Origin of the sequence: Paraburkholderia acidicola (assembly GCF_002362315.1) — a bacterium.
Classification (GTDB): domain Bacteria; phylum Pseudomonadota; class Gammaproteobacteria; order Burkholderiales; family Burkholderiaceae; genus Paraburkholderia; species Paraburkholderia acidicola.
In genome coordinates, this window is record NZ_MTZV01000006.1 from 1381435 (window position 1) to 1438286 (window position 56852).

Consider the following 56852-nt stretch of genomic DNA (forward strand, 5'->3'; position numbering starts at 1 on the left):
TATTGCGTATGTAGTATATCAGTGGATGTTGTTTTTCGACAGCGTCGGCTACTGCCTCATCCCTTCATTTAAGAAGCCGCTGCCATCTAGGCCGCGCCCTCGCCAATCACGTCGATGGCATGATATCGGCCTCACGTCCTCATTCCCCAAACCGTCTCCACCATGTCCAATCTGATCGTCCACGGCGGCGCCCCGCTACGCGGGGAAATCACACCATCCGCCAACAAGAACGCTGTCCTGCCGATCCTTTGCGCCACGCTGCTCACCGATCAACCGGTGCGCCTCATCGGCGTACCCGATATCACCGATGTCAGAAAGATCCTCGACATCTTCCGCGCGCTCGGCAGCGCAGTGTCGGTGGATTTTTCGAGCGGCGTGCTCGATCTGCATCACAGCGCGACCACCTTCGATCCCGCCACGCACAGGCTGCCCGAAGAGATGCGCTCATCGATCATGCTGATCCCGCCACTGCTTGCGCGTTTCGGCGTGGCGCGACTCGAGAGCGATGTGAAGGGCTGCACGCTCGGCGTACGCGAGATCGACCCGCACGTCGAGGTGTTCGAACGATTCGGCGCGCGCGTGGAATGCACCGGCGATTCGTTGCTCGTGCATAACGAGCAGCGTATGGCCGCCAACGATCACTGGCTGGACTACGCATCGGTCACCACAACCGAAAACTTCGCGCTGTGTGCGGCAGCCGCCGAAGGAACGTCGACGCTCGTCAACGCAGCATCGGAACCCCACGTGCAGGAGTTTTGCCGCTTTCTCGCAATGCTTGGCGTCGGCATCGAAGGCATCGGTACATCGCGGCTCAGCGTGACGGGCGGCCGACGGTTTGGCGGTGGCGAATTCCGCTTCAGCGAGGACTTCCATGAAATCGCCACTTTTCTCGCGCTCGGTGCGATCACCGGTGGCGACATCGTGGTCAAGAACTCCGCGCCCGAGCAGTTCCCGTTGATCGATAGAACATTCGCGAAGTTCGGTGTCACCGTCGAGCACCGTGACGGCTGGTCGCGTGCGCTGAGCAACGGTCCGCTGCGGGTACGCCGACCGTTCACGCAGAATATTCTCACCAAGGTCGAGGCAGCGCCCTGGCCTTATCTACCGGTCGATCTCTTGCCGATCTTCGTCGCGCTCGGCGTCAAAGCCGAGGGCAGCGCGATGTTCTGGAACAAGGTCTACGACGGAGCGATGGGCTGGACCAGCGAGCTGTCGAAGTTCGGCGCGCATGTGTTTCTGTCCGATCCGCATCGGTTGATCACGTTCGGCGGTCTCGCGTTGGGTCCGGCGCGTGTCGAGAGCCCGTACATTATTCGCGTGGCGATTGCGTTGTTGATGGTCGCAGCGAGTATCGAAGGACGCTCCGAGATCATGAATGCACTGCCGATCCGGCGTGCGCATCCGCGCTTTGTCGAGAACCTGCGCTCGATCGGCGCAAATGTAGAGTGGACCAGCAGCGAGTGATTGCGGTGGAGGCTGCGACGGCATGGGCTAAACATGAACCGGAGACACGCATGCTAAGGAACGTAATAGGGAAGATCGGGAACGTCGAGATCTGTCGGATCCTGGACAGTTGTCTGCTTGGCGAAACCATGCAGTCATGGTTTCCGGACTTCGACCGCGACGCAGTCAGGCCTCACGAACACTGGTTGTGTCCGACGCATTTCGATCCGGAGAGCGGCCACTTTGCGATGCCGGTTCATAGCTGGCTGCTCAAGGTGGGCACCTATAACGTCCTGATCGACACGTGTGTGGGAAATCACAAATCACGGCCTGGCATCGCGGAAATGCACATGCTTGAGAATCGCTATCTCGAGCGCATGGCAGATTGCGGTGTGAGTCCAGACGATATCGACTTCGTACTCTGTACTCATCTTCACGTGGATCACGTCGGCTGGAACACGCGGCTCGCCAACGGTCGGTGGGTACCCACCTTTCCAAACGCGAAGTACGTCTTTTCCCGCACCGAGTTCGAGGCCGCAAAAGAAGAAGCCGCCAATCCAGCCAGTGCCCCGTTTCTCAAGGCGGTATTCGAGGATTCAATCTTCCCGATTGCTGAAGCGGGCAAAGCGCACTTTGTCGACGGCGTGCAGGAATTTGTCGACTGTCTTACCTTACGTCCCGCACCGGGACACTCGCCCGGCCATGTGCGCATCGAGTTGAGTTCTCAAGGCGAGCGCGGCGTGTTCGCCGGCGACATGATGCATTCGCCGGTGCAGGTGCCATTCTGGAACTGGAGCAGCAGAGTGTGCTGGGACAAGGCAATGTCGGCGAAATCACGGCACGAACTGCTTGAGTTCTGTGCGGCCGAGAATGTATTGCTGCTGCCGGGGCACTTTGAAACGCCCTATGTTGGGCGGATCAAACGTGCCGGGGAATTGTTTTCGATCGATTTTGGGTGGTGAGGCGGGCCGTCGCGGTGCTGCGCATGCGCGGCACCGCGACTTCACTTACGACTCCACCCCCACCTTACGCACCGACTGCACCCCACCCCGCCGACGCGTACCAACATGAAACACCCGCCCGACAACCACAAAAAACAGCGGCACCATAAAAACCGCGAGCACCGTCGCCGTCAACACCCCACCGAGCACGCCCGTACCGATCGCAGTCTGCGCGCCCGACGCCGCCCCTGTCGAGAACGCGAGCGGCAATACCCCGACACCGAATGCCAGCGACGTCATGACAATCGGTCGCAACCGCAGACGCGCCGCTTCCAGCGCCGCATCGACGAGCGTCATGCCTTCGCCGTAGAGATCCTTCGCAACTTCGACGATCAGGATCGCGTTCTTCGCCGACAAACCGATCGTCGCGATCAGTCCAACCTTGAAGTAGATGTCGTTCGGCATGCCGCGCAGCGTTACGCCGAGCACCGCCCCGATCACCCCGAGCGGCACGACGAGAATCACCGCAAGCGGAATCGACCAACTTTCATACAGCGCGGCGAGCGCGAGAAACACGATCAGCACCGACAATGCGAACAACGCCGGTGCCTGATCGCCCGACAGCCGCTCTTCGAACGATTGCCCAGACCAGTCGAAGCCGATACCCGCCGGCAACTTGCCCGCGAGTTTCTCCATCACCTGCATCGCTTCGCCGCTGCTGTGTCCATGTGCCGCCGATCCGTTCAGCGTGAACGACGGATAACCGTTGTAGCGCTCGAGCTGCGGCGGCCCGGCACTCCATTGCAACGTGACGAACGCCGACAGCGGCACCATCTCGCCGGCAGCGTTGCGCACGCGCAGCTTGCGCACATCCTCCGGATCCACCCGGTCGCGTCCGTCGGCCTGCACCATCACGCGCCGCACCTGGCTGCCGTGCATGAAATCGCCGACGTAGTCGGAGCCGAACATCACCGCGAGCGTCGTGTTGATTTCGTCCAGCGACACACCCATCGCGGCCGCCTTGTTGCGGTCGATGTCGAGACGGATCTGCGGTGCGTCGGGTTGACCAGCGAACATCAGGTCGGTGATGGCCGCCTCCTTGCCGCCTTCGGCAAGCAACTGCTCGCGCGCTGCGACGAGCGCGGCGTACCCCGCGCCGCCGCGGTCCTGCAGGCGAAAATCGAAGCCACCCGTCGAACCGAGATCCGGCAACGCCGGCGAATTCATCGCGAACACCGTGACGTTCGGCGTACCGGCAAAGCGCTGGTTCACCCGCTCGACGATCGCCTGCACATGCGCCTTCGTGGCCTTGCGGTCCTTCCAGTTCTTGAGCGTCGCGAAGATCATGCCGCTGCTCGTTCCGCTGCCGTACAGGCTAAATCCACCGAGCGCGTACACATACTCGACCGGCTCGTGATCGCGCAGATAACCCTCGATCTCGCCGACGCTCTGCATCGTCTCGACCATCGGCGTGCCCTGTGGGCGCATCACCATGATCATGAAGTTGCCCTGATCCTCGTCGGGCAGAAATGCGGTCGGTAGGCGCATGAACAGCAGCGTCACAGCGGCGGCAATCGCCGCATACAGCACGATCCAGCGCACCGGCTTCTTCAGAATGCGCGTGACCGCAGCGTGATAGCGACCGGTCATGCGCGCGAAGCTGCGGTTGAACCAGCCGAAGAAGCCGCGCTTCTCATGATGATCGCCGGACACCGGCTTGAGCAGCGTCGCGCACAACGCAGGCGTCAAGGAAAGCGCGAGGAACGCCGAGAAACCAATCGACACCGCCAGCGACAACGCAAACTGCCGATAGATATTGCCGACCGCGCCGCTAAAGAACGCCATCGGCACGAACACCGACGTCAGCACCACCGTGATGCCGATAATCGCCCCGCTGATCTGGCGCATCGCCTTGATCGTCGCTTCGTAAGGCGACAGCTGTTCTTCGGCCATGATCCGTTCGACGTTCTCGACGACGACGATCGCATCGTCGACGAGGATGCCGATGGCGAGCACCATGCCGAACATCGTCAGCACGTTGATCGAGAAACCGAACGCGAGCATCGCCGAGAACGTGCCGAGCAGCGCGACCGGCACGACGAGCGTCGGGATCAGTGTGGCGCGCAGGTTCTGCATGAACAGGTACATCACGAGGAAGACGAGCACGCCTGCTTCGATCAGCGTGCTCACCACCTTCTGCATCGAGATCTGCACGAACGATGCCGTCTCGTACGGAATCTGCCAGCCCACGCCGGGCGGGAAATATTTCGCGAGTTGCTCCATCGTCGCTCGCACGCGTTTCGTCGTCGCGACCGCGTTCGAGCCCGGCGCCATCTTGATCGCGAGTCCTGTCGCGGTCTTGCCGTTCACGCGCGACGTAAACGAATAGTCGCTACCGCCGAACTCGACCCGCGCGACATCGCGCAGCACCAGTGCCGAACCGTCGGGACGCGCGCGCAGCACGATGCCGCCGAAATCCTGCGGCGTACGCAGCTCGCCCTCTGCAAGCACGGTTGCGCTGATCGCCGCCGATGCCGGCACCGCCTGGTTACCGACATCGCCGATCGTCACACGTGCGTTGTGGCTGCGGATCGCCGCGACGAGATCCGACGCGGTCAGATTCAGCGACGTCATCCGTATCGGGTCGGGCCAGATACGCATCGCGTATTCGGCACCCCATACCTGCACCTTGCCGACACCCTCGACGCGCCGCAGCGCCTGCAACACATTCGCCGATGCCAGTTCGCCGAGCTGCACTTCGCTCATGCGGCCGTCATCGGAGGTCAGTGTGACGACGAGCTGGATGTTGTCCGCGGCTTTCTCGACCGACACGCCATCGCGGCGCACCGGCTCGGGCAGCCGCGCTTCGACTGTCTTCAGGCGGTTCTGCACTTCGACCGCTGCCAGGTCGGCGTTGGTGCCCTGGCGAAACGTGAGCGAGAGCGAAGCCATTCCGGTGCTGCTGTTCGCCGACGTGTACAACAACCCGGGCGCGCCGTTCATTTCGCGCTCGATCACAGCCGTCACCGATTCCTCGACGACCTGCGCCGAGGCGCCCGGATAGCTCGCCCACACGTTGACGACCGGTGGCGCGATGTCGGGATACTGCGCGACCGGCAGCATACGGATCGCGAACACGCCCGCGAACATGATGAGCAGCGAGATCACCCACGCGAACACGGGGCGATCGATAAAGAAACGAGCCATTGCGATCTCTAGGCGTTCGGTTTGGAAACAGGCGCAGATACAGGTACCGCCGCGGCCCGCTCGTGCGGCGTAACGACCGTTCCCGCCTCGAGCGCCGCGACGTTCTCGACAACCACGCGCTCGCCGCCCTTCAACCCGCCGGTGACAAGCCAGTCGCGACCCTTCATCTGGTTGGCCTGTACGGGCACGACAACCACCTTGCCCGACGCATCGACGACCTTCACGGATGCCTGCTCCGAGGTCCGCATCACGGCGTCGCGCGGCACGGCGATCGCGGCGCGGTCGATTGCGCGATCGAGCCGGATACGCACATACGCGCCCGGCAGCAACGCGCGGCGCGGGTTCGGAAACAGCGCCCGCATCGCGACGGTATCGGTGCCTGGATCGACGGCGAGATCGGTGAACAGCAGCTTGCCGGTCTGCGTGTACTCGCTGCCGTCGGGCAGCGTCAGGCGCACCGCGATATCGCGTTGTGCGACACCCGTAGCACGGCCGCTGTCGATTGCGCGCTGCAATGTCGCAACATCGGCCGCGGGCTGCGAGAAGTTCACGTAGATCGGATCGATCTGCTCGACCGTCGTGAGCGGTGTCGCCGAATCCTGGCCGACGAGTGCGCCTTCGGTCACCATCGCCCGTCGCGCGCGGCCGTCGATCGGCGCAGTCACCGTCGCGTAACCGAGTTGCAGGCGAGCGCGTTCGAGTTCTGCACGCGCCGACATGACCTCGGCCTTCGCCTGGCGCTCGGCGGCTACCGCTTCCGTGTGGTCGCGGTCGCTGACTGCGTGCGCCTTCACCAGCACGGCGTAGCGTTCGCGCTTATCGGTGGCGTTCGCGGCCTGCGCTTCGGCACGTGCAAGCGCGCCCGCCGCCGAATCGGCCGCTGCCTTCAATGGAGCCGGATCGATACGGAACAGCGGCGCGTTCTTGCGCACCTCCTGTCCTTCCTCGTAGAGACGCGCGGTGACGATGCCCGCCACCCGCGCGCGCACTTCCGCCTGCCGGTACGCTTCGAGCCGGCCAGGCAGTTCGATGGTCATCGGGAGCGGCGCGGGATGCACGGTTAGCACCGTGACCTGCAGCGGTTTTGCGGCTGCCTCGCCGGTTTTCGGGTTACCCGGGTTACCTTTGCCGCAACCCATGAGCAACATCGCGACGACGCAAACCGGCGCCAGCGCGCGGAAGGTCTTCATGTGAATCCTTTCTTTGTGTCACCGCGGAGCACGCTGCCCCGCGTAAGGCGATCGATTATAATCAGTCACGTCTGATTAAATAAGTCCGCATTGTAACCATTGTCGCGACAAGACGACAGCAAATTGAAAGGGGAGGATGCGATGGCTCGCAAGACCAAAGAGGAGTCGCAGAACACGCGCAACGGCATCCTCGATGCCGCCGAACTCGTGTTCCTGGAAAAAGGCGTCGCGCAAACGGCGATGGCCGATATCGCCGATGCGGCTGGCGTATCGCGCGGTGCGGTGTACGGTCACTACAAGAACAAGATCGAGGTCTGCCTCGCGATGTGCGACCGCGCGTTCGTGCAGGCCGCCGCAGGTTTCGAACTGGTGGAAGACGGCCCGGTGCTGGAGACGCTGCGCCAGGCGGCGTTGCACTATCTGCGGCAATGCGTCGAATCGGGTTCGGTGCAACGTGTGCTCGAAATCCTCTATATGAAGTGCGAGCAGAGCGAAGAAAATGCGCCGCTACTGCGACGACGCACGCTATATGACAAGCAGACACTGCGCATCACGACCGCGCTGTTGCGGCGCGCGGTCGCGCATGGCGAGCTGCCCGCGACGCTCGACCTGCATCGCGCGAGCGTGTATTTCCAGTCGCTGCTCGAAGGGATATTCGGCTCGATGGTGTGGACCGACCGGCTGCACGGCGCACGCTGGGACGACGTCGATGCGCTGCTGATGGCCGGCATCGATACGCTGCATTACTCTACGCAACTGCGCCGCGACGCAGCGCGACCGGTGGCCTGAACGACGGCACGGCGCGCCTGCTGGAACATCACATCAGGAGACTTCGCAATGCCCATCGCAGCTGGCCCCCAGCCTACGACAGACGCCGGATCGGCAAGCCCTGCCCGCACGCGCAGCGAGGCGCGCAAGGCCGCGCTCGGCAGCTTTGTCGGTGCCGTGGTCGACTGGTATGACTTCCTGCTGTACGGCATCGTCGCCGCGCTCGTGTTCAATACCGAGTTCTTCCCGAAGATCAGCCCCGCGATGGGCACGCTGGCCGCGTTCGCAACGTTCGGCGTCGGCTTTCTGTTTCGCCCGCTAGGTGGCTTCATCTTCGGTCACTACGGCGACCGGCTCGGCCGCAAGCGCATGCTGGTGCTGACGGTCGCGATGATGGGCCTGTCCACCGCCGCGATCGGGCTGTTGCCGTCGTTTGCGAGCATCGGCTGGTGGGCGCCCGTGCTGCTCGTGACATTACGGGCGATCCAGGGTTTTGCCGTCGGCGGCGAATGGGGCGGTGCGGCGCTGATGGCCGTGGAAAGCGCGCCCGAGCGCAACAAGGCGTTCTACAGCAGCGGCGTACAGGTCGGCTACGGCGTGGGGCTCGTGCTGTCGACTGGCCTCGTGTCGCTGATCAGCCGGTCGATGGACAATGCGTCGTTTATCGCGTGGGGCTGGCGTCTGCCGTTTCTGTTCAGTGTGCTGCTCGTGCTGGTCGCACTGTGGATCCGCTCGAGCATGGCGGAGTCGCGCGAGTTCGTCGAGAAAGTTGGCGAGCACGGCGAACGGCGGCTGCGCGCACCGATCGTCGAAGCGCTGCTGCGTCATCCGAAAGCGTTCCTGCTGATCATCGCGCTGCGTCTCGCGGAGCTGTTCACGATGTATATCGTCACCGCGTTCGCGCTGAACTATTCGACGGCGAATCTCGGCATGCCGCGCGAGTTCTTTCTTGGCATCGGGCTGCTGGTGGGCGCGCTTAGTTGTGTGACGATTCCGTGTTTTGCGTGGCTCGCTGACCGCTTTGGTCGTCGGCGCATCTATATGCTCGGCGCGACGCTCGGCGTGCTCGGTGCGGTGCCGTTCTTCGTCGCGCTCGATGCGCGCTCGACGGTCTGGATCGTCGTGTTCGCCGTGCTGCTGGCGAATGTCGCTCACGACATGGTCGTGAGCGTGCAGCAACCGATGTTCACCGAACTGTTCGGCACCGAGTATCGCTATAGCGGCGCGGGCGTCGGTTATCAGGTGGCGAGCGTGGTGGGCGGCGGATTTACGCCGTTCATCGCGGTCGCGCTAGTGAATATGGCAGGCGGCTCGTGGCATCCGGTGGCGGCCTACCTTGGTGTGGGCTGTCTGATTTCGCTGCTTGTGGCCGCCCGGATGAAGACCGGGCGTACCTGAAGGTTGTTCGCGGCGGCGCGGTGCGGTCGAGCAACGACCGCTTGCCGCCATAAACACCGCTCAGGTCTTGAGCCGATAACCCGTCTTGAAGATCCACGCAACAGCCGCCATCAGCACCGCAAGAAACACCACCGTCATACCGAGACTCACGCCGACATGCACATCGGCCAGGCCGTAGAAGCTCCAGCGAAATCCGCTGACCAGATAGACGATCGGATTGAACAGCGTAACGATGCGCCAGAACGGCGGCAACATGTCCACAGAGTAGAAGCTGCCGCCGAGAAACGTCAGCGGCGTGATGATCAGCAGCGGCACCAGCTGCAATTTCTCGAAGCCGTCCGCCCAGATCCCGATGATGAAACCAAACAGGCTGAACGTCACCGCCGTCAGCACGAGAAACAGGATCATCCAGAACGGGTGCAGGATCTGCAGCGGCACGAAGAGGGCTGCCGTCGCGAGAATGATCAGCCCGAGGATGATCGATTTGGTTGCGGCCGCACCGACATAGCTGATGGCAATCTCCACGTACGACACCGGCGCGGACAGCAACTCATAGATGGTGCCGGTGAAGCGCGGAAAGTAGATGCCAAATGATGCGTTCGAAATGCTCTGCGACAGCAGCGACAGCATGACGAGCCCGGGCACGATAAACGACCCATAGCTGATGCCACCCACCTGGCTGATACGCGAACCGATCGCCGAACCGAACACGACGAAATACAGCGACGTCGAGATGACCGGCGCGATGATGCTCTGCATCGCCGTGCGCCAGGTGCGCGCCATTTCGAAGCGGTAAATCGCGCGCATTGCGTGGATGTTCATGATGCACTGCCTTTATCGTTATCGTCCGACGCGTCGCCGCTCGCGCCGTTTGTGCCATTCGTACCATTCGTACCGTTGCGGCCGCCCTTCAGCAGCCCGACGAAGATATCTTCCAGCGAACTCTGCGTCGTCTGCAGATCCTTGAAGCGGATCCCCGCATCGCTCATCGCATTGAGCAGCGCGACGATGCTCGTGCTGCGTTCGGCCGGCCGTCCGTCACCAACCCCGCCGACCTGGCCCGCCTGGGTGGCGTGTTCGTCGTGAGTGTCGTAGGTGTACACGAGTTCGCTGCCGCTGCCCGACAATTCGAGGCGATAGTCGGCGAGCTGTGCGGGCACGGTCGTCAGCGGGCTTTCGAGCTGCACGGTCAGTTGCTTCTTGCCGAGCTTGCGCATCAGTTCGGCTTTGTCCTCGACCAGCATGATCTCGCCACCGTTGATCACACCGATCCGGTCGGCCATCTCTTCGGCTTCGTCGATGTAGTGCGTCGTCAGGATCACGGTCACGCCGCTCGTGCTGAGGCCCCGCACGAGGTTCCACATGTCGCGGCGCAGTTCCACGTCGACGCCCGCGGTCGGCTCGTCGAGAAAGAGAATCTGCGGCTCGTGCGACAACGCCTTGGCAATCAGCACGCGGCGCTTCATGCCGCCCGACAGCGTCATGAGCTTGTTATTGCGCTTGTCCCACAGCGACAGGTCCTTCAACACCTTTTCGATGTACGCGGGGTTCGCGGGCTTGCCGAACAGGCCCCGGCTAAACGACACGGTCGCCCAGACGGTCTCGAACGAATCGGTAGTCAGTTCCTGCGGCACGAGGCCGATCATCGAGCGGGCCGCGCGGTACGACGTATGGATGTCGTGGCCGGCCACCGTGATAGTGCCTTCGGTCGGCCGGACAATACCGCAGATCGTACTGATCAGCGTCGTCTTGCCGGCCCCGTTCGGGCCGAGCAGCGCGAAGATCTCGCCGCGCCGGATCGCGAGGTTGATCTGTTTGAGTGCGTGGAATCCGGACGCGTAGGTTTTCGAGAGATTCGAAACGGATAGGATCGTTTGCATGCCCGCGACGATAGCAGAAAGTCGCCGTTTTCGTGGAGGAGCCCGGCGCAATCGCGCCGCGATGGCTGTCGCGGCGGAATTGGGAGCGCGATGCGGCCGTTCGACGGTGGCTCGGGCCATGGCCTGGCAGGCTGTAAGCGGTCTATTGACCCGCGACGCACAATGTCAACCCGCTGCGTTCCCGCGCCTGCCTCCCGTCTTGCGTCCGCGCTTTGGCGGCGCGCCGTCGGGCGCCGCCAGCCGCTCCCGCGCCACCGCCCGCACCGCGTCGATCAGCGCACGGCCAGCCGGCGATGGCTGCGAGTCCGAGCGCAGGATCAGCCCGACCGGCTCGTCGGTACCGGCGAACGGCAGCGGCAAGCGCACCAGCACGCCGTGCGCCAGTTCGTACTCGACGGCGCCGATCGGGACGAACCAGACGGCGTCGTTGGCGAGCGCCAGCGCGCGCCCGACCGATACCGACAGCACCTCGACAAACGACGACAGCGGCGGCACGCCCCACACCGTCAGCAGGCTTTCCGCGGACTGGCGGATGATCGTGCCGTACGGCGGCAGCACCACCGGGTAGTCGAGCAACGCGGCCGCCGGCATCGCGCTCTTTGCCATCGGATGCCCGGCGCGCACCACGGCGGCCAGCGGCTCGCCATACAGTTGCTCGAAACTCAGGCCGACCATCCGTTCCGGGTCGGCCAACCGCCCGACGGCGAACTCGATGGCGCCTGCTTTCAACTGCTCCAGCAGGTCGCCGTTCGCCGCGGTGGCAAGCTGCACGACCACCTGCGGCCACTGCGCCGCGAAACGCCGCAACACCGGCGGCACCAGCGAAGGCGCAACGGTCGGCAGCATGCCCACTGCGAGCGTTGCCGTGATGGCGCCCTGAGTCCCGGTCAGCAGGTCGACGCCCTGCCGCAGCGCGCTCAGACACGCGCTGGCATGCGGCAGAAACAGCTGCGCTTCGCGGGTCGGCATGGCACCGTGGCGGCCGCGCTCGAACAGCTTCACGTCGAGAATCGACTCGAGTTCGGCCACCGTCTTCGACACGGCGGGCTGCGTCACCGACAGGCTCTCGGCGGCCTTCTGCACGCTGCCGAACTGCGCGACAGCCAGAAAGCACTGCAGGTGGCGGAATTTGACGCGGTTGTCGGCGAGGCTACGTTGCATAACGAATGGTTATACGAAACACTAGAAAACGTCATTTTGCATAACTTCTCGGATTAGATAAAGTCGCGTCATACGCTGCGCCCCCTATACGTCCTTTCACGGAGACACCCGATGGACGATTCCATCCTCACTCCACGCGACTTCGCATCGCACCCCGCCTATATCGAACCCGGCTACCGCTCGTCGGTGAAACGCGGCCCGCTGCGCCCGTTGATCCCGCTGAAGGAGCGGTTGCGCGACCAGCATGTGCCGGTCTACGGCGCGGAAGATCTCGGCGCGCTCGATCACGACCTCACGCGCAACGCCGTTGTGAACGGTGCGCCGCTCGGCGAGCGCATCATCGTGACCGGCCGCGTGCTCGACGAAAACGCACGACCGGTGCGCAACACACTGGTCGAAATCTGGCAGGCGAACGCGACGGGCCGCTACGTGCACAAGTCCGACCAGCACGACGCGCCGCTCGATCCGAACTTTCTCGGCGCAGGCCGCTGCCTGACCGACGACGAAGGCCGCTATCGCTTCCTGACGATCAAACCGGGCGCGTACCCGTGGGGCAATCATCCGAACGCATGGCGGCCGAACCACATCCACTTTTCGCTGTTCGGCGACTACTTCGGCTCGCGCCTCGTCACGCAGATGTATTTCCCCGGCGACCCGCTACTCGCATTCGATCCGATCTACCAGGGCACACCCGCCGATGCACGCGAGCGCCTGATCTCGCGCTTCTCGCTCGATATAACCGAAGAAGGTTTCGCACTCGGCTATGAGTTCGACATCGTGCTGCGCGGTCGCAACGACACACCGATGGAGCGCTGAACATGACGACGCTCAAGCAAACCCCGTCGCAAACAGTCGGCCCGTATTTCGCCTACGGACTGTGCCCGCAGCAATACGATTTCGACTTCAGGAGCCTGTTCACCGCGACGCTCGCCGATCGCGAAGCGAAGGGCGAGCACATCACGATCGTGGGTCAGGTGTTCGATGGCAATGGCGAGGCGATCTTCGATGCGATGCTCGAAATCTCGCAGGTGGATAGCGAAGGCCGTTATCCGGCGTCGCGGGAGAAATGTGCGGCGAGCGGATTTCGCGGCTTTGCGCGCGTAGGTACCGGGACTGATCCGCAGCGGCGTTTTATCGTCGATACCGTGAAGCCGGGCCGCGTGTCAGCCGATGAAGCGCCGCATCTGAATGTGGTTGTGACAATGCGCGGCGTGTTGCTGCACACGTTCACGCGACTCTATTTCGATGACGAGGCCGCGGCCAATGAGCGTGACGCCGTGCTACTGGCGGTACCGGCTGAACGTCGCGCCACACTCATCGCGCGACGTGAATCTGGAGCGGGCAACGCCGTCTATCGCTTCGACATCCATATGCAGGGCGAAAACGAAACCGTGTTTTTCGATCTCTGAAGGCAGCGGCGCTGTATCGACGCACTCGCTTTCACGAGGCTTTCACACGGACGGACTACGATCCTCCGTGCGATGAACTCGCAAAACTCCGGTAACAGTTCGACCCGCTTTATGCGGGTCTTTTTTCGCTTGTATCAACGCGTTGGTTCGTAACAAGCGTCTCCAGATACGCCCACGGGAAAATGCCCTGCGCGTGGCCGTCGCTGAATACGAGCTGCACGCCGTAGCCCATCGGTTGCACGTCGACGATCGCGATATCTTTAGTCGCAGGTACCACTGCGCCCGCGAGACGCACACGTCGGCAGGCCGAACACGGGCATGCTGTTCGTAGCGCCGCATGATCGAGCGTCTGTACGCGTGCAGCGTCCCACTGCAACGTTAGCGTGCGCGCGGCCGCATCGACGGCCATGTGTTGCGGTACGTTCACCGCCCCGCCCCGTCGATCTGCGCGAGCGCAATCCGCGCCGCCTTGCGTACCTCGGGGTCGGCATCGGTTGCGGCTGCTTCAAGCGCGGGCCGCGCCTGCGCGTCACCGAGCTCACCGAGTGCCAGCGCCGCCTCCTTGCGCAGATTGCTGATCGCGTGCGTCAGCAACCCGGCGACCGGTTCAACTGCACGAACGTCGCGCAATCTGCCGAGCGCTCGCACCGCCTGCAAACGCACTTGCCAGTACGCGTCGTCCAGCGCGGCGAGCAGCGCATCGCACGCGTGCGCTGCGGCCAGCTTGCCGAGTGTGGTCGCGGCTGCTTCGCGCACCTGCCATGCGTCGTCGCGCAAAGCACTGAGCAAGGCATCGACCGTTTGTGCATCCGCCGCGCTCGCGAGACCGAGCGCGCCGGTTGCCGCACGGCGCACCTCCGCATGCGAATCGCAGGTGGCGAGCGCGGTAAGCGGTCCGAGCGCGCTGCGGTCCTTCAGCCAACCGAGCACGCTGACAGCTTCGAGACGCACAGCCGCTTCGGGCGCATGCAGCGCGGCAAGCGCCGGTTCGCGCGCGCCTGCATAGCGCAACTCACGCAGGGCACGAAGCACGGCCGCACGCACGAACGGCTCTGCATGCCCGCTCCAGCGCGCGAGAATCGGCCCGGAGCGCGCATCCTTCAACTGCGAGAGACTCAGCGCCGCCGCGTCGCGCACGGCAGCGTCACCATCGACCAACGCGGAACACAGTGCCTCGACCACGTCGTCGCGCTCCCACGCACCGAGCACCTGCGCCGCTTCCGCACGCACCTCAGGTGCAGCGTCGTCGCGCAGCGTCGCAATGATCGGCGGCAATACGGCTTCGTCTTCGAGATCGGCAAGCGCGAGCAGCGCGATGCGTCGCACGGCCGCATCCGGTGAAGCGAGACGCGGCAGCAGTTGCGCTGCTTCGGGGTCGAGCGCGGCGGGATCGAAGGTGAGTGGTAACGAGGAATCGGTCATGTCAGCGCAACAGATAGGGAATCTCGACTTTCACCGCATTCGTCGGGCAGTCCTTCTCGCACGGCATGCAGTACCAGCATTCGTCGAACTTCATGTAGGCCTTGCCTTTGGTCATATCGATCGCGAGCAGATCGAGTGGACATACGTCGACGCAGACCGTGCAACCCTTGTCCGCGATGCAGAGGTCTTCATCGATCGTGACGGGGGCAGCGCTACGCTGAAAGATATCGTGGGGTGTTGTGGACATGGCTAGGATCATCTCAGGCTGGCACAGCTGCGGGTACACCGATGCGCAGGTTGCGATAGGCGTCGCTGTCGCGCGCATCGAGCGGCACGATGTACGGCTCAACCGCGCGCTTCGCACTCGTCATGCGATCGAACTCGTCCTTACGCAAGTGCGTGTGGCAGAACCATTCAGCGTCGTCGCGCTGCGGATAATCGACACGATGGTGGTATAGCCCCCACCGGCTCTCCGTGCGAAACAGCGACGCGTGTGCGGCCATTTCCGCGCAATCGCGGATCGCGCGTACTTCGGCGGCACGCATCAGTTCGTGCGGATTGTCCGCCTTGATTGCATCGATGTCTTCGGCAATCTCCGCAAAGCGCTGCAAACCGATTTCCATCTTGCGCGTCACCTTCGGCGGCTGCAGGTAGTCGTTCACCATGCGTCGCAGCTTGTATTCGACCTGCGCTGGAGCAAGGCCTGTTTCGCGTTCTAGCGGTGCATAGATGCGTGCGCGTTCGGCGGCGATCTGCGCTTCGTCAAGCGGCGCGTGCTCGCGGCCTGCTACATATTCCGCAGCGTTAGTGCCAGCGAACCAGCCATACGTGAACGCGCCGAGCATATAGTTGTGCGGCACCGCGGCCATATCGCCGGCGGCGTAAAGGCCCGGCACCGTCGTCTCCGCACGCGCGTTCACGTACACGCCCGATGCGCTATGCCCGCTGCAGAAACCGATCTCGGAGATATGCATCTCGACCATCTGCTGCCGGTAGTCGGTGCCGCGTCCCGCATGAAAGCGACCACGGCTCGGACGCTCATTGGTGTGCAGGATCTGCTCGATCGTCTGGATGGTTTCTTCGGCAAGATGGTCGAGCTTCAGGAACACAGGGCCGTTACCGCTCTGCAGTTCCTGATAGAACTCCCACATCATCTGACCGCTCCAGTAATCGCATTCGATAAAACGTTCGCCCTTGCCGTTCGCCGTAAAACCACCGAGCGGTCCCGTCACGTACGCGCACGCGGGGCCGTTGTAGTCCTTGATCAGCGGATTGATCTGGAAGCATTCGAGGTTCACGAGCGCAGCGCCTGCGTGATACGCCATTGCGTAACCATCGCCGGCGTTGGTCGGGTTTTCGTAGGTGCCCATCAGATAGCCCGAGGCCGGCAAGCCGAGCCGGCCGGCTGCGCCACAGCAGAGAATCACGGCCTTCGCGCGGATCACATGAAATTCTGCGGTGCGGCAGTCGAAGCCGAGCACGCCGCATACGTTGCCCTGCGCGTCCTTCAGCAGACGCGTTGCGACAACCCGGTTGGTGATTGCAATACGTGCGCGCTTTAGCTGTCGGTACAGCACCTTCTTGATGTCGTGACCTTCGGGCATCGGCAGAACATACGAGCCCATGTGATGCACTTTCTTCACCGCGTAGTCGCCGGTGCCGTCCTTTTCGAACTTCACGCCCCAGCGGTCGAGTTCCTCGATCGTCGCGAAGCTGTGCTGCGCGTAGGCGTGAACGGCGGACTGGTCGACGATGCCATCGTTGGCGATCGTGATTTCTCTCGTGTACTGCTCCGGTGTCGCGTGACCGGGAATCACCGCATTGTTCAGCCCATCCATACCCATCGAAATCGCGCCGCTGCGCTTGACGTTCGCCTTCTCCAGCAGCAGCACCTTCAGCGACGGGTCGCGCTCTTTCGCCTTGATAGCCGCCATCGGGCCAGCCGTGCCGCCGCCCACGACGACCACATCGTATTCACTCACCAGCGTATTCATCGTGCCCCCTTCGCGGTTCGTTTCGGTTTCTGCCGGTCGACGCGGAACCGGTACTGGAACGCATCGCCACGGAAATACAGATGCTCGTAATCGATCGGTACGCCGTCTGCGCCATGCGTCAATCGCTCAATGCGCAACACCGGAGCACCCTCCTCGACCTGCAGCGCGTCGACGAGTTCGTCGTCGGCGAGGATCGCGTCGATCGATACATCCGCATGGCCGAGCGGAATACCGCAATCGTTCTCGATGATCAGAAAAATGTCGCGCGTGATGAGGTCCGCATTGGCAAGACGCTTGCCTAGCTCCTCGGGCACCCACGTCACTTCGAGCGACACGGGTTCACGGTTGAGCAGCCGCACGCGATGAATCTCCGCGACGCGTGCGCCCTCCGGCAACGCGAGCTTCTCCGCGACATGCGCGTTTGCCTGCACGAAGCGCAGCACGCGCAACTGGTTGACGATCTCGTAGCCCATCGACGACATCGCCTCCGCAAAGCCCTGCAATGCGGTGACGTTCTGAAACGCCTTCGGCTTCGAAACGAACGTGCCTTTGCCGTGCAGGCGAAACACCAGGCCCTCCTTCTGCAGATCGCCGAGCGCTTGCCGCACGGTAATACGACTTACATCGAAGCTCGCGCACAGTTCGCTCTCCGACGGCATCTGACTGTGCGGCGGATACGTACCGTCGAGAATGCTCGCGCGCAAAGCCGCCTTGATCTGCTCGTAAAGCGGCGCTGGGGACAGCTGGATCAGGTTTCCCGAAGGTTTCGGCACAGTGGATTCAACTTGTTATAACAAGATGGGTTAGAGTGTAGGGACCGGGCGCGCAGCGGTCAATCAAGTTTTTGTGCTTTCTATTTCTGCGCTCCGGGGATTGACGAAAAGTGGACGTTTTTCCGTGCAATCGACCTGCCCTATAATTTCCGCCTCCGACAGGAATACGGTGATGAACATGCGCGTCACGCGGCCGGTCTTGCTAGCCTTACTGTTCTTGTGCAGCACCGCGGCGCGATCCGCGACGATCGCGAACTCGCCGCATACCGCCGTTCTCCCACTCTCGATCATCGATAACCGTCCGTTTGTCGGCGTAACGGTCGATGCAAAGGGACCATTTCAGTTCATCCTGGACACCGGTTCGTCGAGTTCCACGGTCAGTGCCGCGCTTGCAGACAGTCTGAAGTTACCTGCGGTCAACACCGGCACAGGAACCGGTGCCGGCGAACACGCACTGTCGTTTCCGGTTGTTCATCTAGACGATCTAAGCGTGGGCCCGTTCTCAATCGGCACGCTGGATGCGCCTGCAATGGACACGAGCGCACTAAGCCGGGCGATGGGATTTCAGCGTTTCGAAGGCGTGCTTGGTGTCGAGATTTTCCAGCAACACGTGCTGACCCTCGATGCCGCCCGCCAGCAACTCGTCATCGAGAACGAAGCGCAGTTCAAGCCACCGGCCGGCGCGATCAAGGTGCCGTTCTCACTGGACGAGAACCAGATGCCGTTGATCGAAGCTTCGGTTGCGGGCACAACGGGCCTGTTTCAGATCGATACCGGCGACCGGTTTAGCCTGACGCTGTTCAACGCGTTCTGGCAGGCACATGCGTTAAACGAAAAGATGGGGCGCACGGTCGAGGCCATGACCGGATATGGCGGTGGCGGACCGATTCGCGGCCTGGTCGGGCGACCGACGGTATTTTCTATCGGCGGTCTTGCGTTGCCTGCTCCGGTAACCCGCCTGTCGCTGCAGAAAGCCGGTGCTTTTACGCAGACAGATCGCGCCGGCAACATAGGCATGGGTATTCTCAAGCGGTTTCGCGTGTCGTTCGACTATGGCCACCACGTGATGTGGCTCTCGAAGGGTCCCGAATTCGCTGCATCGGATCGTTACGATCGAAGCGGTATGTGGTTGGGGTTGTCGGCGCAGGGCGGACTTCAGGTGCTTGATGTCGTGGTGGATAGCCCGGCTTCCGCGGCCGGAATTCGCTCAGGTGATTTGATAGAAAAAGTCGGCCCGCTCAGGGCCGACGCTTCCACGTTATCGAAGATCAGGGCTGCGCTTCAGGCGCCCGATGTGCCGAGCGTCGCGGTCGTCTTCAGGCGCGCAGATGGAGTAACGCAAACGCGTGTTGCGCTTGCGGATCTGATTTCGCCCTGATCGCACGAATCAGTAATACAACCAGTTATCGGTCGTGGTCGACGACGATGTGTAATTGCACGCCGGGCTCGTGACGTAGCCGATACCATTCGCGTCAGACGACCACGTGGGAGTGATCACATGGTTGCTGGCGTCATGCGCCGAGATCGACGAGAAGTGCACGCTGCCGTCGGCCGGAAACTGATTGCAGGCGGTCACCCCGTAAGCCTCCAGCACTGCACCGTCGAGCCAGTTGTAGACCTGACCGCTCGAACCCGTGTTATTGCCTCCAGTCGTCAACGTCGTGCTCTGACCGGTGGTCTGATCCGCGCTGACGATGTTCCAGCTCGCGCAACTGCTTGAACCAACCGCGCAGGTTTGCGTCATCGATCCGGCCAGTTGATCGCCCACAGCGACATCGATAGGCGTGCTGTAGTTGATCGTGCCCGAGCCATCGGCGCCACAGCAATTCCAGCTCGAGAACTGCCACGAGTTGTTACCGAACTCGTTCCATTGCAATACCGGCTGCAGAATCGTGCCGGAGTAATTCGATTGCGTGAGACCCGGGAAGAAGAACACGACCTGCCCGTTCTCGACCGTTGGTGCGGACGGCACAGTCCAGTTGGCGGAAAGCTGACGCGTACCGGTGCTGCCGTTCACGTACGTCAATGCCTCGTACCAGCCACCGTCGCTCGCGGGCTTCGTGCCCGATGCAGCGTCGCGATGAATCCCCGCTGCCGTATCGACACGTTGACCCTGCTTCGTGTAGTGCGGCCGCGCACAGATCGCTTCCTGTCGCACCGTCTTGCCATCCGCGCTCAACACGCGCAACTGGCTCAACAGCGTTTCACCTCGCTTGATTTCATGCACACACTCCGACGGGAAAAAACCGTTCGGTGTGACGACGTAATCTCTGGGCACTGTGGTCGGCGCGGTATTGGCCGGCAGATCGCTCACGCGTCGCAACTGCGCAGTGCCCACGTTCGTCGAGCCCGCGTTTGCAGATGCCATCCCTAGCAGACCTACCGAGACTACAGCCACCGCCATCAGTCGTTTCAACAAAAAACTGGAAACGCGATTCATGGTTGATTCTCCATAGAAGAGTTTTTACATGCGCATTCCGGGAAGTGTTGTTCTGCACGGGTGACGACCGATACGCAATCCATCTGGAATACTGATGTAAATGGAATTTCTTTTGCTTCGGTCATTGAATGGCACGCCGGACTGAGCATAGGCGACGTGCACACCGATTCCAATTCAAGGAGAGGAAATTTGAGGATGTCGGCTTGAGGCGAAAATGCTTGATGAATCAATGTCGGCGCGACGTAATCATTGCCCACGATAGCCCGCGCTCACGACTAAATCGCGTGCGATATAATTCGCTCATCATGAGACATCCGTCTGATGCTGACGAGGACGCAAATGAAACGTACCGACGACACAAACCCCACCGCCATCCTGAAGCTGGCCGACTATCTGTGCTTCACGGTTTACTCGACGAATCTGGCCTTCGGCAAGGCATACAAACCGATCCTCGATGAACTGGGCCTCACGTACACGCAATACATCACCATCATTGCGTTATGGGAAGAGGACAACGTGACCGTCGGCAGGCTCGGCGAAAAGCTGTTTCTCGAATCGAACACGCTTACGCCGATCCTCAAGAAGCTTGAAGCGATGGGTTATCTGCATCGGCAGCGAGATCCCGCGGATGAGCGTCAGGTACGCGTCGGTCTGACCAAAAGTGGCCGGCGTCTGCGCGAAAAAGGTCTGGATATGGATCTGATCGAGGCTTGTGGCCTTATGCCCGAGGAATTCCCGAAAGTGCAGAAAGCGATTGCCACGCTGCGCGACAATCTCATCAAGTCGGTGCAGGACCGCGAATGACCATGCATGTGTTTGCGCCAGGTACGCGGACGGCGGCTCACCGCCGTCCACGATGGCATTAACGCAATTTCCTGAATGCAAGTCGAAGGTCATTCGTAAGGGCTTCGGGCTGCTCCCACGCCGCAAAGTGTCCGCCTTTCGCAGGCCGGTTGTAGTAGATCAGATCCGGGAATGCCTCTTTCGCCCAGCTCTCGGGCGCCTGATAAAGCTCGTCCGGAAACGCACTGACCGCGACCGGAATCTTGATGCCCTTCGGTGCGAAGAAGGCGAACTTGTTCTCCCAGTACAGGCGCGCAGAAGACACTGCCGTGTTGGTGAGCCAGTAGAGCGTGACGTTGTCCAGGATGTCATCGCGTGTCAGGCCTTCGCTCTGACCGTCGAACACGCGTGCAATGAGCGCGTAGCTGCGTGCATCGTGATCCAGCATCCAGGACGCGAGACCAATCGGCGAATCTTCGATTCCATACAGCGTTTGCGGCCGGTTCGACATTTCTTCGGCGTAGGCGAGACCATGCTTGTAGAAGAAATCGAGCTGGTCGTAGGCACGCTGCTCGTCAGGCGACAAACCCGATGGCGCCGGACCGCCCGCATGAAGTGCGCGCTCGATTGCGGGCGGCACAGCACCCGGCATGTTCGTGTGAATACCGATCAGCCCAGGCGGCGCCTGCACGGCCATCTGCTCGGTGACGGCATCGCCCCAATCGCCGCCTTGCGCGACATACCGTGTATAACCCAGACGCTTCATCAGCACGGCCCAGGCACGCGCAATACGTGCGGGGTCCCAGCCGAGATCGATCGGCTTTCCAGAGAAGCCGTATCCTGGCAGCGAGGGAATGACCACATCGAACGAGTCGGAGGCATTGCCGCCGTGCGCGGTCGGGTTCGTCAGCGGGTCGATGACTTTGAGCTGCTCGATGATGGAACCGGGCCAGCCATGCGTAATGATGATCGGTAGCACATTCTTGTTTTTCGACCGGACGTGGATGAAATGAATTTCTACGCCATCGATCGTGGTAACGAATTGCGGCAGCGCGTTCAACTTCGCCTCTGTCTTGCGCCAGTCATAGCCGGTCGCCCAATATTGCGCGAGCTTCTGCATGGTTTCGAGCTGCACGCCCTGGGACGCATCGCCGACCAGTTCGCGGCTCGGCCATTTAGTCGCGCGGATCCGGCGGCGAAGATCGGCGAGCGCGGCGTCCGATGCGTGGAAATGAAACGGCCGGATCGATGTGTCGTCGGGGTGCTGCCCCTGTGTGGGGGCGGCTGCGTTGTTGGCCTGCGTCGTAGCGGGTGGCGCGGTTTCGGCTTGAGCGGAGGACATGGAAGGAAAAACCGCCATGCTTCCGAGCAAGGCCGAAGCGGTGATAAGCCGCCTGTACGTGAATGTTTGCAGGTAGGTCATTTGATGCGCGCTCCTGATGGGTGTTGAGATGAACATAGGCTTCGATGGATGGATTCGTGGACATCTATCGTTTGCTACGGCTTTGCGGCCAACTGATACCTCTGCCGCACCAGATCGCCGATACGCATCCGGTCGAGAGTCTTCGTCGGGCGTAGCGGTGGCACTGGTGCTCTTGAAATCGTACACGATTACATCGCATGCGATATAATAGCTCAGCCGACAACGAAGTCAACCTGTTTCCAGGTTGTCGAGATTCGCTTGACGTTGGATTTTGCTCAGAGCGGGCGCCGTGCGGTTGGCAAATCGCACGCGCCCTTGTGTTGTGAGGCCGAAATGTTTTCCTGCCGTCAGAGCGCGAGCGTAAGCGAGCCTTCCACACACGTGACACAAGAACCACCAATACGCACCTTCCCACCCGCATCCACACTCACCTTCACGCGCCCATCCCGCCCGACACAACGCCCTTGCGCAGCCACGTAGTTCGTTCCATCGGATGGCAGCAGACCACGCTCCCACTGGAACACAGCCACGCTACCGTTACCGCTTCCACAAACGGGATCCTCTTCGACGCCGGAGGACGGCGCAAAGGTACGTACCTCTATGGCTGCATCTCCATGCTTGTGCACACCGAACACGGTCAAACCTGTGACGCGGTGTCGCCGTTCGAACTCAGCGAGTCTCGCAAGATCGGGCCGCAGATCGATGACGGAAGCCGCGTCGTTCAGCTGTGTGATAACCCATTTAGGACCGACATTCACGATGGCGGGTACGGTCTTCGCGGTCACGTTGCAACTCAGGATGCGCTCCAGATCCGCAATATCGGCTGCATCTAGTGACGTCATCTTCGAAGGCGGCAAGTCGAACGTCAGCTCGCGATCTTCGCCTTGTCCTTCGACCGTCAATTCGATGAGGCCGATCTCGCATTGCTGAATCAACCGGCCACCCGGACCAGGTAGAATGCGGCCAGCTTCAAGAACCGCGTGTGCACTGCCCAGCGTCGGGTGTCCGGCAAACGGGAGCTCGCTTCGCGGCGTGAAAATCCGCAAGCGATAATCGGCACCGGCTGTCGTAGGCGACAGGACGAAGGTCGTTTCGGAAAGGTTCGTCCAGCGCGCGATGGCCTGCATCGCGTCGGTGGTCAAGTCGTCGGCGTCCAGTATCACGGCCACCGGATTACCGAGAAGCGGTCGCGAGGTAAAGACGTCGACTACCTTATAGGATCGTTTCATAGGGGCTCCGCTCAGAACGCTCCCGTTCACCCGGGAACCGGATTACTTCGTGCCTTTATCTGCCACCACGCCATCGATCTCGGTGTGCGTGATTCCGTACTTCGCCATTCGCGCGCGATGATCGGCCGCACCAAGGTAATCGCGAAGTTGCGCATTCACGGCCTGTAGAAGACTGTGATTGTCCTTGCTAAACGAGAAAGCACCGACAGGCGATCTACCGTCCTTGCTACTTTCGTGCGCAACGGCTTCCAGTTCCTGGTTGGCATCGACAATCACGCGATTGCCAACCGCCGTGGCCGCGAATGCATCGATCTTTCCTGCCAGCAATGCGGCGACCGCCTCGGCCTGCTCCTTGAACATCACGATCTGGCTATCGCTCACGCCGGCCGACTTTGCAGCATCGAACTGCACCTGTCCGGGGATGATCCCCAGTCGTGCGTCGCTGCGTGTCGCCACGGCGTCGTAACTCGTCAGCGCTTTCGGATTACCCCGATGCACGACGAAGCCATCGCCAAGCGTCCAGACCGGCACGCTGAACGCCACGTCCTTTGCGCGTTCGGCCGTGACAAAAATCGGCACGTTCATATCCCAGCGGCCTGCCTGCACACCCGGCAGTAACTCCGGAAACGTGGTCACTTGATAGTCGATGGACGACGCACCGATCGCCCGAAGTATCACTTCGGCTAGTTCGATGTCCGCGCCCTTCACGGAACGATCTTCGCCGGTCCAGTAGAAAGGCGGTTCCTCGATATAGGCGATCCGTACTTTCATGCTTTTACTCCATGCGTTTGGGGGTCGACATCCCGGCCATTTACGTTTCGGCCTTGCGTCTCGACATCATCATGGCTGATACAACGTACTAGCGTCCAGAGCGGACGAAAGCTCCGGCAATGCAGGTCCCAGACGTGAGGGTCGCAGATAACCGAAAGAAAAATCACTGCCCCGCAGACTGCGCCATCACAACCTGTCCGAATTCACCGTTCTGAAACGCCCTGACCCGGTCTTCAAGTTGCTCACGTGTATTCATGACAAACGGCCCGTGCCTCGCAATGGGTTCATCCAGCGCCGGACCGGAGAGCACGACGAAGTGGCTGCCTTCGGCAGAAGCAAACTGAATGGCTGCAATGCTCTGCGCAGCGTCTTCATCGAGCGCCACGCCAATTGCTTCCCCCGCCTTCAACTGCCGCACCTTGCCCCCAACCTCGACCTGTAACGCGCCCGAAACGGCATAGATCATCGCACTCCATCCACGCAGTAACTCATGGCTAAACGCAGATGAGCGCGAAAGAAAAGCATCCAGCAGCGTGAACGGTTCAGGTAGCCGCAACGTGTGATCGGCGCTCACATCATTGCTACTCCCCGAAACCACCCGCACGCGAACACCAGGAGCCACGATCTCGGGAATTTCACCCGGTTCCACATGCACGGCATAAGGCGCATCGAACTTCTTGCTGGCCGGCAGATTCACGAAGATCTGCAGCGCGTGGACGTGCTGCTCGTCGCCCTCGGGCTGTTCGGTATGGACGGCTCCGCGACCAGCGGCAAACCAGTGCAACGCGCCCGGATTGATCGGACCTTGATTGCCGAGCGAATCGTAATTGACATGCGGCCCTGTCGCGTCCTCGAACACGTAGGTCACCGCCGAAATACCGGCATGCGGATGCACCGCAAACGTCGGACGGGTCATGTGGAAATGATCGAGCATGACAACAGGGTCCACCAGTCCGCCGAACGATTCCTCACTGAAGTGCTTCGCGCAAAAAGCCTTGCCGATGGTCATATCGTGACCGGCGACGACAGGCGACACGCGCACGAACTTATCCATGGCGATACTCCTTCTTACTGTAGCGTTAAGCTCAAAACCGTCCGGGCATAGAGGCGCGGACGGCTTCGAGGTTGTCCGGACGAAGACACTACGTGTCCTCGCCGAATTGGATCATGGCGTCAGCGTTAGTTACCTGGCCTTGACGTTCTTGAACTGCCACACCAGGTTCGCAAACGGCATGTCGAGGTCGGAATACACCTGCTGGGCTTTCGGATCGTCGTTGCCGTGGAGCATTTCCACACCGGCCGTCGCGTAGTCAGTCACCGGAATGCCTGCGCCCGCCAGGCGTTGCAATCCAACCGTGCGCTTGGCATCGCTGAACGTGCCGGACGCGTCGAGCACGACACGCGGATCGTAGCCAGCGGCCTTCAGCGACAGCGCCGGGAACGTGGCACAGACCTCCAGCGAAACACCGGCGATCAACACCTGTTTGCGACCGGTCTTCTCGATGGCGGCGCGGACATTCGGATCATCCCAGGCGTTGATCGAGGTCCGGGCAATCACCGGGACACCCGGAAGCGCAGCGGTCAACTCGGGGGTCGTCGGGCCCCACATGCCGTCGGGTACCGTCGCCGTGACGATGATCGGGATACCGAGCGTCTTCGCGGCTTTGGCGAGCGCCACCACGTTGTGCTTGAGTTCACCGACATCGATGTCGCGCACGCCGGTGAAAAGACCGATCTGGTGATCGACCAGTACCAGCACGGTGTTGTCTCGCGACAGCAGCGAATACGGCGCGCCCGACGGTGCGACCGCGCTCGTCACGGGCGCCGCGCTGGCGGTCTGAACCGTCGCAGCGGAGGTAGCGACGATAGCCAGGGGAAGAACGACAGCTTTCAGCAGATTGGAGAGTTTCATGATGTGTTTACCCGTGACATTTGGATGCGGCATCGGCGTATCGACGCTTTGCCGGACTGTCCGGTTCGTATCTGTTCCGGTTGAGATGAATCATATTCAGGCAACGACAAGCGATAAATAGGGTATTTATCAACCTATCGTTGCACACAGGAAACGATAGAATGGATCACCTCAAGGCGACCTGGACGTCGAATGAACTCCACCTCTCTCGATCTGAACGACCTCTACCTGTTTGCTCAGGTCATTGAGCAGCGTGGTTTTACCGCCGCTGGAGAGTTACTCGGCATCAGCAAATCCCACATCTCCCGGCGGGTCACGCATCTGGAAGCCAGTCTCGGCGTTCGGCTACTGCAGCGAACCTCGCGCAGACTGAGCCTGACCGATGCCGGCGAGGAGCTTTACGCGCACTGCCGGGCCATGATTGCCGAGGCGCAGGCGGGCGAAGAAGCCGTCCGGCGCCGGACTGCCGAGCCGACGGGACTCGTGCGGGTCAGCATGTCGGTGGCGATCACCGACATCCTGCTGGCCGGACTGCTGCCCCGCTTCATGCTGCGTTACCCGAAGGTCCGACTCGCGATCGAGGCCAGTAACCGGCAGGTCGATCTCGTCGAAGAACACATCGATGTGGTGGTGCGCGGGTTGAGTTTCGACGTGGAGCTTTCGAGCCTGGTGCAGGCGCCGCTTGGCACAGCGCGCTGGGGGCTCGTGGCGAGCCCTGTGTACCTCGCAGGGATTGGGATGATCGATGAGCCGGACGCGCTGCCTCAAGGCGATCTGCTGATCTACGAATCGATCAACAAACCGGTAACCACGCTGCGCCTGATCGACGCGCACGGCGAGGTGGTCGTACGGACGATTCAACCGCGGCTGCAGAGCGACAATCTCGCGGCGTTGAAGGAAGCTGCGCTAGCGGGAATGGGTATCGCGAGCCTGCCGCTCTATGCGTGCGCGCGTGAGATCGAAACGGGAACCTTATGCGTCGTGTTGCCGGAGTTTCGCTCGAGGGAGGGCCGGCTGGCTGCGCTGTTTCCGACGCGACGCGGAATGATGCCGGCCGTACGAGCCTTCGTCGATTTTCTGAAGGAGGAGTTGCCGCCGTTGCTGGGGTGATGTGGCTACGTTACCCGTACTTGCGAGATGTGGCGGTCGTCTCCTTCAAGACCACGTCTGGATTCTCTGCTTGCGAGCTAGCGAGACTCCGAACCGATGACGCCGCGAAATTCACCCGCACTAACCGGCCTCACCCACCGACGCGCTGTCGAGTATCTTCACGATCTGATCCGCCAGAATCAGCACATTCGCGTTGGATGGACGCGGTCGCCCGGTCGGCCTGAAAATCCGGTCGCCGCGCCGTATCGGCGCACCGGTCAACGCGCACTTGCCGCTACCCCGCGCCACGGTCGCAGCCCATCTCTGCTCGCCGTAGTGACAACGCCCAGGCTCCAGCCAACGCATCCAGACGTCGTCAGCGCCGCGCTCCAGAATCGAGACTTCCGCTTCCAGTCCAAACAAATGATGTCGTACCGTAGTCATGAAAGCTCCTTGCGCTCTGCCGATCAGGCATAGCTGGGTTGAAGCAGAGAGGAATGCATCCGGGCCTTCGCATAGCTGCGCAGTTTCTTTCGCCCAACCGAGGCATCCGGCAGATCGATTAATCCGCGCTCCGTCGCGATGCGTGCGGCCTCGGTCCGGCAACTGGCATCCAGCTTCGACATGATCGATTTGACGTGAGCCTTCACGGTCCCGACTGCGATCTCCAGATCACATGCAATCGACTTGTTGCATTGCCCCATCGTCAGGAGCCGCAGCACCTCGCCCTCGCGACTCGTCAGCATGTCGCGCCCGGAGATCTGTGCCAGTTGCTGCGCCAGTGGCGGGCACAGGTAGGTGCCTCCGTGCCCAAGCGTCCGGACGCCGGCAAGGAGATCGCACACCGGCGAGCTGGTCAGCACGAAACCGTGGATGCCCTGCTCCAGTGCGCTTCGTACGGCATGCTCCCGGACCTGATCTGAGAGCACCAGGATGCGGGCCGATTGGAGGCCTGGGCCGTGCGTGAAGTGCCGGCTATCCTGCGCAATCCTCGCCGCTGTCGAGCTTTCTGCCACGACGACATCGACGCTTCGCTCGACAGCAATGTAGCCTTCGCCGAGTACCTCGATATCAAGTGCATCTGCAAGGGATGCGCGAACGCCGGCCTGCAACAACGGTGTGGCGACAGATACAAGTACCGCGATCCGACGCCCGGTTTGATGCTGACTCATTTCGCCCTCCCCTGGTGATGGCAAGTGACTTCGCCGTACCTTTATCTTTAACGACAGAAAAGGCGGGGTCGAGTTATCCGTTGTTAGCTAATTGATAGCAACCGGAAAAACACCCTTCGACTGATGGCCCGCTTCCATCACCAGGATTGAGTAGATCGTCTGGCATAGAGGCGCGATAAGGCCGTGCCCACAGGGGCGGTGTCCGCCCTAACCACACATAACAATCCATAGCGTCGCCTTTGCCCGGATTGGCTCATGATGGCGGCATGTGTTACTGGGCAAATTACGATGCAGCCTGATCAATCCTCGAAAAACTGGCGGGAAATCGCCGATGACGTCGTCGTTTCCTTCGTGGATGCAGTCAACACCTTCGACGCAGACACCCTCACCGGCCTCTTCGCGCAGAACGCGCATGTGAACGACCAGTTACGTGACTTCTGGGGTATCGATGCGATTGGCGACTGGATTCGCAACGAAATTGTCGGCGTGCGTTTCAGCATGGATGTGCTGCAAGCCAGACGGCATTACAGCGATCTGATCCTGCTGGCCAAAGTCTCTGGTGATTTCGACAGCACAGGCTTGCCCGATCCGATGATCCTGAGCTTCAATTTCCTTGTGCACGCGGGAAAGGTGGCTCGATTGATCATCTTGCTGACGCGAACGGACGACGCAGAGCCCGATATTCGGAAGGCGCTTTAACGATCGCTTTTACAAACAGCAGCGAGCAAAAGAAACGCCCCTGGAATGCTGACTTCAGGGGCGTGCATGAACGTAACTGCTGTCGCTCTACTTCACCGACGTAGCAGCCTTCTCGATCAACGCGGCGACATCGGCGGGACGCGACTCGTACACGGCGTGGCTAGCCGACGATTCCGCAATGACCGCACCGATGCGCTGGGCCATCGCGTGCTGGGCCGGCGGCGGAATCATCCGGTCGTGCGTGGTCAGCAGATACCAGCTCGGCTTCGTATGCCACGCAGCCGTGGTGATATCGCCGGCCAGTGCGGCCACACCCCATGGCACCTGAGCATTGGCGAGGAAGCTGGCGCGCTCAGGCGCCACGTCGCCGGCAAACGCCTCGGCGAACTTCGTCTTGTCCAGCATCAGGAAACCGTTGACCGGCGGCAGGATCGGCGGAACCGCGGCACCGGGCGGCGGATTGGCGATCAGCTTTTGCACCGATTCGCCGCTATCCGGAGCAAAGGCTGCGATGTAGACGAGGCGCGCGACCTTGGGATCGTTACCGGCTTCCGTGATGACCGCTCCGCCGTACGAGTGGCCGACCAGCACAACCGGGCCATCTTGCGCCGCGATCACGGCTTTGGTCGTCGCCACGTCGTCGGCGAGCGAGGTCGTCGCGTTCTGCACGATGCTGACGTTATAACCCTTGGCCTTCAGCAGCTTGTACACCGGTTCCCAGCCACCGCCGTCGACGAAGCCCCCGTGCACCAGCACCACGTTCCTGACAGGTCCGGCAGCGGCACTTTGCTCGACGACGCCAAGCGTCCCCAGGCCGACGGTCAGCATGCCGAGAAGGGTATGCCGAAAAGAGAAAGGTTTGAATTGCATGTTGGTCCCCAATCTTAAAGAGAGATGGTCGTGCATGCCCTCATGGATGATTTGCCGTTGAGGTCGCTAGCACATCGATAGTTTGATCGATCGATGCGCTGTATCCATCACCAAGATTGAGTATGTCTTTTGGCATAGGCCGCATGGCGACTGCAGCCTGGGTCGTACTTTCCGCGCCCGCTAGTTAAAGAGGTTTAGCCGAGCAGACTGCGCGCGAGCGAGAGGTCCAGCGAGATTTCATCGCCGGCTTCCGCTATCAATGGATCAAGCAGGCGCTGGGCGTCGTCCTGTCGGCCTGTATCGACCAGATGTTGAGCCAGCGCGACCGCCGCCTCGATCTGACCTGACTTCACCCCTTGCGAACGGGCGAGCTCGATCGCCGCGCGATAGCTTTTCTCGGCTTCAGCAGCCTGCCCCGCGGCTGCAAGACAGTATCCGCGAACGGCCAGTAACTCCGGCATGCGAAGGAAGTCACCACACGTATGGATAAGCGTCTCGACTTCGTCACACATGGCGAGCGCCGCCGAATGCAGCGACATATCGGACAGCCCCTTTGCCAGAACCGATAGCGACACGCTGGTCACCATTCTGTAGCGGCACTCGTGCAGTACGTCCACCGCACCTCGAATCAGTTCGACGCCTTCAGCCGGTTGGCGTCGGGCGATCAGCAACTGTCCACGTGTGATGCGCGCGAACGCAAGATAGGGCGTGAGCGAATGTTGTTTCGCCACGCGCTCGATCGTTGTTGCGATCTCCTCCAGGCGTTCGACATTGCGCGCCCAGATGTACACGGAACCGGCCCAGATAAGCGCGATGCAATAGGTCACCGCATGGCCCGATTCACGCGCCTTCGCGATGGTCTCTTCCGCGATGACGATCGCCCTCGAATAGTGCCCGGTGAGCCACAGACTGCGTGCGAGGCCACACAACGCCCGGATGTGAAAGTCGAAACCGAGCTTCGACGTCGTACTGGACGACGCGCCCGAGCTTTGAGCGAAGCACCGCTCCCAATGGTGCATCGCCTCATTCACATTGCCGACGAGGTGTAGGGCAACGCCCATGAGCGAGTCGACGATGGCGCGCGACTCCAGGTCGTTCAGCTCGGTCAGAAGCGACTGCGCTTTGCGGGCGTTGTCGAGCGCATCGGTATAGCGCCCGTCTCGATGCAGCAGCACCACGTAGCCGTTGAGCAGATGAAGCGTGCTGCGGAAATCCCTCAATTGCTCTGCAAGTTCGATGCTTCGGCGGTATGCCGTTTCGGCTTCACTACCCCCCGTTGAGAACATCAACGATTGACCGAGCGCACCTTGTAGCCGCATTTCGAAGGACGATCCGGACAGTTCGGGTGGCATCTGCGAGAGCGCGGTTTGAGCCCATCGAGCGCATTCAGCGATTTTCGACAGTTGCAGCAACAGCGGACACAGCGAAGCCGCCAGCCTGAAAGCGTCGGACCTATGTTCATCCGCCCGGAAATGCCATTCGAGTGCCGCCCGAAGATTGGACATCTCCAGCACCACGACATCGAGCGCGTCCTTGTCGAGATTCCCGGCCGCATACTGCTGCGCCCAGTTTCTGAAGTAGCCGGCCAGGCGCTGCGAGACCGCGGCGTCTTCGCCGATGTTGCAGAGTTTCTTCCAGCAATAGGACCGTGTCGTGTCCAGCATGCCGTAGCGAAGCGCGGCTTCGCCCGCATCCACGGTAACCAGCGACTTCGACACGAGGCTCGCGATCAACTCGATCGCCACCGACCTGTCGCCATCGAAGCTACAGATTTCGATAGCCGCATCGAGAGAAAACGTTGCGGCAAACACCGAGAGTCGATACAGGAGGCGCTTCTCGTCATCCGACAGAAGCTTGACGCTCCAGTCGAGTGTCGCCCCCAGGGTCTGTTGACGCGGCACGGCGGTGCGCCTGCCGTGCCACATCAACCTGACACTCGCATCGAAGTGCGACGTGATGGCCTGGAGGCCCAACGCCTCGATGCGACCGGCGGCGAGTTCGATGGCGAGCGCAATGCCATCCAGTTCTCGACAGAGCTGCGATGCCAGCGGCGCGTCGCTGTCCTTGAGTTCGAAACTCGAGCAACTGGCGACCGCGCGGTCCACGAACAATCTGACTGCGGGGTAGGCAAGCGCTGCTTCTGCGGTTGTTCCAGCGCCTTCGGGCGGGAAGGCAAGCGGCTGCAGACGATAGACAAGCTCGCCCTCTGCGCGCAGCGGTTCGCGGCTGGTGGCAAGAATATGGACCTTGGGGCAGATGCGGATCAACGCTTCGGCAAGCTCGGCGGCTCCCGCGATGACATGTTCGCAGCAGTCCAGCACGATCAGCGTGTTACGGTCAGCCAGATGCGTGGCGACCGCGGGCAGATCGTCCGAACGGTTCTGCAGTCCGACCGCCGTGGCGACGGACGAGCGCACGAGTTGCGTCTCCGAAATTGCCGACAGGTCGATAAAGTGCACATCGCCGTTGAACTGCCGGGCCACGGTCTGCGCGCACGCAATCGCCACCGTGGTTTTGCCGATGCCGCCGGGTCCTACCACCGAAACAAGGCGCCGCTGCAGCAGGTTCGCGACGAGCGCCTCCACCTCTTCGTCACGCCCGACTACCGGCGTGGCGGGCGCCGGCACCGATTTGAAGGTGCTGGCTATAGCCGCCTGGGCAGGCGCGCCCAACGTCCGACGTTCGACAGAAGCGACGAACGTGTAGCCTTTATTGGTTGTGTTGGTGATATAGCGACTACCGCCTTCTCCCTCGCCGAGCGCCTTGCGAATGGCGACCATATGGAAGCGCAGGCTGCCTTCTTCGACGAGTACGTCGGGCCAGACCCGGGCAATCAGATCCTGCTTGCTAACCGTTTCTCCTGCGGAATCGACCAATGCAATAAGCAGGTCGAGCGCACGGCCACCGAGCCGCACGGGTACACCGTCTCGCTCCAGCAGACGCTCTGAGGGAGACAAGGTAAACGGTCCAAAGGAAGCACGCCATTCTGTATGACGTCTAGGCTCTTGAGGCATGGCGGCGGAAGCGATGGCACTAAGCGACGGGGACCAGGCGATGGGCACGTCTCGTTGCGGTCGATGCAAACTATATCATGTGCGAGCGTGCATACAATGCAGTCATAAATAGACTTCACGCAAGTGTCATGGAGCGCGGAATCGTGCCATCGCGCCGGATTCCGCAACATGCCCTCAGTTTTAGCGAGGTGCCCGGGACCCAGGTGGACGCCCGTCGCGCCCTGCTTCGGAAGGAATCAAATACGGCTCGAGTTCGATCAGGACTTCATGAAGCCTGATACGCAGATCCCGAGGCACTTGCGCCATTAGCTCGGCATAGGCGTCGGTGGTGACCTGGCGCATGGCTTCGATTCTTTTCAGGCCATCGGGTGTGAGTTCGACGCATTTCTGCCTGCGGTCTTCAGCCGATTCCCGACGATCCACCACGCCCTCCCGGTACAACCCGTCGACCATACGGCTCGCCGCGGCCTGGCTCAAGCCAGTCACTCCGGCGATTTCCGCAATGGTTTGCGTCTCGTGAAACTGGAGATGAAACAGGGAGATGATGCGCGCGAAGGTCACATCGCCGTTCAACATCGTCGACGCGTGGTGAAACACCCGCGAGGCGACCAACCCGAACAGCAGTTCGAGTTTCATTCCAATGCTGATTGCCCTTCCTTTCATGCTTCCACCTATTTCTGACAAGTCATTGCGCCGGCACTACCCGTTCCGGGTGGATTTTCGCAGATATTCGCACCTAAAACATTCACACCTAAAACGTAGACTGAGTACACGTCGACATGACCTGACGATTCAACCTGCCCGCACCTAGTATTCGATCTCGACCCGCTTCGTGCGAGCACGTTTGACGAGCGTGAGGAACGCCTGCAAAACCGCCGATGAATCTCCGCGCCGATACAGGCAGTTCAATTCGATCTGCTTGAGCACCGGCGACTTCAAAGGCTTGTAGACGACACCAGGAAGACGCAGGTTTGCAGCCGACTCGGTGGTGATGCATATGCCGAACCGGCTGGCCACCAGCGCGATACAGGTCACGACGTCCTCGACCTCCTGCTCGATGCGCAGGCTATACCCCTCTTCACGGAACGCGGCCGCTACTTGCTGGGCGAGCCCGTAGACGGGAGCGTTCGGATAGACAATCATCGGCTGGTCATGCATGTCCTTGAGCGTGATGAATTTCCTGGAACACAGCGGATGCCCCTCATAGAGCGCGACGAGGAACGGTTCTCGCTGTACCCAATCCACTTCGATATCGGGCTCGTCCGGTACGAGCCGGTTGAAGCCGATCGTGATACGCCGTTCCCGAAGCGCCACGATCTGTTCGGTCTTCGACATATTGTGCAAACCGATCTTGATGTTCGGGCGCTGGGTGTGAAATTCGGCCAGCAACCTCGGGATGACGTTCAACACACCCGAACTGAAGATGCCGACGTCGAGCCTCCCCGTCAGTCCTTGCCCCGCCAGTTTGGCCAGCTCGGCAGCGCGCTTCGACAGCCCGAGTATGTTGGGTACCTCTGCCAGCAGCGCCTTGCCAGCCTCGGTCAATTCCGTGCCCTTTGACGAGCGCACGAAGAGCTGCGCCCCAAGTTCCTCTTCGAGCGCGTGAATGTTGCGCGTGAGCGGGGGCTGCGTGATGTGAAGACGCTCGGCGGCGCGGCCGAAATTGAGTTCTTCGGCCAGCGCAAGGAAGTAGCGCATCTGTTTCAGTTCCATCTGTTTGCTCCTCCATGCTTCACAACTTCACAGTCATGCGGAATGATTAGCTCATACCGAATCGGTATCGATTTTCCAAAATATAGCATTGGACGGGTTGCTTTCATTTGCCCAATATTCACTCAACGACGACGTCCACGACCGGATGCCAACAGGAGGCAGAGCGTGATCATCAACAACCAGCAGGAAGTGACGGACGCGGTACTTGCGGAACTCGCCCGTGCAACCGACCCTCGCTTTCGCGACATCATGTCGGCCGCTGTGCGGCACTTGCACGGGTTCGCTCGCGAGACACGACTCACCGAAGTGGAGTTTCACCAGGCTTGCGCGGTGATCGCCCGACTCGGTCAGTTGAGCACCGCATCGCACAACGAAGTCGTCCTGATTGCGGGTTCGCTCGGCCTGTCTTCGCTGGTTTGCCTGCTCAACAACGGCGACAGTGGGCAGACCGACACGACCGCCAACCTGATGGGCCCGTTCTGGCGCATGGACTCGCCGAACACACTCAACGGCGGATCGATCGTGCGTAGCCCGACACCCGGCGCACCGATCTTCGTGAATGCCTGGGTGCGCGACCGGCACGGACACCCGGTTCAGGACGCGGAAGTCGACGTGTGGCACACCTCCGCCGACGGCTTTTATGAAAATCAGGACCCCGAGCAGGCCGATATGAACCTGCGCGGCAAGTTCACGACCGATGCGCACGGCCACATCGCCTTTCGCAGCGTGAAGCCGGCGGGCTATCCGATTCCGGTATCGGGCCCTGTGGGTGATCTGCTGCGTGTGCAGGGGCGTCACAACATGCGACCGGCGCATATCCACTTCATGATCTACAAGCCTGGTTTCAAGACCCAGTTCTCCCAGGTGTATTCAAGCGACGACCCGAATCTGGAAACCGATGTGCAGTTCGGTGTGACGCGTGCGCTGGTCGGGCAATACGTGTTGCACGACGGCGAGAAGGCACCGGCCGATGACATCAAAGGGCCCTGGTACTCGCTCGATCACTACTTCGTGATCGAGGCCGGTGAAGCGACGTTGCCCAGGCCACCCATTACCGGCAAGGCGCATGGTGCGCGCCCTGACCAGACCATCCTCGCGCGAAGCGCCTGATATCGATCGGGTATCGACCGATACCCAGTCTCATCAATCTATACCCGGAGAAGATTCAAGCCATGCCTATCGTACACATTGCACTCGTTGAAGGACGCGACGACGAAACCGTTAAAGCCTGCGTCAAGGCTGTTGCCCGAACCGTTCACGAAACACTCGGTGCCCCGCTTGCCACGATTCGCGTGTATGCGACATCGACACCGGCTACCCATTGGGCGGTCGGCGAGCAAACCAAAGACGAACTGACCGACGTCCGGCAGTCGGAAAAGCGGGAGTAACAGCAATGACGCCCCAACAGATCGAACAGGCGGCTCGCGCGCTTGCCGATGCCGAGCAAAGCGGCATCTATATCGCGCCGCCTCGCGAAACCTACGACGACATCAGCATTGAAGACGCCTATGCGATTCAGCGGAGCAACACCGAACGCCGGATCGAATCGGGTCGCCGTCTGGTCGGTTGCAAGATCGGGCTGACGTCGGTGGCGGTGCAGAAGCAGCTCGGTGTCGATCAACCCGACTTCGGCATGCTGTTCGACGACATGGGCTATGGCGACGGCGAATCGATTCCGGTGGCGCGACTCACGCAGCCGAAGATCGAAGCAGAAATCGCGTTCGTAATCGGTCGCGATCTGACGGCGCCGAATGCGACGCTGCACGAAGTCATGAACGCGATCGACTATGCGCTGCCTGCGCTCGAGATCGTCGGTAGCCGGATCGCGAACTGGAATATCCGCATCGCGGACACGATTGCCGACAACGCATCGTCATCGGCCTACGTGCTCGGCACTTCGCCGCGCAAGCTGACGGAATTCGACGTGCGGTTGTGCGGCATGGTGATGGAACGGCGCGGCGAACCGGTCTCGGTGGGGGCGGGTGCGGCCTGCCTCGGCAATCCGCTGAATGCGGTCGTCTGGCTCGTACGCAAGATGGTCGAGATCGGTACGCCGTTGCACGCGGGCGACCTCGTGCTGTCGGGTGCACTCGGTCCGATGGTCGCGGTGGCAGCGGGCGACGTTTTCCAGGCGCGTATCGATGGTTTGGGATCGGTGCGGGCGGTGTTCGAACCGGACGCATCAGACGTATCAGATAGCAAAGGGGCACGCTCATGAGTCATCTCACCGAATACGCGACCTTGCTCGACGATGCCGCGAGCCACGCACACAACGTCACGCAGTTCGATCCCGAAGGCCGGTTGTCACTCGACGATGCCTACGCCATCCAGTCGCAGTCGATCCAGCGACGCCTCGCACGCGGCGAACATCGCGTCGGCGTGAAGATGGGTTTCACGAGTCGCGCAAAGATGATCCAGATGGGTCTCTCGGACGTGATATGGGGCCGCCTGACGAGCAACATGCAGATCGAGGAAGGCAGCTCAGTCGAGTTCTCGCGTTTCGTCCGCCCACGCGTTGAACCGGAAATCGCGTTTGTGCTGAAGCGTCCGTTGAGCGGCAACGTGACCGGTCCGGAAGCGCTCGCCGCCGTGGAAGCGATCGCGCCGGCGCTCGAGATCATCGATTCGCGCTACCGCGATTTCAGGTTCTCGCTGCCCGAAGTGATTGCGGACAACGCATCGTCGAGCGGCTTCGTGATCGGCGCATGGCAACGCCCGTCGCTCGATTTCAGCAATCTCGGTCTGACGCTCAACCTCGACGGGCGCGTGGTTCAGGTGGGCTCGACCGCCGCGCTCTTAGGTCATCCGTTGCGTTCGCTGGTTGCGGCAGCGCGCCTGTCGGCCGCTGCGGGAGAGCCACTCCAGGCAGGCTGGATCGTGATGGCGGGCGGCGCCACTTCCGCCGAGTGGATCGCACCCGGGCAATACGTCTCGGTTGAGATGGATCAACTCGGCAGCGCCGGTTTTCACGTAAAGGGGTGACGCGATGCCGATCTGCATGATCAAGATTCTCGAAGGCCGCAGCGTGGAGAAGAAGCGCAGGTTGATCGAAAGCGTATCGCACGCGATGGCCGACAGTCTCGAGATGCCGGTTGATCGCGTGCGGGTCGTCATCGAGGAAATCCCACTGGAATGCTGGGGGCGCGGCGGAAAGACAGTTGCCGATCGTGTCGCCGAGGGCAGCGCCGCGCTGCCGAAACCCTGATCGAATGAGCCTGGAGGCGAAATGAGTACCAAGGTAAAAGTAGCGATCATCGGGCCGGGCAACATCGGCACCGACCTGATGATCAAGGTGCTGCGCAACAGCCGGCATCTCGAGATGGGCGCGATGGTCGGTGTCGATCCGCAGTCCGAGGGTCTGGCACGTGCGCAACGTATGGGTGTGGCGACGACGTCCGATGGTATCGATGGACTGCTCAAGCTCGATGTGTTCAAGGACATCGATATCGTGTTCGACGCGACGTCGGCGGGCGCGCATCGCAAGCATAACGACATCCTGCAGCAGCACGGCATTCAGGTGATCGACCTGACGCCGGCCGCCATCGGGCCGTATGTGATTCCCGCGATCAATCTCGAGGAAGAGAACGCGCCGAACATGAATATGGTGACCTGTGGCGGTCAGGCGACGATTCCGATGGTGGCTGCGGTATCGCGGGTTGCGCAGGTTCACTACGCCGAGATCGTGGCATCGATCAGCAGCAAGTCGGCCGGACCGGGAACGCGCGCCAACATCGACGAGTTCACCGAGACCACGCGCAGCGCGATCGAACAACTGGGCGGTGCGACGCGCGGCAAAGCGATCATCGTCCTGAACCCCGCTGAGCCACCGCTCATCATGCGCGATACCGTCTTCGTCCTGTCGGACGAGGTCGACACCGACAAGGTCGAAGCCAGCATCGCCGCCATGGTGCGCAGCGTGCAGGCCTACGTGCCCGGATATCGTCTGAAGCAGAAGGTGCAGTTCGATCTGATCCCCGCGGACAAACCGCTCAACGTTCCAGGACTCGGACCGAAGCATGGTTTAAAGACGTCCGTGTTTCTGGAGGTCGAAGGCGCGGCGCATTACTTGCCGTCGTATGCGGGCAATCTGGACATCATGACGTCGGCCGCGCTGGCGTGCGGCGACATGATGGCGCGACGCAGAGTCGCTGCGGGCATTGCCCGCGGTCATAAGGAGGCGGTGTGATGAATCCCGGCGACAAGAAACTCTATATCTCCGATGTAACGTTGCGCGACGGCAGTCATGCGGTGCGTCACCAGTACAGCATCGAGAACGTGAAGGCGATCGCCAGCGCACTCGACCAGGCGGGTGTGGACAGCATGGAAGTCGCGCACGGCGATGGACTCGAAGGCTCCAGCTTCAACTACGGCTTTGGTGCGCATTCGGACGTTGCATGGATCGAAGCGGCCAGACAAAGCGTCAAGCACGCAAAAATCGCCACGCTCCTGATTCCCGGAATCGGCACGATCCACGACTTGCGCAACGCGTTCGATGCGGGCGCAACGGTGGTGCGAGTCGCCACGCACTGCACCGAGGCCGATGTCTCGCGCCAGCATCTGGAATATGCACGCAACATCGGTATGGACGCAGTGGGCTTTCTGATGATGAGCCACATGACCACACCGCAGCAGCTCGCCGCGCAAGCGAAGCTGATGGAGAGTTATGGCGCGAGCTGCGTGTACGTTGTCGATTCGGGCGGTGCGCTGGGTATGAACGACGTGCGCGACCGGTTCCGTGCCTTCAAGGATGTGCTCAAGGCCGACACGCAAACCGGTATTCACGCGCATCACAACCTGAGCCTCGGTGTCGCCAATTCCATCGTCGCCGTCGAAGAAGGTTGCGACCGCATCGATGCCAGTCTTGCCGGAATGGGCGCGGGTGCCGGTAACGCGCCGCTCGAGGTGTTCATCGCGGCGGCGGAGCGCCTCGGCTGGCATCACGGCTGCGATCTGTATCAGTTGATGGATGCCGCCGACGACCTCGTCAGGCCGTTGCAGGATCGCCCCGTGCGCGTCGATCGCGAGACGCTTGCGCTCGGTTATGCGGGTGTCTATTCGAGTTTCCTGCGCCACGCGGAAATCGCGGCGAACAAGTATGGCCTGAAGACCGTCGACATTCTCGTCGAGCTAGGCCGTCGGAAAATGGTCGGCGGGCAGGAAGACATGATCGTCGATGTCGCGCTCGATCTGCTCCAGCACGCTCTGCATGACCGGGCTCATGCAGAGCCGGTGGCCAGCAGCGCTGGACGTTGAAACCACACACATCGACTCACCTAACAAAACCTGGTAGGAGAAACGTGAAATGAGCACTATCGATATGTTGATCGGCGGCCGTAAAGTCCAGGCCGCGGACGGCGCCACCTTCGAGCGACGCAATCCGCTGGACGGCGAAGTCGCCACGCGAGCACCGGCCGCCAAAGCCGCCGATGCCCGCGCAGCCGCCGACGCTGCCGCCGCGGCCTTCCCGGTGTGGTCTGCCTTCGGCCCCAGCGAGCGCCGTGCGCTGCTGCTCAAGGCCGCCCAGGCACTCGAAGCCAAAGCGCCGGCGCTGATCGACGCGATGGCTCGCGAAACCGGCGCCTCATCCGTGTGGGCCGAATTCAACGCGCACCTGGGCGTCAGCTTGCTCGTCGAAGCGGCTGCGCTCACGAGCCAGATCAACGGCGAAGTGATTCCCTCCGATATCCCTGGCAACCTGGCGCTGGCCGTGCGCGTGCCCGCCGGTGTGGTGCTCGGCATCGCGCCGTGGAATGCCCCCGTCATCCTCGCGTTGCGTGCGATTACCACGCCGCTCGCCTGCGGCAATACCGTGATCCTGAAGGGTGCCGAGATGAGCCCGCATACCCAGGGTCTGGTGATCGAGGCATTGCAGGAAGCCGGCCTGCCCCCGGGCGTAGTCAACTTCATCACCAACGCACCGGAAGATGCCGGCGAAGTGGTCGAAGCCATCGTGTCTCACCCTGCCGTCAAGCGCGTCAACTTCACCGGCTCCACGCGCGTCGGCCAGATCATCGCCCAGACCTGCGCACGGTACCTCAAGCCGGTCATTCTGGAACTGGGTGGCAAGGCCCCCGTGCTGGTGCTCGACGACGCCGATCTGGACGTGGCTGTCGACGGTGTCGCCTTCGGCGCCTTCGTCAACTCGGGTCAGGTCTGCATGTCGACCGAGCGCATCGTCGTGGACGAGAAGATCGCCAACGACTTCGTCGATCGTCTCGTCGCTAAAGCCAGCAGCTTGCCGTTAGGCGATCCGCGCAACGGGCCGGTGGTACTGGGCTCGGTGGTAGACAGTCGCACCGTGCAACACACCAACGAACTGATCGAAGACGCACTGGCCAAGGGCGCCAAGCTGCTGTGCGGCGGCAAGTCCGGGAACACACTCATGGCCGCCACGCTGCTGGACCATGTAACGCCCGAGATGCGCATCTACCGCGAAGAGAGTTTCGCGCCGGTCAAAGGCATCGTGCGCGTGAAGGGCGACGAGGAAGCGATCGCCGTCGCCAACGACAACGAATTCGGTTTGTCGTCAGCGGTTTTCAGCCGCGACACTGCGCGCGCCTGGAACGTAGCCCTGCGCATCGAATCGGGCATTTGCCATATCAACGGCCCGACCGTGCATGACGAAGCGCCGATGCCGTTTGGTGGCGTCAAGCACTCGGGCTTCGGTCATTTTGGCGGCCGTGCGGGTATCGATTTCTTCACCCAGTTGCGATGGATCACGATCCAGACCACACCGCGCAAGTACCCGTTCTGATGCAAGACGCAAGCGTCTATGCCAAAAGACCTACTTACTCTGGGCGATGACTGAAACGCTTCGATCGACCAAACTGTGCCCGCGTGCCATTGCCTTCGATCAACGGAATCACCTTTTACAGACGAGGAATCAAATGCTGAACATCATGCGTTCGAAAATCTTCTCCCGCATCGCGCTGAGCCTGGCGCTTGGCACGGCACTGGTTACGCTGCCACCGCTCGCCCACGCCAAGCAGCGGGTCGAACTCACCGACTATCAAAAGCAGTGGGGCTTCTCGCCGCTCGTCGTCACCAAGGGTGGCGAGATCATCTGGCTTGGCGGACACACGACCACGACCGACGATAACGGCAAGGACATCTCATACGACTTCAAGGCGCAGGTCCGCCAGATCTTCAAGAATATCGATGCTGATCTGCAACGCGTAGGCGGCAACGTGTCAGATCTCGTCTCGATCACGGTCTACGTCAACGACCCGCGGATGAATCAGACAGAGGCGGAAGTCATCAAGGAGGTTTTCAAGGACGGCCCATACCCCGGTTCAGCGCTTCTGACGATCTCCAACTTTGCTCGCCCAGGTATCGTTGTTGAGGTTCAGGGGATTGCGGTCATCAAGGATGAACTGAACCGGCCGCCTGCGAAATTGCCGGCGCAACCGAAAAGCGAATGAAGGCAAGCCCACACCCGATCCGCGCTTAAGCCTTTGCCACCGACAAGCGTGCGAAATACCACACACATGCACACATGGAGATTCCTATGCCGTCGAGTTCAGCGTTTCTCGCTAACCAGAAAGATGCTTTATTGCTGCTGTCCCGTATCCTGCTCGTCATCCTGTTCGTGCTGTTCGGATGGGAGAAACTGCTGGACTACTCCGGCACCGTGAAACTCATGAATATGGAAGGCGCGCCGTTGCCGGCCATCTCCGCACTGGTTGCGATCGTGCTGGAGTTTTTTGTCGGCATCGCCTTGCTGATCGGTTTTCAGACCCGACCGCTCGCGCTTGTGCTCGCGCTCTATACGATCGGCACTGCGATTATTGGTCACCACTACTGGTCGGTGCCGCCCGCCGATCACATGAACATGATGATTCACTTCTACAAGAACCTGTCGATCGCCGGTGGCCTGGTTGCGCTCGGTGCGGCTGGGCCGGGGCGTTATTCGGTCGATCGCGGTTGAAACAGAGTCTGTCGCGCCCGCTCCCAGCTTTCCTTGTCCGGTGCGCAGATCAATCCCCCTGTCAGATGATCGGGCCGATAAGCGCTCCCATCAAAATGCGCGCTATAGCCACCCGCTTCACGATGCAGCAACCAGCCGGCGGCGTGGTCCCACGGCATCAGCTTGTTGTAGAACAGCAGATCGCAATGTCCCGCGGCGACCAGTCTGTATTCGTGGGCGGCACAGCGAAGCCAGGAACTCATCCCTAGTCGGGAGAGGTTTCCGTTGACCGTGGTTCGCAGCGGTTCGGGAAGAAAGTTGGTGCCGATGATGGCGTTCATCTCGGACACGGGCACGGCAGGTGCAACGTGGAGTTCGATGCGAGGCCGACCATCGGCTTCAAGCCATGCGCCTTCGCCACGCACTGCCAGTGCGGTATCGCCACAGACGGGATCGTGGATCGCGGCCAGGACGATTTCTCCGCGGATAGTCGCCGCGACCATGATGCCGAACAGCGGCAACCCTGACACGAAGTTCTTCGTACCGTCGATCGGATCGACGATAAAAGCGAGTTCCGCCGATGCAAACCCTTCGAGTACGGTGGCATCGCGTGCTGCTTTCTCTTCGCCGATAATCGCGGCACCTGGAAAAAGCTGACTAAGCGACTCCGATATCGCGCGCTCTGCTGCCAGGTCCGCGTCGGTCACCACGTCGAAACTCGAAGTCTTTTCGCGAACTTCGAGTTCACGCACCTTGCGGAACCGGGGCATCACTTCGCGCTGCGCGACATCGGCAAGCATTTCGGCAATGGTGATGGCGTCCTTGGACGAAAACGTCATGGTCTGCTATCCGTATGGGGTTGCGCAGCCAGTCGAAAAATCCGACTGAGTGACGGACATACTATCCCCTACCCTCGCCTGTCGCCACCAACGCACGCGCTAACCCTTCGTCGCCCCAAACGTCAGCCCAGCCACAAAATGCCGCTGCATCGCGAAGAACATCATCACCGACGGCAGCGCAGCGAGTATCGACCCAGCCGACACCAGATTCCACGCCGTCACCCACTGCCCTTTGAGCGCGGCCACGCCGACCGTAATCGGCGCGGCATCGTCACCGGTCGTCAGACACAGTGCCCAGAAGTAGTCGTTCCACACGAAAGTAAAGACGAGGATCGCGAGCGCGGCGAGCGCAGGCCGGATCAGCGGCAGCACAATGCGAAAGAACACCGTCCATTCGTTCGCACCTTCGATGCGCGCCGCCTCGACCAGCTCAAACGGCAGTTGCTTGATGAAGTTCCGCAGAAACAACGCGCAAAAACCAGTCTGAAACGCAACGTGAAACAGGATCAGCGCACCAACCGTATTGAAGATACCCAGCTCCAGCGACAGATTACGCACCGGAATCATCAGGATCTGGATCGGCACGAAATTGCCCGCAACGAACGTCGCGAACAGCGTCGTGTTACCGCGGAACGAATAGATCGCGAGCGCAAAACCCGCCATCGATGCCAGCACGATCGACCCCACCACCGCGGGTATCGTGATCAACACGCTGTTCCAGAAGTAATGCAGCATCGGCGACGTGGTAAGCGCATCGCTGTAGTTGGCAAGCAGCGAAAAGTGCTTCGGCCAACCCCAGTAGTTGCCTTCGACAAGCTCGTCGGACGAGCGGATCGACGTCACCATCACTGCGAGCAACGGCAGCAGCCAGATGACAAGCGCAACAGGTAACGACAGCTTGTACAGCGTCCGGTTGACGGGCTTCCATCTGGCAATCGGTGTCGGAAACATCGCGCGCTCCTTTATGACTCGGTGCGCAGCATGCGGCGCAGGTGATAGACGATGTACACCATCATGATCGCGAACAGCACCACGGCAATCGCTGCGGAATAGCCGATGCGGTAGTACTTGATCGCCTGGTCGTACATGTAATACGCCAGCACGGTCGAGCTTTCGAACGGACCGCCGCCGCTCATCACGGCGATCAGATCGAAACTGCGCAACGCACCGATGATCGTCACGACGATCGCCATGAAGGTCGTTGGCCGCAGTTGCGGCAGCACGACGTGTCGCAGCATCGCCCAGCCTTTCGCGCCCTCCATCCGTGCGGCTTCGATCTGTTCGGCGTTCAACGTGGTGAGCCCGGTGAGGTACAGGATCATGCAATAGGCAGTCTGCGGCCACAGTGCGGCGAAGATGATGCCGAAGCTCACGTAGCGCGGATCGCCGAGCACGGGTATGCCGTGCCCAAGAATCAGCTTGAGGAGACCGAAGGTCGGATCGTAGAACCAGCTGAACATCAATCCAACTACTACGCCCGACAGCACGAACGGCGCAAAGAACAACGACTTCACCACACGGATGCCGCTGACCGCCTGGTTCAGATACAACGCGACCGCGAGCCCCATCGGCGGGGCGAGGAGGAACATGACGAGCCATAGCAGGTTGTTCTTGAGCGCGGTGTAGAACGTCGGCGCATGAAACAGCTCCACGTAGTTGGCGAGACCGACAAAGGTTTTCTCCGTCATCCCGTCCCAGCTGTAAAAGCTGAGCGCAATGCTCGACAGGATCGGCCACACCACGTAGATCGCCACCATCGCGCAGGCCGGCGCGAGAAACAGAAACGCGGCGACACGCTGCTGGCGCGCCGTAGCCGACAGTTTCCTGCGACGCTTCGCGCGAGCGACCGGCGCGCGGAGGGTTTCGGACATCGTGCTCTCCTCATCGGTTATGCGGCTCGCCGGCGTGGCGAGCCGCATAACGCGTCACTTCTTGTAGATGCGCTTGCGCGTCGCTTCGAGCTGCGCGAGTACGTCGTCGAGCTTCGACGGATCGGAGACGAACTGCTGCATCCCCTTCATGCCTTCGTCGGCCATTTCCTTCGTCATGTCGCGATCATAGAACTGCGCGATGCCGCCCGTCGTCTGCGAGAGGATCTGGAAGCCTGTCTTCGAAATCGCATCGTCCGGTTCCGGCGACTGACTGTTGGTCGGCAACGAGCCCATCCCCTTCGCGAGTTGCGCGCTGATCGCAGGCGTCTCGGCAAATGCGAGGAACGTGTGCGCATCGGCCTTGTTCTTCGCTTTCGTAGGAATATGCAGCGACTCCACCGGGCCATCTTCGGCAGTCGGCACCTTGCTGTCGATGATCGGGAACTGGAAGAAACCCATCTGCGGCTTGATGTTCTCCGGGAAACCCGCCGTAATGAACGTGCCCATCAGCATCATCGCCGCCTTGCCCTGGAACAGGAACGGCTGCACGGCGTCGAGATCGTAGGACAGCGAGTTGTCGATGAATATCTTGTCGTCGATCAGCTGCTTCCACGCGGTGTACACCTTCTTCACGCGTGCATCGGTATACGGTACGTCGCCCGCCATCAGTTGCTGGTGGAACGCATTGCCGTTGATACGCAGATCAAGATAGTCGAACCAGCCCGCCAGCGTCCATGCATCGCGGCCCGCCACCGCGACCGGCACGATGCCCGCGGCCTTCAGCTTCTTGCAGGCGTCGAGAAATTCCGGCCACGTCTTCGGTTCGGCTGCAATGCCAGCCTTCTGGAACAGATCCTTGCGATAGAACATGCCCCACGCGTAGTACACGGTCGGCGCGGAATACTGCTTGCCGTTGTACGTCGACGACTGCTTCGTCGACGCGTACATCGCATTCCAGTTGTTGCGGTTCCAGTCGGGTGTGAGGTCTTCGAGCAGGCCGCGCTTCGCGTAGTACGCCATGCGCTCGCCGTTGTGCCAGTTGATGATGTCGGGCGGGGCGGTCGTGAGCCAGCCAGGCAGTTGCACCTTGTAGGCTTCCTCGTCGACGAACGAAACCTTCACGTCGATGTCCGGATGCGCCTTGTGGAACGCATCGAAGGTCTGCTGCCAGACCGCGCGCTGGCTCGCGCCCTTGAAGGCGATGTTGGCGGTGAGCGTACCGGCCTGCGCGGCGCCCGTCGCAGCAAAAGCAACGGCCAGCGCGACACCGGTTAACGCTAAGCGAATCGAAGTTTTCATGCGCGTCTCCTCATGGATGAGTGTTGTGTACTTCGCTTGCTGCCTTCAACTGCGATAGATCGCGACGCCCTGCGGCTCGACCTTCTGCCGCCCGACGACAAAGCTGCCGGGTGCCTCGATCCGGTACGGCGCATCGCCGTAATTGAACACGTAGGTCAGCGCACCGCGCCGGCTGATGCGCACGCCATCCGGCAGCGCCTGCGCGGGCAGCCCTGCCTGCCGCGCAACGTCGCCGAGCAGGGTCCGCGTCAGCGTTTCATCGAAGGGCGCCGCCAGATAGCGGACCGACCCATGACGCACGATGGCCGGATGACCGTCCGCGAAGCGCGCATCGATCTGCACGCCTTCGCCTGCTTCCAGAAAATCGCGCCAGTGGTACGCATCGCCGGTGACCGCTCCGTTGACCTTCACCGCAATGCCCGGCCGCATCGATTCGACGCGCCACACGCGAATCGGCATGATGCTCGCGAGATCGGCGCCCGGCGGCAACGTGCCGGGAATCGTCAGGCTTTCGGTTTTCGAGCCGCTTCGCGGCCCGAGCACCACCTGTGCGCCGCTCGCGGCCAGCTTCGCGGCGAAGCCTGTCGGTACCACCGGCAGCGGCGGCACAACGATCATGCTGTAGCCATCAAGCGGCGCACTCGACGGAATCACATCGACGTCGAGCCCGAGGCTACGCAGCGCGCTGTAGTACTCGAACGCGAAGCGTGGATAGTGAAAGTCCGCGCCCTGCGGATGAATCTCGAACAGCCATTTCGCTTCGTAATCCCAGATCAGTGCGACCTTCGCGACGACCGGCATGACGCCATCGGCCTTGAGCACCGCATCGATTTCCTGCGCGACCGTCGACGCTTCCAGCCCACCGATGTCGAGCCGGTTGTCCGGCGTGTTCAATCCCGCATGCATCTGTTCCTGCGCAAACGGCGCCTGGCGCCAGCGGAAATACGACACGCAACCGGCACCGTGTGCGAACGCTTCCCAGCTCCAGAGCCGCACCATCCCCGGCAATGGCGCCGGATTCCATTGCGCCCAGTTCACCGGTCCCGGTTGCTGCTCCATCACCCAGAACGGTAGCGCCGACATGCCGCGATAAACATCGTGATTGAACGATGCAAAATCCGGATGCCCGGTGCGCAACCACTTCGCCTTGATGTCCGGCGCGAACCACTGCTCTTCGAGCGCGCCGAGCGGATAGCTGTCCCACGCGGCAATCTCGAGATCGGCCGCGACCTTGTAGTGATCGAACTCAGTGAAGAGCTGCATGAAGTTGTGCGCAACCGGCCGCCCCGGCGAATGCGCGCGAATGATGTCGACCTGCATGCGGTTAAAGCGGACGACTTCGTCGGAGGCGAAGCGTCGATAGTCGAGCCGGTGCGACGGATGCGCTTCCGTCACCGTGCCGATGGGCGGATCGATTTCTTCGAAGCTGCGGTATTCCATGCTCCAGAAGACCGTGCCCCATGCGGTATTGAGTGCGTCGATGTTGCCGTAGCGCTCTCTTAGCCAGCTGCGAAAACGTGATGCTGCCGCAGGCGAATAGCTGACCACCGTATGGTGGCAACCAAATTCGTTGTCGGTTTGCCAGAACGCGACCGCTGGGTGCCGGCCATAGCGCGTGGCGACGGCCCTGCAGATCGTGCGCGCGGCTTCGAAGTACGAGGGCGACGAAAAATCGTAGTGCCGCCGCGAACCGAAGCCGCGTACACGGCCGTCCGCACCGACCGGCAGGATGTCGGGAAAACGATCGATCAGCCACTTCGGCGGCGTCGCTGTCGGCGTGCACATGACCACCTTCAGGCCAGCGTCGCCGAGTACGCCGACCGCACGATCGAGCCAGTCCCATTGATATTCGCCCGGCGACGGTTCGATACGGCTCCACGCAAACTCCGCGATCCGCACGTAATCGATGCCGAGCGCTCTCATGCGCGCGGCGTCGTCCTTCCACATCGTCTCCGGCCAGTGCTCCGGGTAATAGCAGACTCCAAGACGCATACAGTGCGCTCCTACGCTAGTGATGGATAGCCGCCGGTGGGACGGCGAAACCGTCTTCGGTAAACAGATGGCATGACGCCGGCGGCACGTTGAATGCGACGGTTTCGCCGCTGCCGGGCGTGTGGTCGCCTGGTGCTTTGGCGATCAGCGCCGCATGCGATGTCGTGCTGTCAGGTTGATCGAGATGCAGATAGCTGTGCTCGCCGAGACGCTCGACGAGCGACACCTTGCGGCGAATCTGTTGAACGGCGCTGTCCGCGGCGGCGGGTTCGAGATGCTCGGGACGAATGCCGAGTGTGACATTCTGGTTGGGCTGCAGAGCGGTACCGTCGAGCAGCGTATCGAGACGTTCGCCGGTTCCATCGAGTGCGATCTGCACGCTACCGGCACCGCACGAAACAACGCGTGCGGGCAGAAAATTCATTCTCGGCGAACCGATAAAGCCCGCGACGAAGCGACTCTTAGGGCGGTGATACAACTCGAGCGGCGCGCCGATCTGCGCGATGCTGCCGTACTTCGCCGTGTCCGCGCCCGCATGCAGCAGCACGATCTTGTCGGCAAGCGTCATCGCTTCGATCTGATCGTGCGTGACATAGACAACGCTCGCCTTGTCGAACTGCTTATGCAGACGCGCAATCTCAACACGCGTCTGGCCACGCAGCGTTGCGTCGAGATTGGACAGTGGTTCGTCGAACAGGAACACGCCCGGGCTACGCACGATCGCGCGACCGATCGCCACACGCTGCCGCTGCCCACCCGACAGTGCCTTCGGACGCCGCTCTAGCAGCGCCTCGAGTTGCAGCACACGCGCGGCTTCGCGAACCTTGCGATCGATCACATCTTTCGGCGTCTTTGCAAGCGTCAGGCCGAACGCCATGTTCTCGTACACGGTCATGTGCGGAAACAGCGCATAGCTCTGAAACACCATCGCCACACCGCGTTGCGCGGCAGGCACATCGTTGACGAGCTTGCCGTCGATCAACAGATCGCCATCGGTGATGTCTTCGAGGCCGGCGATCATGCGCAGCAGCGTCGACTTGCCACAACCCGACGGACCGAGAAACACGCAGAACTCGTGCTCGCCGATCTCGAGATCGACGTCGCGAATGACCGCTGCATGGTCGCCATATGCCTTCTGAACCGATCGTAACGAGATGCTCGCCATGCCCGACGTCTCCGTATTTTCCCTCGGAGACACGAAGAGGTTAAGCGCTTAACCTCGTGCCGTAGAAAAAACGATCCGAGTCTGGATCGCTGCTGTCCGGCTGTCTCCGTCGTGGTGTTCTCACTGCGTTGAAACGAAATCTAGCGAGGTCCGGGCAATCATGCAAATACCGGGAAGTTATCCCGGAATGTGGGCACCCCTGCTGAAACTTGCAGCTCGACGGCATGCTTGCGACAGTGGCGCCGACCTTGATTCACCAACGTATTCATCCCCACCCGACCTAAAGCATCGATGACCACCCTGACGGAAGTCGCGCAACGCGCCGGCGTCACACCGGCCACCGTATCGAACGTGCTGCGCCAGCGCGGCAAGGTCGGAGCGGCCACGCGTGAACGTGTGCTGGAAGCGGTCGCGGCGCTCGACTATCGTCCGCATCTGACTGCACGCGCGCTGGCGGAAGGCAGCACACCGACACTCGCGCTGATGGTCTCGAGCATCGCGAATCCGTTTTATCCGGAGTTTGCGCTCGCCGCCGAACGCGCCGCGCGACGCAGCGGGCGCTTCCTGATTGTGTGCAATACCAACGAAGACCCCGTGATGCTGCGCGCGTACCTCGACCAGATTGCGGGGACGCTGTCCGAAGGCATGCTGGTGATGAACGCGAAAGTCGATTTCGAGGTGCTGCGCAAGACCCAGGCGCGCGGCACACCGGTCGTGCTGTGTTTGTGGGAGCGGCCGGAAACACCGCCCGGCATCCCGTGTATCGCCGTCGATTTCGCCGCAGCCGGTGCGCTGGCTGCGCGCCATCTGCTGGAGCTGGGGCATCGGCGGATCGGTGCGATTCTCGCTGGCGGACTCGACGGCGTGCAGGCGCCGCGCTATGAAGGTTTTTGTGCAACGTTGAAGTTGGAGAACGTCGCACATCCCGATAGCGAAGTGCGTTTCACCACCGACTCCGTGCAAGGCGGTTATCAGGCTGCCGTGCAACTGCTCGACGAACACCCGGATCTCACCGCCATCTTCGCGACCAACGACCTGCCCGCACTCGGCGCAATGCATGCCGCTGCAGATCGCGGACTACGCATTCCCGAAGACATCTCCGTGATCGGCATTACCGATATTCAGCTGGCACGTGAATCGCGGCCGGGGTTATCGACGGTTGCGGTGCCGACTGAAGCTGCTGCGACGCTTGCGGTTGAGTTGCTGGAGGCGTTGATCGATGGCAAGGCTGGCGGTGACGCGCCGATGCAGATCGCACCGGCGCCCGTGCTGGTTGTGCGCGCATCGACCGGGCCGGTGCGGCGGAAAAAGCGTAGCCGTCAGACCGCCGTGCGCTCGCGCGCAAAGCGTTGAAACGCCGCGCTATAAGCGCTCAATCCGCCGCGGGAATCCACGCCGCCTGCGCCGCATCGCTTGTGCGGAACGCCGGAAATTTCGCACCGAGTTCGGCGATCGTGTGGATGTCGTTCTTCACGAGATCATCGCGGGTAATCAGCGCAGGCCGCACGGCGATATGGGCACCCGGATTCTGCCCCGCGACCAGCAACGCCGCCGCCCGCACCGATACCGCGCCGACTACGGCCGGATTGGTCGCCGCCGTCGCAACCCAGGCGCTACCCGGCGCGCGAATCGCTTCGATATCGGCGGTGGAAATATCGGCGCTGTAGATGCGGATTTTCGTCGACAGTTTGGCTTCGTCAGCGGCGAGTTTTGCGCCGCGCGCGAACTCGTCATACGGTGCGAACACGACGCGGATATCGGGGTGTGCGCGATACGCAGCCGCGGCCTGATTCGCCACCGACTGCGCAATCGGATTATCGACCGTGCCCCAGCGCGCTTTCTCCTGCACCTTCGGATGCGCGTCCTTGAAGCTGCGCCACACCGCATCGCGCCGGTCCAGCGGCGCAAAACCCGCCACATAGACGTAGCCCGCAGCAAAGGCATCGCCATTGTCCTTGACCGCCTGATCGAGCAACAGCGTCGCCAGGTCACGATCGCTCTGTTCGATCTGCGGCACCTTCGGATTGTTCAGATCGACGTCGAATGCAACGACCTTGATGCCTTTATCGAGTGCACGCTGCACGACGTCCTTTAGCGATTCCGGCAAGCCGTGATTGACGATGATCGCCGATACGCCAAGGCTGATCGCCTGTTGAATCTGCTCGCGCTGTTCGGCCGCATCCTGGCGCCCTTCGTAGATACGCAGATCAATGCCGAGTGCTTTGGCCTGTTTTTGTGCGCCCGCTTCATAGGCCTGGAAGAAATCGCCGGTCGACAGATAGTTGACCAGGGCGATCTTTACACCGCCTTTGTTGAACGGTGCAGGTGCGCCTTTCAGTGGTTCGGCATTCGCAACATTCGCCGCGACCGTTACCGCGAACGCCGTCAATACAGTCAACGCGGCGGCAATGCGCCGCGAGGCACGCGCACGGCGTGCAACCTGAACAAGCGATTTCATCGAAAGTCCTTTTCTATTGTCTGGCCGATGCAAACGGCCTGTGAAGTTCATCTAGATGAACGAGCGAAGCGATGAAAATCTTCATTCATGTGCCGCATGCGCCGCACGATAGCTCGCGCCCGGATGCGGCCCGCTAAGCCGCGCGCCGCCGCCGTGCAGTTTTTCACGCAGCGTCCCCTCTGCATAGTCGGTCTTGTAAACGCCACGCCGTTGCAATTCCGGCACCACCAGATCGACGAAATCGCTGAATGTTTCGTGCGTCAGCGCATACGCAAGATTGAAACCGTCGACGTCCGTCTCGTCAACCCACGATTGCAGCTCATCGGCGATTTCGCGCGGATCGCCCACCGACAGCGGCCCCAATCCGCCTATACCGCCCCACTTCGCAATCTCGCGTACGGTCCACACACGCGTCGGGTCAGCGCTCGACAGCGCCTCCACCGCCGACTGCACCGCATTGCTTTCGATATGCCGCAGCGGCTCGTCGAGCCCATACTTCGACAGATCAATACCGGTCCAGCCGGACATCAACGCAAGCGCGCCTTCGTCGCTTGCATAACGGCGATAGTCGGCATGCTTCGCGTGTGCTTCAGCCGCGGTGTTGCCGGTAATCACCGTATGCAGATTGAAGATCAGCACATCATGCGGATCGCGACCGAACGACTTCACGCGCGCACGAATATCGGCGACGAAATTCTTCAGGATCGTGCGTGACGGCGCGGCGATGAAGATGCATTCCGCGTGCTGTGCCGCGAAGTCTTTACCGCGTTTCGATGCACCGGCCTGATAGAGAACCGGTGTGCGCTGCGGCGACGGTTCGCATAGATGGATGCCGGGCACGTCGAAGTACGTGCCGCGATGAGCGATCGGATGCACCTTAGATGGCTCGGTGAATACATGCCGAGCCGCATCGCGCACCACCGCATCGTCTTCCCACGACGATTCCCACAGCTTGTAGCAGACCTCCAGATACTCTTCGGCGAGTGCATAGCGTTCGTCGTGATTCGCCTGGCTCGGCAAACCGACATTGCGCGCCGCGCTGTCCAGATACGACGTGACGATGTTCCAGCCGACCCGCCCGTTGGTCAGGTGATCGAGCGTCGACATGCGTCGCGCGAAGGGATAAGGATGTTCGTACGAAAGCGAACACGTCACGCCAAAGCCAAGGTGTTCGGTCACGTTCGCCATCGCAGAGACAAGCAGCACCGGATCGTTGACGGGCACCTGCGCGGCCTGGCGGATCGCTGCCCCGCCGTTGCCCTGGTACACGTCGTAGATACCGAGCACGTCGGCGATAAACAACCCATCGAACTTGCCGCGCTCGAGCAGCTTCGCGAGGTCGGTCCAGTAGTCGAGGTGCTTATAGCGCCACGACGTATCGCGTGGATGCGCCCACAAGCCCGGCGATTGATGCCCGACGCAGTTCATGTCGAATGCGTTGAGGCGGATCTGTCTCGTCATCGTCGAAATCCTGGAGTAAAGCAAACAAAATGCGGAACGAAAATGCAGCGCGTTACAACGCGCCGTGACGTGGCGGCAGCACGTCGTTCAGATAGTAGTTACCGACCGCGATGTATTTCCAGCGCACCGGATCGTGCAGCGTATGTGTGCGCGCGTTGCGCCAGTGACGATCGAGGTTGTGTTCGCGCAACGTCGATTGTGTGCCGGCCAGTTCGAGCAGTCGCGTCGAAGCCTGCAGCGCGATCTCGGTGGTCGCGGCGCGCGCCTTGGCCACCGCAATCGATGCAGCCGCCACCGTGCGCTCATTGGACTGTGCGGCCGCTGCATCGACGCTGCGGCCCGCGCGTTCGAGCAGCGCATCCGCTGCATCCAGTTGCAGCGCGAGCTTGCCGAATAGTTCGAGCGTCAGCGGGTCATCGCTAGCGCGCTCTACACCGCTGTCGACCCACGGTCGAGAGCGCTCGCGCACGAAGCGCCGCGCGTCGGCCAACGCCGCGCGGGCGATGCCGAGATCGACGGCCGCATGGATCAACTGTCCGAGCGGGCCGACCGTGGTCGGACGCGCATCGAACGCGGCGCTGTACGGCACCACCGCCGCGGCATCCACGTACACATCGTCGAGCACCGTCGAGCCGCTGCCCGTGGTGCGCTGTCCGAAGCTCGACCAGTCGTCGATAACCGTCAGGCCCGGTGTGTCTGCTGCCGTGAACGCGACGTACAGCGTATCGTCGGCCGCTTTCGCGACCACTGGAATCCACTGCGCAAACAGCGCACCGGTCGAGTAGAACTTCGTGCCGTTAAGCCGGAAACCTGCACCATCCGGCGTGAGCGTGGTTCGATAGTCGCGCACCGTCTTCGTGCCGCGTTCGGACAACGCATTGCCGAACCGGTCGCCCGCCAGCGCACGTTCGAAGTAGAACGCCTGCTGCTCGCGTGTGCCGTTCACACGCAGCACGTCGAGCATGAAGAAATGGTTCTGCGGAATCTGACCGAGCGCGGGGTCGGCGGCGGAGATGATCGCCGTGACTTCCGCGAGCGTTGCATACGATACCTGCGCGCCGCCGAATTCGCGCGGCACCGTGATGCCCCACAACCCGCTCGCCGAATACGCTTCGATTTCATCGAACGGCAACCGGCGATCGCGATCGCGTTCGGCCGCACCTTCGGCGAATGCGGGCGCGAGCGCATGGGCGATATCGAGCGCCTGCTGGTCGCTCTCGATGCGCGTCGCAACGCGTCTAACGGACGACACCGAATCTGGCAATGCACTCATGACGTCAATTCCACGGATGACGCGCCGGTTTGACGCCGTTCAGATAGTAGTTGCCGACGAGGTGATACTTCCAGCGCACCGGGTCATGCAGCGTATGCGTGCGCGCATTGCGCCAGTGACGGTCGAGATTGTGTTCGCTCAACGTCGATTGCGTGCCGGCCAGTTCGAACAGCTTTTCGCTCGCAAGCAAGGCGATCTCGGTGGTCAGCACCTTCGCTTCGCCGACCGCCACCGAAGCGCGCGCGACGTCGTCTTCGCTGACCTCGGGTTGCGCGGCAATCGCATCGAGCGTACGCGCGGCGCGTTCGAGCAATGCATCGGCCGCATGAAGCTGGATGTGCAGATGGCCGATTTCGCGCACGGTCAGCGGGTCGTCGGCTGCGCGTTCCACGCCGCTGTCGATCCACGGCCGCGAGCGCGTGCGCACGAATGTCAGCGTGTCTTCGATCGCAGCGTGTGCAATGCCGGCATCGATCGCCGCCTGGATGATCTGCGAGATCGGCCCGTTCAGCGTCGGAAAGTCCGACACGCGATGTGCGGGAAACACGTTCGAAGCGGGCACACGCACGCTATCGAGCACGACCGTGCCGCTTGCCGTAGTGCGCTGGCCGAAGCCCGTCCAGTCGTCGATCACGATCAACCCCGGCGTACCCTTCGGAATGTAAGCGAGCCAGCCCTTACGATCGTCGTCGAGTCCGAGCACCGGCACGTAATGCGCAAACAGCGCACCGGTCGAATAGAACTTCGTCCCGTCCACCACGTAGTCGTCGCCGTCACGCCGCACACGGGTCTTCAGATCGAGCACGTGCTTCGTGCCCTTCTCCGAGAAGCCGTTGCCGAAGCGCTTACCGCTCAGGATCTCACCGAAGAAATAGCGTTTCTGCTCGTCGGTGCCCGTCAACGAAATCACGTCGACCAGCCCATAGTGATTCTGCGGCAACTGTCCGAGCGACGGATCGGCTGCTGCAATGATCTTCACGACTTCGGTCAGCGTCACAAACGACACGCCCGCACCGCCATATGCCTTCGGCACGGTGATCGCCCACAACCCCGATTGCGAAAACCATTCGATTTCTTCGTGCGGCAACCGACGTTCGCGGTCGCGCACGGCAGCTTCTTTGGCGAGTCGCTGCGCTAACGCGTGCGCCGCTGCTATAGCGTCGGCATCGTCTGCAATCACACGCGCCGTGTGTTGCGTATCGGCTTGCGCCGGTTGCGACAAAGCCGTTGGGTCGAGCTCGGCCATACAAATCTCCGCTGTAGTGACTGTGCGCACAATCTATCAGCGGGGCTGTCGCGCGCAAACCGAGGGTTTCGGCAATGAATATTCCTTCGGCTGGCAAGCAGATCCACGCGGCATCAATGACTACGCCGCGGCCGTCATATCGATAGTCCGAATCGATGTTTCAGCAGCGATGTGAGTTGCATTAGAGTCGGCGAGGCTGGCAGCTTCCGCTGCCTTTCTCCTTTCCCTTTTTCCGGGTTCCGACGCGCGTTGCGTTCGACCGCCTTTCGTTTCTTTCGACATGACACGCTCGCACATTCCCCTTGCCTCGCTTGCTGCTGCCGCTCTGTTTGCTTTTTTCACCGCCGTCGCGCCACATGCCGTTCAGGCACAAGGCAGCGATGCTGCGATCCCGTCGCTAAAGGGAAAACGCATTGGCATCACCGTGGCCGGTACCGATCACTACTGGGATCTGAAGGCGTATCAAGGCGCAGTGGATGAAGTGAAACGACTCGGCGGTACACCGATCGCACTCGACGCCGGCCGCAACGACAACCGGCAGATCGCGCAGATCCAGACGCTGATCGCACAGAAGCCGGATGCGATCGTCGAGCAGCTCGGCACCGCATCGGTACTCGAACCGTGGCTGCAGAAAATCCGCC

Annotated in this window: 54 protein-coding genes (1 of these 54 running past the window's edge); 22 read left to right on the forward strand and 32 right to left on the reverse strand. The window is 61.5% G+C overall.

Features of this window, described 5'->3' with window-relative positions:
• Positions 1-162: 162 nt before the first annotated feature.
• Together BWP39_RS24915 and BWP39_RS24920 are read left to right on the forward strand one after the other, a co-directional pair.
• Positions 163-1464 (forward strand): UDP-N-acetylglucosamine 1-carboxyvinyltransferase, encoded by a 1302-nt coding sequence (locus tag BWP39_RS24915; RefSeq protein ID WP_096724934.1) that lies wholly within the window; start codon positions 163-165, stop codon positions 1462-1464.
• 50 nt (positions 1465-1514) lie between these two features.
• Positions 1515-2405 carry an MBL fold metallo-hydrolase gene (locus BWP39_RS24920; RefSeq protein ID WP_096724935.1) on the forward strand — a complete coding sequence of 297 codons (891 nt, stop codon included), beginning with the start codon at positions 1515-1517 and terminating at the stop codon, positions 2403-2405.
• Between the two features lie 45 nt (positions 2406-2450).
• Here BWP39_RS24920 and BWP39_RS24925 read toward each other — a convergent pair whose 3' ends face one another.
• Positions 2451-5591, reverse strand: a complete 3141-nt coding sequence (locus BWP39_RS24925) for a multidrug efflux RND transporter permease subunit (RefSeq protein ID WP_096724936.1) — start codon at positions 5589-5591, stop codon at positions 2451-2453.
• 8 nt (positions 5592-5599) lie between these two features.
• Complete coding sequence (locus BWP39_RS24930) at positions 5600-6781, reverse strand: MexX/AxyX family multidrug efflux RND transporter periplasmic adaptor subunit (RefSeq protein ID WP_096724937.1); 1182 nt, start codon at positions 6779-6781, stop codon at positions 5600-5602.
• Positions 6782-6922: 141 nt separating this feature from the next.
• Between BWP39_RS24930 and BWP39_RS24935 the strand changes: the two genes are divergently transcribed.
• Both BWP39_RS24935 and shiA read left to right on the forward strand, forming a co-directional pair.
• Positions 6923-7570, forward strand: coding sequence for a TetR family transcriptional regulator (locus tag BWP39_RS24935; protein WP_096724938.1), 648 nt, complete (start codon positions 6923-6925; stop codon positions 7568-7570).
• 48 nt (positions 7571-7618) lie between these two features.
• Positions 7619-8947 carry a shikimate transporter gene (gene shiA, locus BWP39_RS24940; RefSeq protein WP_207557087.1) on the forward strand — a complete coding sequence of 443 codons (1329 nt, stop codon included), beginning with the start codon at positions 7619-7621 and terminating at the stop codon, positions 8945-8947.
• Positions 8948-9007: 60 nt separating this feature from the next.
• Here the strand turns inward: shiA and BWP39_RS24945 are convergent, their stop codons facing one another.
• The 3 genes from BWP39_RS24945 to pcaQ form a co-directional block, all read right to left on the reverse strand.
• A complete protein-coding gene (locus tag BWP39_RS24945; protein ID WP_096724939.1) occupies positions 9008-9769 on the reverse strand; it encodes an ABC transporter permease in 762 nt (253 codons plus the stop codon).
• Positions 9766-10827: an ABC transporter ATP-binding protein gene (locus BWP39_RS24950; protein ID WP_096724940.1), complete on the reverse strand. Its 1062-nt coding sequence runs from the start codon at positions 10825-10827 to the stop codon at positions 9766-9768. The genes BWP39_RS24945 and BWP39_RS24950 overlap by 4 nt, the downstream gene beginning before the upstream one ends.
• A gap of 165 nt (positions 10828-10992) precedes the next feature.
• Complete coding sequence (gene pcaQ / locus BWP39_RS24955) at positions 10993-11988, reverse strand: pca operon transcription factor PcaQ (protein WP_096724941.1); 996 nt, start codon at positions 11986-11988, stop codon at positions 10993-10995.
• Between the two features lie 111 nt (positions 11989-12099).
• On the opposite strand from pcaQ, the gene pcaH reads away from it, so the two are divergent.
• The gene (pcaH, locus tag BWP39_RS24960) at positions 12100-12804 is read left to right on the forward strand and encodes a protocatechuate 3,4-dioxygenase subunit beta (protein WP_096724942.1); all 705 of its coding nucleotides are present in this window, start codon (positions 12100-12102) and stop codon (positions 12802-12804) included.
• A gap of 2 nt (positions 12805-12806) precedes the next feature.
• Positions 12807-13397 (forward strand): protocatechuate 3,4-dioxygenase subunit alpha, encoded by a 591-nt coding sequence (gene pcaG, locus BWP39_RS24965; protein ID WP_096724943.1) that lies wholly within the window; start codon positions 12807-12809, stop codon positions 13395-13397.
• A 109-nt stretch (positions 13398-13506) separates the two neighbouring features.
• Here the strand turns inward: pcaG and BWP39_RS24970 are convergent, their stop codons facing one another.
• The 5 genes from BWP39_RS24970 to BWP39_RS24990 are packed head-to-tail and all read right to left on the reverse strand — an operon-like array spanning position 13507 to position 17586.
• The gene (locus BWP39_RS24970; RefSeq protein WP_235851472.1) at positions 13507-13824 is read right to left on the reverse strand and encodes a gamma-butyrobetaine hydroxylase-like domain-containing protein; all 318 of its coding nucleotides are present in this window, start codon (positions 13822-13824) and stop codon (positions 13507-13509) included.
• A complete protein-coding gene (locus tag BWP39_RS24975; protein ID WP_096724945.1) occupies positions 13821-14819 on the reverse strand; it encodes a HEAT repeat domain-containing protein in 999 nt (332 codons plus the stop codon). The genes BWP39_RS24970 and BWP39_RS24975 overlap by 4 nt, the downstream gene beginning before the upstream one ends.
• 1 nt (position 14820) lies before the next feature.
• Positions 14821-15066, reverse strand: a complete 246-nt coding sequence (locus BWP39_RS24980) for a 4Fe-4S dicluster domain-containing protein (RefSeq protein WP_096726158.1) — start codon at positions 15064-15066, stop codon at positions 14821-14823.
• Positions 15067-15079: 13 nt separating this feature from the next.
• Positions 15080-16813, reverse strand: a complete 1734-nt coding sequence (locus BWP39_RS24985; RefSeq protein WP_096724946.1) for a fumarate reductase/succinate dehydrogenase flavoprotein subunit — start codon at positions 16811-16813, stop codon at positions 15080-15082.
• On the reverse strand, positions 16810-17586 hold the full coding sequence (locus tag BWP39_RS24990) for a GntR family transcriptional regulator (RefSeq protein WP_096724947.1): 777 nt from the start codon (positions 17584-17586) through the stop codon (positions 16810-16812). Before BWP39_RS24990 ends, BWP39_RS24985 begins: the two co-directional genes overlap by 4 nt.
• 172 nt (positions 17587-17758) lie before the next feature.
• On the opposite strand from BWP39_RS24990, the gene BWP39_RS24995 reads away from it, so the two are divergent.
• Positions 17759-18964 carry a retropepsin-like aspartic protease gene (locus BWP39_RS24995; RefSeq protein WP_096724948.1) on the forward strand — a complete coding sequence of 402 codons (1206 nt, stop codon included), beginning with the start codon at positions 17759-17761 and terminating at the stop codon, positions 18962-18964.
• 9 nt (positions 18965-18973) lie between these two features.
• Here the strand turns inward: BWP39_RS24995 and BWP39_RS25000 are convergent, their stop codons facing one another.
• Positions 18974-20026 (reverse strand): hypothetical protein, encoded by a 1053-nt coding sequence (locus BWP39_RS25000; protein WP_133116929.1) that lies wholly within the window; start codon positions 20024-20026, stop codon positions 18974-18976.
• Between the two features lie 339 nt (positions 20027-20365).
• On the opposite strand from BWP39_RS25000, the gene BWP39_RS25005 reads away from it, so the two are divergent.
• A complete protein-coding gene (locus BWP39_RS25005) occupies positions 20366-20830 on the forward strand; it encodes a MarR family winged helix-turn-helix transcriptional regulator (RefSeq protein ID WP_096726159.1) in 465 nt (154 codons plus the stop codon).
• Positions 20831-20888: 58 nt separating this feature from the next.
• On the opposite strand, the gene BWP39_RS25010 is transcribed toward BWP39_RS25005, so the two are convergent.
• The 5 genes from BWP39_RS25010 to BWP39_RS25030 form a co-directional block, all read right to left on the reverse strand.
• Positions 20889-22151 (reverse strand): epoxide hydrolase family protein, encoded by a 1263-nt coding sequence (locus tag BWP39_RS25010; protein WP_235851473.1) that lies wholly within the window; start codon positions 22149-22151, stop codon positions 20889-20891.
• Positions 22152-22579: 428 nt separating this feature from the next.
• Complete coding sequence (locus BWP39_RS25015; RefSeq protein ID WP_096724951.1) at positions 22580-23461, reverse strand: PhzF family phenazine biosynthesis protein; 882 nt, start codon at positions 23459-23461, stop codon at positions 22580-22582.
• Positions 23462-23503: 42 nt separating this feature from the next.
• The gene (locus tag BWP39_RS25020) at positions 23504-24232 is read right to left on the reverse strand and encodes a transporter substrate-binding domain-containing protein (RefSeq protein WP_096724952.1); all 729 of its coding nucleotides are present in this window, start codon (positions 24230-24232) and stop codon (positions 23504-23506) included.
• A 163-nt stretch (positions 24233-24395) separates the two neighbouring features.
• Positions 24396-25286, reverse strand: coding sequence for a pirin family protein (locus tag BWP39_RS25025; RefSeq protein WP_096724953.1), 891 nt, complete (start codon positions 25284-25286; stop codon positions 24396-24398).
• A 129-nt stretch (positions 25287-25415) separates the two neighbouring features.
• A complete protein-coding gene (locus BWP39_RS25030; protein WP_096724954.1) occupies positions 25416-26144 on the reverse strand; it encodes an isochorismatase family protein in 729 nt (242 codons plus the stop codon).
• Positions 26145-26336: 192 nt separating this feature from the next.
• Here BWP39_RS25030 and BWP39_RS25035 point away from each other — a divergent pair, with 192 nt between their 5' ends.
• Positions 26337-27254, forward strand: a complete 918-nt coding sequence (locus BWP39_RS25035; RefSeq protein ID WP_096724955.1) for a LysR substrate-binding domain-containing protein — start codon at positions 26337-26339, stop codon at positions 27252-27254.
• Positions 27255-27374: 120 nt separating this feature from the next.
• Here BWP39_RS25035 and BWP39_RS25040 read toward each other — a convergent pair whose 3' ends face one another.
• Both BWP39_RS25040 and BWP39_RS25045 read right to left on the reverse strand, forming a co-directional pair.
• Entirely contained in the window at positions 27375-27677 is a 303-nt protein-coding gene (locus BWP39_RS25040) for a DUF3331 domain-containing protein (protein WP_096724956.1), read from the reverse strand.
• A 23-nt stretch (positions 27678-27700) separates the two neighbouring features.
• Entirely contained in the window at positions 27701-28405 is a 705-nt protein-coding gene (locus tag BWP39_RS25045; RefSeq protein ID WP_096724957.1) for a response regulator transcription factor, read from the reverse strand.
• Between the two features lie 255 nt (positions 28406-28660).
• Between BWP39_RS25045 and BWP39_RS25050 the strand changes: the two genes are divergently transcribed.
• On the forward strand, positions 28661-29104 hold the full coding sequence (locus tag BWP39_RS25050) for a hypothetical protein (protein WP_133116930.1): 444 nt from the start codon (positions 28661-28663) through the stop codon (positions 29102-29104).
• Between the two features lie 87 nt (positions 29105-29191).
• Here BWP39_RS25050 and BWP39_RS25055 read toward each other — a convergent pair whose 3' ends face one another.
• The 4 genes from BWP39_RS25055 to BWP39_RS25070 all read right to left on the reverse strand — a co-directional run bounded on the left by BWP39_RS25055 (position 29192) and on the right by BWP39_RS25070 (position 34701).
• Positions 29192-29974, reverse strand: a complete 783-nt coding sequence (locus BWP39_RS25055) for an alpha/beta fold hydrolase (protein ID WP_096724959.1) — start codon at positions 29972-29974, stop codon at positions 29192-29194.
• Between the two features lie 194 nt (positions 29975-30168).
• On the reverse strand, positions 30169-32931 hold the full coding sequence (locus BWP39_RS25060) for an ATP-binding protein (protein ID WP_157915180.1): 2763 nt from the start codon (positions 32929-32931) through the stop codon (positions 30169-30171).
• A 237-nt stretch (positions 32932-33168) separates the two neighbouring features.
• A complete protein-coding gene (locus tag BWP39_RS25065; RefSeq protein ID WP_157915181.1) occupies positions 33169-33624 on the reverse strand; it encodes a MarR family winged helix-turn-helix transcriptional regulator in 456 nt (151 codons plus the stop codon).
• 171 nt (positions 33625-33795) lie between these two features.
• Entirely contained in the window at positions 33796-34701 is a 906-nt protein-coding gene (locus tag BWP39_RS25070; protein WP_096724962.1) for a LysR family transcriptional regulator, read from the reverse strand.
• 165 nt (positions 34702-34866) lie between these two features.
• Here BWP39_RS25070 and BWP39_RS25075 point away from each other — a divergent pair, with 165 nt between their 5' ends.
• The 10 genes from BWP39_RS25075 (at position 34867) to BWP39_RS25120 (ending at position 42628) form a co-directional block, all read left to right on the forward strand.
• Entirely contained in the window at positions 34867-35811 is a 945-nt protein-coding gene (locus BWP39_RS25075) for a dioxygenase family protein (protein ID WP_096724963.1), read from the forward strand.
• 62 nt (positions 35812-35873) lie between these two features.
• Positions 35874-36089: a tautomerase family protein gene (locus BWP39_RS25080; protein ID WP_096724964.1), complete on the forward strand. Its 216-nt coding sequence runs from the start codon at positions 35874-35876 to the stop codon at positions 36087-36089.
• 5 nt (positions 36090-36094) lie between these two features.
• Positions 36095-36919 (forward strand): 2-keto-4-pentenoate hydratase, encoded by an 825-nt coding sequence (gene mhpD, locus BWP39_RS25085; RefSeq protein WP_096724965.1) that lies wholly within the window; start codon positions 36095-36097, stop codon positions 36917-36919.
• On the forward strand, positions 36916-37683 hold the full coding sequence (locus BWP39_RS25090; protein WP_096724966.1) for a 2-keto-4-pentenoate hydratase: 768 nt from the start codon (positions 36916-36918) through the stop codon (positions 37681-37683). Before mhpD ends, BWP39_RS25090 begins: the two co-directional genes overlap by 4 nt.
• Before the next feature lie 4 nt (positions 37684-37687).
• The gene (locus BWP39_RS25095) at positions 37688-37906 is read left to right on the forward strand and encodes a tautomerase family protein (protein WP_096724967.1); all 219 of its coding nucleotides are present in this window, start codon (positions 37688-37690) and stop codon (positions 37904-37906) included.
• 21 nt (positions 37907-37927) lie between these two features.
• Positions 37928-38887 carry an acetaldehyde dehydrogenase (acetylating) gene (locus BWP39_RS25100; protein ID WP_096724968.1) on the forward strand — a complete coding sequence of 320 codons (960 nt, stop codon included), beginning with the start codon at positions 37928-37930 and terminating at the stop codon, positions 38885-38887.
• Complete coding sequence (gene dmpG, locus BWP39_RS25105) at positions 38887-39954, forward strand: 4-hydroxy-2-oxovalerate aldolase (RefSeq protein ID WP_096724969.1); 1068 nt, start codon at positions 38887-38889, stop codon at positions 39952-39954. The genes BWP39_RS25100 and dmpG overlap by 1 nt, the downstream gene beginning before the upstream one ends.
• Positions 39955-40003: 49 nt before the next feature.
• Positions 40004-41455 (forward strand): aldehyde dehydrogenase, encoded by a 1452-nt coding sequence (locus BWP39_RS25110; protein WP_096724970.1) that lies wholly within the window; start codon positions 40004-40006, stop codon positions 41453-41455.
• Between the two features lie 46 nt (positions 41456-41501).
• Positions 41502-42122 (forward strand): RidA family protein, encoded by a 621-nt coding sequence (locus tag BWP39_RS25115; RefSeq protein ID WP_207557088.1) that lies wholly within the window; start codon positions 41502-41504, stop codon positions 42120-42122.
• A gap of 86 nt (positions 42123-42208) precedes the next feature.
• Entirely contained in the window at positions 42209-42628 is a 420-nt protein-coding gene (locus BWP39_RS25120; protein ID WP_096724971.1) for a DoxX family protein, read from the forward strand.
• Here BWP39_RS25120 and BWP39_RS25125 read toward each other — a convergent pair.
• The 6 genes from BWP39_RS25125 to BWP39_RS25150 all read right to left on the reverse strand — a co-directional run bounded on the left by BWP39_RS25125 (position 42607) and on the right by BWP39_RS25150 (position 49773).
• A complete protein-coding gene (locus BWP39_RS25125) occupies positions 42607-43446 on the reverse strand; it encodes an inositol monophosphatase family protein (RefSeq protein WP_096724972.1) in 840 nt (279 codons plus the stop codon). The genes BWP39_RS25120 and BWP39_RS25125 overlap by 22 nt on opposite strands.
• Before the next feature lie 99 nt (positions 43447-43545).
• Positions 43546-44397 carry a carbohydrate ABC transporter permease gene (locus tag BWP39_RS25130; protein WP_096724973.1) on the reverse strand — a complete coding sequence of 284 codons (852 nt, stop codon included), beginning with the start codon at positions 44395-44397 and terminating at the stop codon, positions 43546-43548.
• Positions 44398-44408: 11 nt separating this feature from the next.
• Positions 44409-45317, reverse strand: coding sequence for a carbohydrate ABC transporter permease (locus BWP39_RS25135; RefSeq protein WP_096726161.1), 909 nt, complete (start codon positions 45315-45317; stop codon positions 44409-44411).
• A gap of 54 nt (positions 45318-45371) precedes the next feature.
• Complete coding sequence (locus BWP39_RS25140; protein WP_096724974.1) at positions 45372-46616, reverse strand: ABC transporter substrate-binding protein; 1245 nt, start codon at positions 46614-46616, stop codon at positions 45372-45374.
• Positions 46617-46661: 45 nt separating this feature from the next.
• Entirely contained in the window at positions 46662-48608 is a 1947-nt protein-coding gene (locus BWP39_RS25145) for a beta-galactosidase (RefSeq protein ID WP_096724975.1), read from the reverse strand.
• A gap of 16 nt (positions 48609-48624) precedes the next feature.
• A complete protein-coding gene (locus BWP39_RS25150) occupies positions 48625-49773 on the reverse strand; it encodes an ABC transporter ATP-binding protein (RefSeq protein ID WP_096724976.1) in 1149 nt (382 codons plus the stop codon).
• Between the two features lie 291 nt (positions 49774-50064).
• On the opposite strand from BWP39_RS25150, the gene BWP39_RS25155 reads away from it, so the two are divergent.
• The gene (locus BWP39_RS25155) at positions 50065-51126 is read left to right on the forward strand and encodes a LacI family DNA-binding transcriptional regulator (RefSeq protein WP_096724977.1); all 1062 of its coding nucleotides are present in this window, start codon (positions 50065-50067) and stop codon (positions 51124-51126) included.
• A gap of 19 nt (positions 51127-51145) precedes the next feature.
• Here BWP39_RS25155 and BWP39_RS25160 read toward each other — a convergent pair whose 3' ends face one another.
• From BWP39_RS25160 to BWP39_RS25175, 4 genes are all read right to left on the reverse strand, one after another.
• Positions 51146-52231 carry a substrate-binding domain-containing protein gene (locus tag BWP39_RS25160; protein WP_096724978.1) on the reverse strand — a complete coding sequence of 362 codons (1086 nt, stop codon included), beginning with the start codon at positions 52229-52231 and terminating at the stop codon, positions 51146-51148.
• 81 nt (positions 52232-52312) lie between these two features.
• On the reverse strand, positions 52313-53692 hold the full coding sequence (locus BWP39_RS25165; RefSeq protein ID WP_096724979.1) for an LLM class flavin-dependent oxidoreductase: 1380 nt from the start codon (positions 53690-53692) through the stop codon (positions 52313-52315).
• A 52-nt stretch (positions 53693-53744) separates the two neighbouring features.
• Complete coding sequence (locus tag BWP39_RS25170; protein WP_096724980.1) at positions 53745-54965, reverse strand: SfnB family sulfur acquisition oxidoreductase; 1221 nt, start codon at positions 54963-54965, stop codon at positions 53745-53747.
• Between the two features lie 4 nt (positions 54966-54969).
• On the reverse strand, positions 54970-56211 hold the full coding sequence (locus BWP39_RS25175; protein WP_096724981.1) for an SfnB family sulfur acquisition oxidoreductase: 1242 nt from the start codon (positions 56209-56211) through the stop codon (positions 54970-54972).
• Positions 56212-56491: 280 nt separating this feature from the next.
• Here BWP39_RS25175 and BWP39_RS25180 point away from each other — a divergent pair, with 280 nt between their 5' ends.
• Positions 56492-56852 carry the beginning of a sugar ABC transporter substrate-binding protein gene (locus BWP39_RS25180; protein WP_096724982.1) on the forward strand. Its footprint extends 644 nt past the window's final position, so the window shows 361 of its 1005 coding nt (coding positions 1-361); its start codon is at positions 56492-56494; its stop codon lies off the right edge, out of view.

Coding starts and splice junctions, on each gene's coding strand:
- BWP39_RS25065 (WP_157915181.1), bottom strand. CDS start 33,624: ATGAAACTCGAACTGCTGTTCGGGTTGGTCGCCTCGCGGGTGTTTCAC.
- BWP39_RS25090 (WP_096724966.1), top strand. CDS start 36,916: ATGAGTCATCTCACCGAATACGCGACCTTGCTCGACGATGCCGCGAGC.
- BWP39_RS25050 (WP_133116930.1), top strand. CDS start 28,661: ATGATGGCGGCATGTGTTACTGGGCAAATTACGATGCAGCCTGATCAA.
- BWP39_RS25070 (WP_096724962.1), bottom strand. CDS start 34,701: ATGGAACTGAAACAGATGCGCTACTTCCTTGCGCTGGCCGAAGAACTC.
- BWP39_RS25155 (WP_096724977.1), top strand. CDS start 50,065: ATGACCACCCTGACGGAAGTCGCGCAACGCGCCGGCGTCACACCGGCC.
- BWP39_RS25160 (WP_096724978.1), bottom strand. CDS start 52,231: ATGAAATCGCTTGTTCAGGTTGCACGCCGTGCGCGTGCCTCGCGGCGC.
- BWP39_RS24915 (WP_096724934.1), top strand. CDS start 163: ATGTCCAATCTGATCGTCCACGGCGGCGCCCCGCTACGCGGGGAAATC.
- BWP39_RS24930 (WP_096724937.1), bottom strand. CDS start 6,781: ATGAAGACCTTCCGCGCGCTGGCGCCGGTTTGCGTCGTCGCGATGTTG.
- BWP39_RS25055 (WP_096724959.1), bottom strand. CDS start 29,974: ATGCAATTCAAACCTTTCTCTTTTCGGCATACCCTTCTCGGCATGCTG.
- pcaQ (WP_096724941.1), bottom strand. CDS start 11,988: ATGCAACGTAGCCTCGCCGACAACCGCGTCAAATTCCGCCACCTGCAG.
- BWP39_RS25120 (WP_096724971.1), top strand. CDS start 42,209: ATGCCGTCGAGTTCAGCGTTTCTCGCTAACCAGAAAGATGCTTTATTG.
- BWP39_RS25080 (WP_096724964.1), top strand. CDS start 35,874: ATGCCTATCGTACACATTGCACTCGTTGAAGGACGCGACGACGAAACC.
- BWP39_RS25140 (WP_096724974.1), bottom strand. CDS start 46,616: ATGAAAACTTCGATTCGCTTAGCGTTAACCGGTGTCGCGCTGGCCGTT.
- BWP39_RS25115 (WP_207557088.1), top strand. CDS start 41,502: ATGACTGAAACGCTTCGATCGACCAAACTGTGCCCGCGTGCCATTGCC.
- BWP39_RS24995 (WP_096724948.1), top strand. CDS start 17,759: ATGAACATGCGCGTCACGCGGCCGGTCTTGCTAGCCTTACTGTTCTTG.
- BWP39_RS24980 (WP_096726158.1), bottom strand. CDS start 15,066: ATGTCCACAACACCCCACGATATCTTTCAGCGTAGCGCTGCCCCCGTC.
- BWP39_RS24975 (WP_096724945.1), bottom strand. CDS start 14,819: ATGACCGATTCCTCGTTACCACTCACCTTCGATCCCGCCGCGCTCGAC.
- BWP39_RS25045 (WP_096724957.1), bottom strand. CDS start 28,405: ATGAGTCAGCATCAAACCGGGCGTCGGATCGCGGTACTTGTATCTGTC.
- BWP39_RS25005 (WP_096726159.1), top strand. CDS start 20,366: ATGAAACGTACCGACGACACAAACCCCACCGCCATCCTGAAGCTGGCC.
- shiA (WP_207557087.1), top strand. CDS start 7,619: ATGCCCATCGCAGCTGGCCCCCAGCCTACGACAGACGCCGGATCGGCA.
- BWP39_RS24985 (WP_096724946.1), bottom strand. CDS start 16,813: ATGAATACGCTGGTGAGTGAATACGATGTGGTCGTCGTGGGCGGCGGC.
- BWP39_RS25165 (WP_096724979.1), bottom strand. CDS start 53,692: ATGACGAGACAGATCCGCCTCAACGCATTCGACATGAACTGCGTCGGG.
- BWP39_RS25030 (WP_096724954.1), bottom strand. CDS start 26,144: ATGAAACTCTCCAATCTGCTGAAAGCTGTCGTTCTTCCCCTGGCTATC.
- BWP39_RS25150 (WP_096724976.1), bottom strand. CDS start 49,773: ATGGCGAGCATCTCGTTACGATCGGTTCAGAAGGCATATGGCGACCAT.
- BWP39_RS25035 (WP_096724955.1), top strand. CDS start 26,337: ATGAACTCCACCTCTCTCGATCTGAACGACCTCTACCTGTTTGCTCAG.
- BWP39_RS25110 (WP_096724970.1), top strand. CDS start 40,004: ATGAGCACTATCGATATGTTGATCGGCGGCCGTAAAGTCCAGGCCGCG.
- BWP39_RS25170 (WP_096724980.1), bottom strand. CDS start 54,965: ATGAGTGCATTGCCAGATTCGGTGTCGTCCGTTAGACGCGTTGCGACG.
- BWP39_RS24925 (WP_096724936.1), bottom strand. CDS start 5,591: ATGGCTCGTTTCTTTATCGATCGCCCCGTGTTCGCGTGGGTGATCTCG.
- BWP39_RS24935 (WP_096724938.1), top strand. CDS start 6,923: ATGGCTCGCAAGACCAAAGAGGAGTCGCAGAACACGCGCAACGGCATC.
- BWP39_RS25095 (WP_096724967.1), top strand. CDS start 37,688: ATGCCGATCTGCATGATCAAGATTCTCGAAGGCCGCAGCGTGGAGAAG.
- BWP39_RS25145 (WP_096724975.1), bottom strand. CDS start 48,608: ATGCGTCTTGGAGTCTGCTATTACCCGGAGCACTGGCCGGAGACGATG.
- BWP39_RS25175 (WP_096724981.1), bottom strand. CDS start 56,211: ATGGCCGAGCTCGACCCAACGGCTTTGTCGCAACCGGCGCAAGCCGAT.
- BWP39_RS24950 (WP_096724940.1), bottom strand. CDS start 10,827: ATGCAAACGATCCTATCCGTTTCGAATCTCTCGAAAACCTACGCGTCC.
- dmpG (WP_096724969.1), top strand. CDS start 38,887: ATGAATCCCGGCGACAAGAAACTCTATATCTCCGATGTAACGTTGCGC.
- BWP39_RS25000 (WP_133116929.1), bottom strand. CDS start 20,026: ATGAATCGCGTTTCCAGTTTTTTGTTGAAACGACTGATGGCGGTGGCT.
- BWP39_RS25010 (WP_235851473.1), bottom strand. CDS start 22,151: ATGTCCTCCGCTCAAGCCGAAACCGCGCCACCCGCTACGACGCAGGCC.
- BWP39_RS24945 (WP_096724939.1), bottom strand. CDS start 9,769: ATGAACATCCACGCAATGCGCGCGATTTACCGCTTCGAAATGGCGCGC.
- pcaH (WP_096724942.1), top strand. CDS start 12,100: ATGGACGATTCCATCCTCACTCCACGCGACTTCGCATCGCACCCCGCC.
- pcaG (WP_096724943.1), top strand. CDS start 12,807: ATGACGACGCTCAAGCAAACCCCGTCGCAAACAGTCGGCCCGTATTTC.
- BWP39_RS25135 (WP_096726161.1), bottom strand. CDS start 45,317: ATGTCCGAAACCCTCCGCGCGCCGGTCGCTCGCGCGAAGCGTCGCAGG.
- mhpD (WP_096724965.1), top strand. CDS start 36,095: ATGACGCCCCAACAGATCGAACAGGCGGCTCGCGCGCTTGCCGATGCC.
- BWP39_RS25125 (WP_096724972.1), bottom strand. CDS start 43,446: ATGACGTTTTCGTCCAAGGACGCCATCACCATTGCCGAAATGCTTGCC.
- BWP39_RS24920 (WP_096724935.1), top strand. CDS start 1,515: ATGCTAAGGAACGTAATAGGGAAGATCGGGAACGTCGAGATCTGTCGG.
- BWP39_RS25040 (WP_096724956.1), bottom strand. CDS start 27,677: ATGACTACGGTACGACATCATTTGTTTGGACTGGAAGCGGAAGTCTCG.
- BWP39_RS25020 (WP_096724952.1), bottom strand. CDS start 24,232: ATGAAAGTACGGATCGCCTATATCGAGGAACCGCCTTTCTACTGGACC.
- BWP39_RS25100 (WP_096724968.1), top strand. CDS start 37,928: ATGAGTACCAAGGTAAAAGTAGCGATCATCGGGCCGGGCAACATCGGC.
- BWP39_RS25015 (WP_096724951.1), bottom strand. CDS start 23,461: ATGAAACGATCCTATAAGGTAGTCGACGTCTTTACCTCGCGACCGCTT.
- BWP39_RS25025 (WP_096724953.1), bottom strand. CDS start 25,286: ATGGATAAGTTCGTGCGCGTGTCGCCTGTCGTCGCCGGTCACGATATG.
- BWP39_RS25130 (WP_096724973.1), bottom strand. CDS start 44,397: ATGTTTCCGACACCGATTGCCAGATGGAAGCCCGTCAACCGGACGCTG.